The 57,671-nt window shown below is 73.3% G+C and carries 36 protein-coding genes (2 of these 36 only partly in view); 25 read left to right on the top strand and 11 right to left on the bottom strand.

The annotated features are described in order from the left end of the window. The 15 genes in view from JIG36_RS14045 to lhgD are tightly spaced (at most 55 nt apart) and all read left to right on the top strand, a layout consistent with a single transcriptional unit that may run on beyond the window. Window positions 1-10,583, top strand: the 3' portion of a protein-coding gene (locus tag JIG36_RS14045; RefSeq protein ID WP_203376630.1) for a non-ribosomal peptide synthetase. 3,982 nt of this gene lie to the left of the window's left edge; only the last 10,583 of its 14,565 coding nucleotides appear in the window; its start codon lies off the left edge, out of view; it ends in the stop codon at window positions 10,581-10,583. Further along, window positions 10,580-21,913 (top strand): non-ribosomal peptide synthetase, encoded by an 11,334-nt coding sequence (locus tag JIG36_RS14040; RefSeq protein ID WP_203376628.1) that lies wholly within the window; start codon window positions 10,580-10,582, stop codon window positions 21,911-21,913. Before JIG36_RS14045 ends, JIG36_RS14040 begins: the two co-directional genes overlap by 4 nt. Continuing rightward, complete coding sequence (locus tag JIG36_RS14035) at window positions 21,910-23,553, top strand: ABC transporter ATP-binding protein (protein WP_203376626.1); 1,644 nt, start codon at window positions 21,910-21,912, stop codon at window positions 23,551-23,553. The genes JIG36_RS14040 and JIG36_RS14035 overlap by 4 nt, the downstream gene beginning before the upstream one ends. Then, the gene (locus JIG36_RS14030; protein ID WP_203376624.1) at window positions 23,546-25,234 is read left to right on the top strand and encodes an ABC transporter ATP-binding protein; all 1,689 of its coding nucleotides are present in this window, start codon (window positions 23,546-23,548) and stop codon (window positions 25,232-25,234) included. The genes JIG36_RS14035 and JIG36_RS14030 overlap by 8 nt, the downstream gene beginning before the upstream one ends. Beyond that, window positions 25,234-26,013: an alpha/beta fold hydrolase gene (locus JIG36_RS14025; protein WP_203376622.1), complete on the top strand. Its 780-nt coding sequence runs from the start codon at window positions 25,234-25,236 to the stop codon at window positions 26,011-26,013. The genes JIG36_RS14030 and JIG36_RS14025 overlap by 1 nt, the downstream gene beginning before the upstream one ends. After that, complete coding sequence (locus JIG36_RS14020; RefSeq protein ID WP_203376620.1) at window positions 26,010-26,792, top strand: siderophore-interacting protein; 783 nt, start codon at window positions 26,010-26,012, stop codon at window positions 26,790-26,792. Before JIG36_RS14025 ends, JIG36_RS14020 begins: the two co-directional genes overlap by 4 nt. Continuing rightward, entirely contained in the window at window positions 26,785-28,107 is a 1,323-nt protein-coding gene (locus JIG36_RS14015) for a cation:proton antiporter (protein ID WP_236046705.1), read from the top strand. The genes JIG36_RS14020 and JIG36_RS14015 overlap by 8 nt, the downstream gene beginning before the upstream one ends. Continuing rightward, entirely contained in the window at window positions 28,104-28,817 is a 714-nt protein-coding gene (locus JIG36_RS14010) for a 2,3-dihydro-2,3-dihydroxybenzoate dehydrogenase (protein ID WP_203376616.1), read from the top strand. Before JIG36_RS14015 ends, JIG36_RS14010 begins: the two co-directional genes overlap by 4 nt. A gap of 19 nt (window positions 28,818-28,836) precedes the next feature. Next, window positions 28,837-30,012: an isochorismate synthase gene (locus tag JIG36_RS14005; RefSeq protein ID WP_203376615.1), complete on the top strand. Its 1,176-nt coding sequence runs from the start codon at window positions 28,837-28,839 to the stop codon at window positions 30,010-30,012. Next, entirely contained in the window at window positions 30,002-31,570 is a 1,569-nt protein-coding gene (locus JIG36_RS14000) for a (2,3-dihydroxybenzoyl)adenylate synthase (protein WP_203376613.1), read from the top strand. The genes JIG36_RS14005 and JIG36_RS14000 overlap by 11 nt, the downstream gene beginning before the upstream one ends. 5 nt (window positions 31,571-31,575) lie before the next feature. Next, window positions 31,576-32,214, top strand: coding sequence for an isochorismatase family protein (locus JIG36_RS13995; RefSeq protein WP_203376612.1), 639 nt, complete (start codon window positions 31,576-31,578; stop codon window positions 32,212-32,214). A gap of 4 nt (window positions 32,215-32,218) precedes the next feature. After that, window positions 32,219-33,520: a lysine N(6)-hydroxylase/L-ornithine N(5)-oxygenase family protein gene (locus JIG36_RS13990; RefSeq protein ID WP_203376611.1), complete on the top strand. Its 1,302-nt coding sequence runs from the start codon at window positions 32,219-32,221 to the stop codon at window positions 33,518-33,520. A 20-nt stretch (window positions 33,521-33,540) separates the two neighbouring features. Continuing rightward, window positions 33,541-35,451 (top strand): ATP-binding protein, encoded by a 1,911-nt coding sequence (locus tag JIG36_RS13985; RefSeq protein WP_307872704.1) that lies wholly within the window; start codon window positions 33,541-33,543, stop codon window positions 35,449-35,451. 28 nt (window positions 35,452-35,479) lie between these two features. Further along, window positions 35,480-35,881 (top strand): SRPBCC family protein, encoded by a 402-nt coding sequence (locus tag JIG36_RS13980; protein ID WP_203376610.1) that lies wholly within the window; start codon window positions 35,480-35,482, stop codon window positions 35,879-35,881. Between the two features lie 55 nt (window positions 35,882-35,936). Further along, window positions 35,937-37,133 (top strand): L-2-hydroxyglutarate dehydrogenase, encoded by a 1,197-nt coding sequence (gene lhgD, locus JIG36_RS13975; RefSeq protein ID WP_203376609.1) that lies wholly within the window; start codon window positions 35,937-35,939, stop codon window positions 37,131-37,133. Here lhgD and JIG36_RS13970 read toward each other — a convergent pair. Further along, window positions 37,116-37,754 carry a hypothetical protein gene (locus JIG36_RS13970; RefSeq protein WP_203376608.1) on the bottom strand — a complete coding sequence of 213 codons (639 nt, stop codon included), beginning with the start codon at window positions 37,752-37,754 and terminating at the stop codon, window positions 37,116-37,118. The genes lhgD and JIG36_RS13970 overlap by 18 nt on opposite strands. A gap of 88 nt (window positions 37,755-37,842) precedes the next feature. Here JIG36_RS13970 and JIG36_RS13965 point away from each other — a divergent pair, with 88 nt between their 5' ends. Genes JIG36_RS13965 through JIG36_RS13955 form a run of 3 tightly spaced genes read left to right on the top strand, consistent with a single transcriptional unit; the run spans window position 37,843 to window position 42,833 of the window. After that, window positions 37,843-38,661, top strand: coding sequence for an SAM-dependent methyltransferase (locus JIG36_RS13965; protein ID WP_203376607.1), 819 nt, complete (start codon window positions 37,843-37,845; stop codon window positions 38,659-38,661). Beyond that, window positions 38,658-40,316: a putative bifunctional diguanylate cyclase/phosphodiesterase gene (locus JIG36_RS13960; protein ID WP_203376606.1), complete on the top strand. Its 1,659-nt coding sequence runs from the start codon at window positions 38,658-38,660 to the stop codon at window positions 40,314-40,316. The genes JIG36_RS13965 and JIG36_RS13960 overlap by 4 nt, the downstream gene beginning before the upstream one ends. A 36-nt stretch (window positions 40,317-40,352) precedes the next feature. Then, window positions 40,353-42,833: an ATP-binding protein gene (locus JIG36_RS13955; protein ID WP_203376604.1), complete on the top strand. Its 2,481-nt coding sequence runs from the start codon at window positions 40,353-40,355 to the stop codon at window positions 42,831-42,833. A gap of 104 nt (window positions 42,834-42,937) precedes the next feature. Here the strand turns inward: JIG36_RS13955 and JIG36_RS13950 are convergent, their stop codons facing one another. Continuing rightward, window positions 42,938-43,831, bottom strand: coding sequence for an AbfB domain-containing protein (locus tag JIG36_RS13950; RefSeq protein WP_203376602.1), 894 nt, complete (start codon window positions 43,829-43,831; stop codon window positions 42,938-42,940). A 202-nt stretch (window positions 43,832-44,033) separates the two neighbouring features. Between JIG36_RS13950 and JIG36_RS13945 the strand changes: the two genes are divergently transcribed. After that, a complete protein-coding gene (locus JIG36_RS13945; RefSeq protein ID WP_203376600.1) occupies window positions 44,034-45,101 on the top strand; it encodes a hypothetical protein in 1,068 nt (355 codons plus the stop codon). 42 nt (window positions 45,102-45,143) lie between these two features. Then, window positions 45,144-46,142 carry an aldo/keto reductase gene (locus tag JIG36_RS13940; protein ID WP_203376598.1) on the top strand — a complete coding sequence of 333 codons (999 nt, stop codon included), beginning with the start codon at window positions 45,144-45,146 and terminating at the stop codon, window positions 46,140-46,142. 45 nt (window positions 46,143-46,187) lie between these two features. Here the strand turns inward: JIG36_RS13940 and JIG36_RS13935 are convergent, their stop codons facing one another. After that, window positions 46,188-47,288, bottom strand: coding sequence for an alpha/beta fold hydrolase (locus JIG36_RS13935; protein ID WP_203376596.1), 1,101 nt, complete (start codon window positions 47,286-47,288; stop codon window positions 46,188-46,190). A 188-nt stretch (window positions 47,289-47,476) separates the two neighbouring features. Between JIG36_RS13935 and JIG36_RS13930 the strand changes: the two genes are divergently transcribed. Continuing rightward, window positions 47,477-48,421, top strand: a complete 945-nt coding sequence (locus JIG36_RS13930; RefSeq protein ID WP_203376594.1) for a LysR family transcriptional regulator — start codon at window positions 47,477-47,479, stop codon at window positions 48,419-48,421. A 127-nt stretch (window positions 48,422-48,548) separates the two neighbouring features. On the opposite strand, the gene JIG36_RS13925 is transcribed toward JIG36_RS13930, so the two are convergent. The 4 genes from JIG36_RS13925 to JIG36_RS13910 form a co-directional block, all read right to left on the bottom strand. Next, the gene (locus tag JIG36_RS13925; RefSeq protein WP_307872703.1) at window positions 48,549-49,007 is read right to left on the bottom strand and encodes a globin domain-containing protein; all 459 of its coding nucleotides are present in this window, start codon (window positions 49,005-49,007) and stop codon (window positions 48,549-48,551) included. After that, window positions 48,986-50,101, bottom strand: a complete 1,116-nt coding sequence (gene menC / locus JIG36_RS13920) for an o-succinylbenzoate synthase (RefSeq protein WP_203376592.1) — start codon at window positions 50,099-50,101, stop codon at window positions 48,986-48,988. Before menC ends, JIG36_RS13925 begins: the two co-directional genes overlap by 22 nt. Beyond that, on the bottom strand, window positions 50,098-50,799 hold the full coding sequence (locus tag JIG36_RS13915) for a MurR/RpiR family transcriptional regulator (protein WP_307872702.1): 702 nt from the start codon (window positions 50,797-50,799) through the stop codon (window positions 50,098-50,100). Before JIG36_RS13915 ends, menC begins: the two co-directional genes overlap by 4 nt. Before the next feature lie 84 nt (window positions 50,800-50,883). Then, on the bottom strand, window positions 50,884-51,549 hold the full coding sequence (locus JIG36_RS13910; RefSeq protein WP_203376590.1) for a GNAT family N-acetyltransferase: 666 nt from the start codon (window positions 51,547-51,549) through the stop codon (window positions 50,884-50,886). Window positions 51,550-51,644: 95 nt separating this feature from the next. Between JIG36_RS13910 and JIG36_RS13905 the strand changes: the two genes are divergently transcribed. Then, a complete protein-coding gene (locus tag JIG36_RS13905; RefSeq protein ID WP_203376588.1) occupies window positions 51,645-52,754 on the top strand; it encodes a M20/M25/M40 family metallo-hydrolase in 1,110 nt (369 codons plus the stop codon). An 82-nt stretch (window positions 52,755-52,836) separates the two neighbouring features. Here JIG36_RS13905 and erm read toward each other — a convergent pair whose 3' ends face one another. After that, entirely contained in the window at window positions 52,837-53,631 is a 795-nt protein-coding gene (gene erm / locus JIG36_RS13900; RefSeq protein WP_203376586.1) for an ErmE/ErmH/ErmO/ErmR family 23S rRNA (adenine(2058)-N(6))-methyltransferase, read from the bottom strand. Window positions 53,632-53,964: 333 nt separating this feature from the next. Here erm and JIG36_RS13895 point away from each other — a divergent pair, with 333 nt between their 5' ends. After that, the gene (locus JIG36_RS13895) at window positions 53,965-54,882 is read left to right on the top strand and encodes a DUF5995 family protein (protein WP_203376584.1); all 918 of its coding nucleotides are present in this window, start codon (window positions 53,965-53,967) and stop codon (window positions 54,880-54,882) included. Between the two features lie 7 nt (window positions 54,883-54,889). On the opposite strand, the gene JIG36_RS13890 is transcribed toward JIG36_RS13895, so the two are convergent. From JIG36_RS13890 to JIG36_RS13880, 3 genes are read right to left on the bottom strand one after another with little or no spacing between them, the layout of a single operon-like run. Continuing rightward, on the bottom strand, window positions 54,890-55,537 hold the full coding sequence (locus JIG36_RS13890) for a hypothetical protein (RefSeq protein ID WP_203376582.1): 648 nt from the start codon (window positions 55,535-55,537) through the stop codon (window positions 54,890-54,892). 13 nt (window positions 55,538-55,550) lie between these two features. Continuing rightward, on the bottom strand, window positions 55,551-55,967 hold the full coding sequence (locus JIG36_RS13885) for an MmcQ/YjbR family DNA-binding protein (RefSeq protein ID WP_203376580.1): 417 nt from the start codon (window positions 55,965-55,967) through the stop codon (window positions 55,551-55,553). A gap of 9 nt (window positions 55,968-55,976) precedes the next feature. Beyond that, the gene (locus tag JIG36_RS13880; protein WP_203376579.1) at window positions 55,977-56,903 is read right to left on the bottom strand and encodes a DUF2332 domain-containing protein; all 927 of its coding nucleotides are present in this window, start codon (window positions 56,901-56,903) and stop codon (window positions 55,977-55,979) included. 141 nt (window positions 56,904-57,044) lie between these two features. Here JIG36_RS13880 and JIG36_RS13875 point away from each other — a divergent pair, with 141 nt between their 5' ends. Beyond that, window positions 57,045-57,515: a MarR family winged helix-turn-helix transcriptional regulator gene (locus tag JIG36_RS13875; RefSeq protein ID WP_203376577.1), complete on the top strand. Its 471-nt coding sequence runs from the start codon at window positions 57,045-57,047 to the stop codon at window positions 57,513-57,515. Then, window positions 57,512-57,671 carry the 5' portion of an MDR family MFS transporter gene (locus tag JIG36_RS13870; RefSeq protein ID WP_203376575.1) on the top strand. It continues 1,421 nt past the right edge of the window, so only the first 160 of its 1,581 coding nucleotides appear in the window; the start codon lies at window positions 57,512-57,514; its stop codon lies off the right edge, out of view. Before JIG36_RS13875 ends, JIG36_RS13870 begins: the two co-directional genes overlap by 4 nt.

Genomic DNA, 57,671 nt, shown 5'->3' with positions numbered 1-57,671 from the left:
TGTCGGTCACGCCGAGGCTGGTGCCGACCGGGACGGCCAAGTTCGACCTGACCTTCGACGTGGCCGAGCGCGACGGCGGTCTGGTGGGCAGCCTGGAATACCGGGCCGACCTGTTCTCGCCGGCCGGGGCGCAGGCGCTCGCGGCCCGGTTCGTGCGGCTGCTCGCCGCGGTCACGGCGGCGCCGGACCAGCGCCTCGGCGACGTCGATCTGCTCAGCCCGGACGAGGCTTCCGCTTCGGCCGGCGTACGGCGTGAGGTCGCCCCGCGCACCCTGGCCGAGCTGTTCGCGTCGCAGGTCGCCGCCCACCCCGGGGCCATCGCCCTGGAGGACGGCGACCAGGTTCTGACGTACGAGGAACTGGACGCCCGCGCGAACCACTTGTCCCACCGCCTGATCGCCGGCGGCGCCGGCCCCGAACGTGTGGTGGCGGTGCGGCTTCCGCGCTCGGCCGACCTGATCGTCGCCCTCCTGGCCGTCGCGAAGTCGGGCGCCGCCTACCTTCCGCTCGACGTGTACCACCCGGAAGTCCGCCTGAGCCATCAGCTGGACGACGCGGCGCCGGTCGTGGTGGTGACCGACATCGCCGATGGCAGCGACTGCTCGGCCCCCGATGTGAAGGGTGACCACCGGCACCCGGCCTATGTCATCTACACCTCGGGTTCCACCGGCCGGCCCAAGGGCGTGGTCGTACCCCACACCGGGCTCGCCGCCCTGGTCGAGAGCGTCCGCGAGGTCTTCGGGGTCGGGTCCGGTTCCCGGGTGGCCCAGTTCGTGTCACCGGCCGTGGACGTGGCGTTCAGCGAGCTGGCCGCCTCGATCCTGTCCGGCGGGACGCTCGTCATCGTGCCCGAGGAGGCCCGCCTCGGGCCGGCGCTCGGCGAGTTCGTGACCGCGAAGCGGCTCACCCACGTCGACCTGCCGCCCGCGCTGCTGGCCGCCCTGCCCGAGACCGCGATCCCGGCCGGCGTCACCATCACCGTCGGCGGCGAGGCGACCTCGGCCGACGAGGTCGCCCGCTGGCGGCACGGCCGGCGGCTCGTCAACGCCTATGGCCCGACCGAGGCCACGGTCACCGCGACCACCTGGATCGCCGCCGACGGCCCGGTCCTGATCGGACGCCCCGACCTCAACCGCACCGCCCACGTGCTCGACGCCCGCCTGCGGCCCGTCCCGCCCGGGGTCCCCGGCGAGCTCTACCTCGGCGGCGACGGCCTGGCCCGCGGCTATCTGGGCCGTCCGGCGCTGACCGCTGAGCGGTTCGTCGCCGACCCGTACGGCCCGCCCGGCGCCCGCCTCTACCGCACCGGCGACCTCGTTCGCCGCACCACGGACGGCGACCTCGAATTCCTGGGCCGCGCCGACGACCAGCTCCAGATCCGCGGCTTCCGCGTCGAACCGGCCGAGATCGAGGCCCGGCTGACCGCCCACCCCTCGGTCGCCCAGGCCGCTGTCGTCGGCCGCGAGGCCCGGCTCGTGGCCTACGTGGTGACCCGAGACGAGACCACGGTGGAGGAGCTTCGCGCTCACGCGGCCGCGGCGCTGCCGTCTGCCCTCGTGCCGTCCGCCTTCGTGCTGCTCGACACGCTGCCGTTGTCGAGCAGCGGCAAGGTGGACCGGACGGCCCTGCCCGAACCGCCCGCCGCGGAAGCCGCCGGGGAACGGGCCGCCACCCCGGACGAGGAACTGCTCGCCGAGATCGTGGCCGGGCTGCTCGGCGTCGACCAGGACACCGTGGGGCGGCACGACGGGTTCTTCGCGCTCGGCGGCGACAGCATCCTCTCCATCCAGCTGGTCTCCCGGGCCCGCGCGGCCGGACTGCACATCACGCCCCGCCAGGTGTTCGAACACCAGACCGTGGCCGGACTGGCGCTCGTCGCCACACCGGCCGTGCTGTCCGCGAGCGCCGGCGGGCAGGCGGCCGGCGTCGTGCCCGAAACACCGATCGTCGCCTGGCTGCGGGAACTCGACGCGCCGGTGGACCGCTATTCGCAGGCCCTCCTCCTCCGTACGCCGGGACGGGTCGACGCCGCCGAGGTGCGCCGGGTGGTCGGAGTCGCGCTCGCACCCCACGACCTGCTCCGGGCCCGGCTCGTGCCGGACGGCGGCCGGTGGACCCTCGACGTGCCCGCCGGACCGGCCGGCGACATCCCCGTCCGGGTGGTCGACGCCCGCGGCTGGGACCTCGCCACACTCGTGGCCGAGGAACGCGAATCCGCCGCCGACCGCCTCGACCCGGCCGCCGGGCGCATGGTCGAGGCCGTCTGGTTCGACCGCGGCGACGAGACCGGCCGGCTCCTGCTCGTCATCCACCACCTCGTCGTCGACGGCGTCTCCTGGCGGATCCTGGCCGAGGACATCGCCACCGCCGCCCACGGCGGGCAGCCGCCGCGCGAGGGCACCCCGTTCCGGGTCTGGGCCGAAGGACTGCACCACGCGGCCGTCGATCCCGCGCCCTGGGAAGGGCTGCCGACCACTTCTTCCGGTACCGGCGAGCTCCCCACGGCCGACAACCTCCGGCACGTCACGGTCACGGTCGACGCCTCCATCACGGCGCCGCTGCTCACCACGGTTCCCGAGACGTTCCGGGCCGGAGTGCAGGAGGTGCTCGTCGCCGGGCTCGCGCTCGCCCTGGCCCGCCGCTCCGGGACCGGTACCGAACCGCTGATCGGCCTGGAGGGGCACGGCCGTGAGGAGCAGATGGTGCCCGGGGCCGACCTGGTGCGCACCGTCGGCTGGTTCACGAGCGAATATCCCGTACGGCTCCCGGCCGCGACCGGAGGCCCGGCGGCCGTGCTGCGTGGCGTGAAGCAGCGGCTGCGCGCCGTTCCGGACGGCGGTGTCGGCTACGGCGTGCTGCGCTATCTGCGCGACGCCCGGCCCGGCACCGAACCCGAGGTGCTGTTCAACTATCTCGGCCGGTTCGCCGGCGGCGACTCCGCGCCGTGGGGGATCGCGCCCGAACTGCCCGCGGCGCACGCCGTCGCCTCGCCCGGTATGCCGCTGCGTCACCGCCTCGCCGTCGACGTGTCCGCGGTGGACACGACGGACGGGCCGGTGCTGCGGGCCACGTTCGGCTACCCGCACGGCGTGGTCGACGAGGACGACGTACGCCGCCTGGCCGACGACTGGCTGGCCGCGCTCGTCGCCCTGCGGGCCGCCGCGTACGAGCCCGGGGCCGGGGCGCTCACCCCGGCCGACGTACCCCTGGCCGGTCTGTCCGAGGCCGAACTCGCGGAACTGGGCCCCGATCTGGCCGACGTGCTGCCACTGTCGCCGCTGCAGGAGGGCCTGTTCTATCTGGCCGGGCTGGACGAGGACGCCGACGTCTACACCGTCCAGCAGGTCTTCACGCTGACCGGACCGGTCGACGCCGCCCGCCTCGAAGCCGCCGCGACCGCGCTGCTCGACCGCTACCCGAATCTGCGCGGCGGCTTCACCCGCACCTCGACCGGCCGGGCCGTGCAAGCGATTCCCGCCCGGTGCGAGGTGCCGGTCGTCGCGGTCGACGTCACCGATCTGGACGCCCAGATCGACGCCGAGCGCCGCCACCGTTTCGATCTGGCCGCCCCGCCGTTGCTGCGTTTTGTGCTGGCTCGCCTCGGCGAGAACGACTACCGGCTCATCCTCACCCAGCACCACCTGCTGATGGACGGCTGGTCCGGCCCCCTCGCGATGCGGGACCTGTTCGCCTTCTACGCCGGCGATCCCGGGCCCGCGCCGCGCCCCTACCGCGACTACCTGGCCTGGCTCGCGTCGCAATCGCCCTCGGCCGCCGACGAAGTCTGGCGGGAAGCTCTCGCCGGCCTGGAGGAGCCCACGCTCGTCGCGCCCGGAGCGCCGCCCACGGCCGTGCTGCCCGAGGTCGCCGAGATCGTGCTCAGCGAGGATCGGAGCGACCGGCTCACCCGGGCCGCCCGGCAGCGCGGCGTCACCCTGAACACCGTCGTGCAGGGCGCCTGGGCCCTGCTGCTGGCCGAACAGACCGGCCGCGACGACCTGGTCTTCGGCGCGACGGTCAGCGGCCGCCCGGCCGCCGTGGCCGGCGTCGAGGACATGGTCGGCCTGTTCATCAACACCGTGCCCGTGCGCGTACGCCTCGACCCCGCCGAAACCTTCGCCGGCCTGTTGCGCCGTGTGCAGTCGGAGCAGGCCGCCCTGCTCGACCACCAGCACGTGGGGCTGGCCGGCATCCAGCGCCGGGCCGGGCTCGGCGACCTGTTCGACACGCTGACCGTGTTCGAGAGCTACCCGACCGGAACCGCCGTCCCCGCCGCGGGTTCCCTGCAGATCAGCGGCGGCATCCCGGTCGACGCCACGCACTATCCGCTCAGCCTGGTCGTGGTGCCGCACGCCGCCCTGCGTCTGCGCCTGGAACACCGGCCCGACCTGTACTCCGCCGAGGCCGCTCTGGCGTTGCTCGGCCGTTTCCGGGACCTCCTCGACGTGTTCGTGGCGGCGCCGGACGTGAAGCTGGCGGCGCTGCCGGTGGCCGGAGCTTCTGCCGCTTTCACCGCCGGGCCGGCCCTTGAGGGGACGCTGCTGGACGAGTTCGACGCGACCGTCGCGCGGATGCCGTCGGCGGTGGCGCTGCGGTTCGGGGACGTCTCCCTCACGTACGGGGAATTGGCCGCTCGTGTCGACCACCTGGCGAGCGAGCTTGTGTCGCGGGGCGCGGGGCCGGAGAAGGTCGTGGCGGTGCTGTTGCCGCGGACGGCGGACGCGGTCGTGGCGTGGTTGGCGGCGTTGCGGTCGGGTGGCATCTATCTGCCGATCGATGTGTCGTATCCGCAGGAGCGCATCGACTACTTGCTGGCAGATTCGGCGCCTTCTGTAATCGTCGATGTGTCCCTGTGGACAACTGCCTTCGCCGACTTTGAGGGGCGTAACCTGCCAACCCGGCCCCTGGGTGGTCGGGGGTGGCGGTGGGCAGTTCAGGAAAACGGCGCCTACCTGATCTACACCTCGGGGTCTACGGGCCAGCCCAAGGGCGTCGTCGTAGACCACGCCAGCCTGGCCAACCTTTACGCCCACCACCGCGAAGCCCTGATCGAGCCCACCGCGGCCGGACGACGCCGCAAAGCGGCCCTCTCCGCCGCCCTGGTCTTCGACACCGCCTGGGAGGGCCTGCTCTGGCTGATCGCCGGCCACGAGCTCCACCTCCTCGACGACGAGACCCGGCGCGACGCCGACCTGTTCACCGCCTACGTCCGCGACCACGGCATCGACTTCCTCGACGTCACCCCGTCCCTGGCGGCCCCGCTGGTGGCCGCCGGGTTGCTGGAAGGAGGCGGCGGCCCCGCGTTGGTCGCGCTGGGCGGCGAGGCGGCCGACCCGGCGATCTGGACCGCGATCCGCGACGCCGCCAACACCCGGGGCGTCAACCTCTACGGCCCCACCGAATGCACCGTCGACACCCTGATGGCGTGGGTCGACGACAGCGAGACCCCGCTCGTGGGCCGCCCGATCGGCAACACCCGCGCGTACGTGCTCGACGGCTGGCTGCGCCCGGTGCTCCCGGGTGTGCCGGGGGAGCTGTACCTGGCCGGGGCCCAGCTCGGCCGCGGCTATAAGGACCGGGCCGCCCTGACCGCCACCCGGTTCGTGGCCGACCCCTGGCACAACGGCGAACGCATGTACCGCACCGGCGACGTCGTGCGGTGGACGGCCGACAGGCGCCTCGAGTTCGTGGGCCGCGCCGACGACCAGGTGAAGATCCGGGGCTTCCGCGTGGAACCGGGCGAGGTCGCGGCCAAGCTCGCCGAGCACCCGGACGTGAGCCAGGCGGTTGTCATCGCCCACGAGGGACGCCTGGTCGCGTACGTGGTGGGCCGGACCGACGGCCTGCGCGAGTGGGCCGCCGAGCGGCTGCCCGACCACCTCGTCCCGGCCGCGATCGTCGAACTCGACGCCATCCCGACCACCGTGGCCGGCAAGACCGACCGCCGGGCCCTGCCCGCACCCGACTTCAGCGAGCTCACCGGCGGCGACGCGCCCCGCACCCCGGCCGAGGAAATCCTGGCCGCCCTCTTCGCCGAGGTGCTCGGCCTGGCCACGGTCGGCCGGGGCGACGACTTCTTCGCGCTGGGCGGCCACTCGCTGACCGTCACCGCGCTCGCAGCCCGGGTGCGTGCGGTTTTCGGCGTACGGCTTCCGGTCCGCACGGTCTTCGACGCGCCCACGGTGGCCGCCCTCGCGCCGCACCTCGAGCAGACCGAGACCGCGACCGTGGAACTGGCCGTGCGGGACCGGCCCGACCCGCTGCCGGTGTCGCCCGCCCAGCACCGGCTGTGGCTGCACCACCAGCTCAACGGGGCCGGCCCCACCTACAACGTGGCGTTCGCGCTGCGGCTCACCGGCCGCCTAGACGTGCCCGCCCTGCGCGCCGCCCTCGACGACGTGCTCGACCGCCACGAGGGCCTGCGCACGGTGTTCCCGACCGTCGACGGCCGCCCGGCCCAGCGGGTGCTCGACAACGTGCGCCCGGAGTGGCACGAGACCGCATGTACCGAGGCGGAGCTGCCCGTACGGCTCACCGAAGCCGCCCGGCATGCCTTCGAGCTCTCGACCGACCTGCTGATCCGGCCGCACCTGATGCGGACCGGTCCCGACACGGCGGTGCTGTTGCTCCTGCTGCACCACATCGTCACCGACGAGTGGTCGGAGGGCCGGCTCGTGGCCGACCTCGGCACCGCCTACGCCGCCCGCAGCCACGGCCGGGCCCCGGGCTGGGAACCGCTGCCGGTCCAGTACGCGGATTACGCGCTGTGGCAGCGGGAACTGCTCGCCACCACCCAGGACAGCCAGCTGGCGTACTGGAAACAGGCTCTCGAAGGCGCCCCGGCCGAGCTGGCCCTGCCCACCGACCGGCCCCGCCCAGCGGTGGCTGGTCACGCCGGCGGGATCGTGCCGTTCGAGGTCGGCGCGGCCACCCACCGCAGCCTGCGCGCGCTGGCCCGCCGCACCGGAACCACGCCGTTCATGGTGCTGCAGGCCGCCCTCGCCGCCCTGCTGAGCCGGCTCGGCGCGGGCGACGACATCCCGCTCGGCAGCCCGGTCGCCGGCCGCCCCGACCAGCGTCTCGACCAGCTCGCCGGCTTCTTCGTCAACACGCTCGTGCTGCGCGCCGACGTCAGCGGCGACCCCACGTTCGCCGACCTGCTGGCCCGCGTGCGCGCCACCGACCTGGCCGCGTTCAGCCACGCCGACGTGCCGTTCGACCGGGTCGTCGAGGCCGTCAACCCGGAACGCTCGCTCGGCCGCAACCCGCTGTTCCAGGTGATGGTCGCGTTCCAGCACGTGCCCGCCGAGCACCCGGGCCTGCCCGGCCTGACCACCGAGCCGCTGCCGATCGACACCGGCGTCGCCCAGTTCGACCTCGGCGTGGTCGTCACCGAGCAGGACGGCGTGGACGGACTGCGCGGCGTCATCGAGTACAGCGCCGACCTGTTCGACCGGGACACCGCGGCCACGCTCGCCGAGCGACTGGCCCGGATCCTGGCCGACGCCGTCGCGACCCCGCAGCGCCGGGTGTCCGACCTCGACCTGTTCTCGGCCGGCGAACGCGCCGCCCTGGCGAGCGGCTGGCAGGGCGTTCGGGCGCCGCGCGAACCCCGCACCCTGCCCGGGCTGTTCGCCGACCAGGTGGCCCGTACGCCGGACGCGACCGCGATCGAGGACGGCGACCGCACCCTCACCTACGCCGAACTCGACCGGCTCACCAACCGGCTCGCCCGCACCCTGATCGCGCGCGGCGCCGGGCCCGACCGGATCGTCATGGTGGTGCTGCCCCGCTCGGCCGACCTGTTCGTGGCCGAACTGGCCGTCAGCAAGGCGGGCGCGGCCTACCTGCCGGTCGACCCCGCCTACCCGGCCGAGCGCATCGCCGCCCTGACCGAGGACGCGACGCCGGTCCTCGTCATCGGCGCCGGGGGAACCGGCCCGGACGAGCTGGCCGAAGACGACAGCGCGCTCGCCGTGAACGTGAGCCCGGCCAACGCCGCGTACGTCATCTACACCTCCGGCTCGACCGGCAGGCCCAAGGGTGTCGTCGTCCCGCACGCGGGCCTGGGCGACCTGGCCGACACGTTCGCCGAGACCTGGCGGGTCCGCCCCGGCGACCGCATCTCGCAGTTCGCCTCGCCCAGCTTCGACGTCACGGTGGCCGAGATGGCGGTCAGCCTGCTGCGCGGCGCCACCCTCGTCATCGCGCCCGAGGACCAGCGGCTGGGCGACGGCTTCGCCCAGTTCCTGCGCGACCGGCGGATCACCCACTTCGCGTTGCCGCCGGCGGCGCTGTCGGCCGTGCCGGAAGTGCCCGAGGGCGTGACGGTCGTGGTCGGCGCCGACCGGCTGCCGGCCGAGCTGGTCGCGCGCTGGGCCGCCACCCATCGGATGCTCAACGCCTACGGGCCCACCGAGGCGACGGTCAACTCGACCTACTGGGAGTGTTCGGCCGGGGGACCGGTGCTCATCGGTCGGCCCGACCGCAACAAGCGCGCGTACGTCCTCGACGCCCGCCTGCGCCCGGTGCCGCCCGGCGTTCCCGGCGAGCTCTACCTGGCCGGGGCGGGCCTGGCCCGCGGCTATCTGGGCCGTCCGGCGCTGACCGCCGAGCGGTTCGTGGCCGACCCGTACGGTCCGGCCGGCACCACCATGTACCGCACCGGCGACCTCGTGCGCCGCGTCCGGGACGGGCAGATCGAGTTCCTGGGCCGCGCCGACGACCAGGTGAAGATCCGCGGCTTCCGCATCGAACCGGGTGAGGTCGCGGCCGTGCTGGCCGAGCACCCGGGCGTCCGCCACGCGGCCGTCATCGCCCGCGAAGGACGCCTGATCGGTTACGTGGAGGGCGACGTCGACGGCACGGCCGTACGGGCCCACGCCGCCACCAAATTGCCCGACTACCTCGTTCCCGCCGCGGTGGTGGTGCTGGAAGCGTTGCCGCGCACCGCGAGTGGCAAAGTGGACCGGGCCGCGCTGCCCGAGCCGGTCGTCGAGCGTACGGCGGAACGCCCCGCCACCGCCGTGCAGGAACTCCTGGCCACGCTCGTCGCGGAAACGCTCGGCCTGGACGAGGTCGGCGTGGACGAGGGCTTCTTCGCGCTCGGCGGCGACAGCATCGTGGCCCTGCAACTGGTCTCCCGGGCCCGCGCGGCCGGTCTCGACCTGTCGGCCCGCCAGGTCTTCGAACACCAGACGGTCGCCGCCCTAGCCGCCGTCGCCGGGACGGCCTCGCTCGAGAAGGAGCCGGAGGAAGCCGCGATCGGCCCCGTCCCGGTGACCCCGATCGTGGCGTGGCTCCGGGCGCTCGACACCCCGATCGACACGTTCAACCAGTCCCTGCTGCTGCGCGTGCCCGCCGGCCTCGACCGTACGGTCCTCACCGCCGCGCTGACGGCCGTGCTCGACCACCACGATGCCCTGCGCGCCCGCTGGATACCCGACGTGCTGGTCGTCCCGCCCAAGGGCACGGTCGTTCCCGCTGTGCGCGAGTCCGACGGCGACCTCCGCGAGGAGCATCTTGCGGCCGTACGGCGTCTCGACCCGTCCCGGGGCGTGATGCTGCAAGCGGTCTGGTTCCCGGCCCGGCGCGAACTGCTGCTGGTCGGTCACCACCTGGTGGTCGACGGCGTCTCGTGGCGCATCATCGCCGGCGACCTGGCCGCGGCCACCCGGGGCGGCACCCTGGCGCCGGTGGGGACGTCGCTGCGCGGCTGGGCGACCCGGCTCACCGCCGTGGACCGTGCGGCCGAAATCCCGTACTGGGAAAGGGTTGTCGCTTCTCCGGCGGCGCCGATCGGTCACCGGCCGGTCGAGCGGGGCCGCGACACCGTGGCCGGGCTGCGGCGGCACACCCTGCACCTGGACGCGACGCGGACCCAGCCGTTGCTCACCACGGTTCCCGAGGCGTTCCACGCGGGCGTCCAGGACGTGCTGCTCACCGGGCTCGCCCTCGCGCTGCGGGACTGGCGGCCGGCGACCCGTGAGCACGGCGTCCTGCTGCGCCTGGAGGGCCACGGCCGCGAGGAACACCTCGTGCCGGGGGCGGACCTGACCCGTACCGTCGGCTGGTTCACCACCGAATATCCCGTACGGCTGGAAGTGGGCTCGGATGACGCCGGCGCGGCGCTCAAGGCGGTCAAGGAACAGCTGCGCGCCGTCCCCGGCAACGGCATCGGCTACGGGCTCGTCCGCGACCGGCTCACCACCACGCCCGCACCCGAGATCCTGTTCAACTACCTGGGCCGGATGGCTGCCGGAACCGGGGACTGGGTGGCCGCCCCCGGCAACGACACGCTCGGCGACGGACTCGACCCGGGATTCCCGGCCGGGCAGGCGCTGGAGGTCAACGCCGCCACCGCCGACCGGCCGGGCGGCCCGGAACTCGACATCGAGCTGTCCTACGTGGACGGCATCCTCACCGCGGCCGAGGTCGCCGACCTGGCCGGCCGTTGGCGCGACGCCCTCGACCGGCTGCGCGAGGCCGCGGCCGCCGGCGGCGGCCACACCCCGTCCGACCTCCTGGTCGAGCTCAGCCAGGACGAGATCGACGAATTCACCGACGAGTGGAGGCTTCTGTGACCAGCCCGGGCGGACTGCAGGACATCCTGCCCCTGTCACCGCTTCAGGAGGGCCTCTACTTCCTGTCCACGTACGGCGGTGACACGGACGTCTACGTGGTCCAGCAGGTCCTCACCCTCGACGGCGACCTCGACGTGGCCCGGCTGAAGGGGGCCGCGCAGGCCGTGCTGGACCGGCATGCCAACCTGCGGGCCGCCTTCCGGCCGCGCAAGGCCGGGCAGCCCGTGCAGCTGGTCCCGGCCGCGCTGCCGGTCGCGTTCGACATGGTCGAGCTGCCCGAGGCCGACGCCGCGGAGTTCGCCGCCAACGAGTGCCGGCGGCCCTTCGACCTCGCCCGGCCGCCGCTGCTGCGATGGGTCCTGCTGCGCCACGCCCCGGACCGGCACAGCCTGATCCTCACCGCGCACCATATCCTGCTCGACGGCTGGTCGGCCCCGCTGATCGTCCGCGACCTGCTCACCCTCTACGCCGGCGGGGAGCCGCCGCACGCCCGGCCCTACAAGGACTACCTGGCCTGGGTGACCCGCCAGGACCGCGACTCCGCGCTGCGGGCGTGGCGGGACGCGCTGAGCGGCATCTCGGAGGGGACTCTCCTCGGCACGGCGTCCTCATCTCCCGTGCTGATCGATCGGCCGGTCGCCGCCGCCGGGGTCGCCGCCTCGGCCCGGGAACTCGGTCTCACGGTGAACACGGTCGTGCAGGGCGCGCTGGCGCTCGTGCTGGCCGAGATGACCGGCCGCGACGACATCGTGTTCGGCGCCACGGTCAGCGGTCGCCCGGCCGCGCTGCCCGGCGTCGAGGAGATGATCGGCCTCTTCATCAACACGGTTCCCGTACGCGTACGACCCCGCCCCACCGACACCTGGGCCGAGTTCCTGGGCCGGCTCCAGGCCCAGCAGGCCGATCTGCTCGACCACCAGCACATCGGCCTGGCCGCGATCCAGCGCGAGGCCGGCGTCGGACCGCTCTTCGACACGCTGCTGGTGTTCGAGAGCTACCCGCTCGACAGCGACGGCCTGCGCACCCTGGAGGAGGCCGCGGGTCTGCGCCTGGCCGAGGTCACCGGCAGCGACGCCACCCACTACCCGCTCACCGTCACCGTGGTTCCGGGCGAGACCCTGGTGCTGGGCGCGGAGTTCCGGCCCGACGTGGTCTCCTCCGCCGATGCGACCTGGGTTCTGGACCGCATCGCTTCGCTGCTGGCCGCGTTCGCCGCTGGTCCGCACACGCGGCTGGCCGCGCTGCCCACGGGGCCGATGCCTTCCGTCGCGTCGACGGTTCTGCCCGTGCCGCCGGGGCTGTTGCTGGACGAGTTCGACGCGACCGTCGCGCGGATGCCGTCGGCGGTGGCGCTGCGGTTCGGGGACTCCTTCCTCACGTACGCGGGGCTGGCCGCTCGTGTCGACCACCTGGCTGGAGTGCTGGTCTCGCGGGGCGCGGGGCCGGAGAAGGTCGTGGCCGTGGTGCTGCCCCGCACGGCGGACGCGGTCGTGGCCTGGCTGGCCGTGCTGCGGTCGGGTGGCATCTATCTGCCGATCGACGTGTCGTATCCGCAGGAGCGCATCGAGTATCTGCTGGCAGATTCGGCGCCTTCTGTAATCGTCGATGTGTCCCTGTGGACAACTGCCTTCGGCGACTTCGAGGGGCGTAGTCTGCCAACCCGGCCCCTGGGTGGTCGGGGGTGGCGGTGGGCAGATAGAGAAAACGGCGCCTACCTGATCTACACCTCGGGGTCGACGGGCAAGCCCAAGGGCGTCGTCGTCGACCACGCCAGCCTGGCCAACCTCTTCCACCACCACCGCGAACGCCTCTTCGTCCCCACAGCGGGCGGAAGACGCGTCAAAGCAGCCCTCTCCGCCTCCCTCTCCTTCGACACCGCCTGGGAGGGCCTGCTCTGGCTGGTAGCCGGCCACGAGCTGCACCTGCTCGACGACGAGACCCGGCGCGACGCCGACCTGTTCGTCGCCTACGTGCGTAGGCACGGCATCGACGCGCTCGACGTGACCCCGTCCCTGGGCCAGGAACTCGTCCACGCCGGCCTTCTGAAAAGCGACGGCCACACCCCGGCCCTGCTCATGCTGGGCGGCGAAGCGGCCGGACCGGCGCTGTGGACGGCGATCCGCGACGCCCGGCACACCGAGGGCGTCAACCTCTACGGACCCACCGAGTGCACGGTCGACACCCTCATGGCGTGGACGGCCGACAGCGAGACCCCGATCGTGGGACGGCCGATCGGCAACACCACGGCGTACGTGCTCGACGCCTGGCTGCGGCCCGCCACGACCGGCGAGCTCTACCTGGCCGGCGCGCAGCTGGGTCGCGGCTATCTCGACCGGGCCGGCCTCACCGCGAGCCGGTTCGTGGCCGACCCGTTCCGGCGCGGGGAGCGCATGTACCGCACCGGCGACGTCGTCCGGTGGACGGTCGACGGGCAGCTCGAGTTCGTGGGCCGGGCCGACGACCAGGTGAAGATCCGGGGCTTCCGGGTCGAGCCGGGCGAGGTGGCGGCGGCCCTCACCGGGCATCCGGACGTCCAGCAGGCGGTGGTCGTGCCGCGGGACGGGCGTCTGGTCGCGTACGTGGTGGGCCGGGCCGACGGGCTGCGCGAGTGGGCGGCCGAGCGGCTGCCCGACCACCTCGTCCCGGCCGCGATCGTGGCCCTGGAACGGATCCCGGTCACGGTCGCGGGCAAGGTGGACAAGCGGGCGCTGCCGGCGCCGGATTTCAGCGGGCTCACCGGCACCGACGCGCCCCGCACCCCGGCCGAGCTGACCTTGGCCACGCTCTTCGCCGAAGTGCTGGGGCTGGCGGCAGTGGGAGTCGAGGACAGCTTCTTCACGCTCGGCGGCGACAGCATCGTGTCGCTGCAACTGGTCGCCCGCGCCCGGGCCGCCGGTCTGCGCATCACGCCGCGACAGATCTTCGAACTGCGGACGGTTGCCGCGCTCGCCGCCGTGGCCGCGCCCGCCGAGGCTCCCCGCCCGGTGGTGGCCGGCGACGGTGTCGGCGAGGTGCCGCTGACCCCGATGCTGGCCTGGCTGCGCGACGCGGGCCCGGCCGGCCGGTACAGCCAGTCGATGACCCTGCGCGCCCCGGCCGGCCTGACCGCCGAGCGGCTGCACGAGCTGGTGCAGGCGTTGCTCGACCGCCACGACCTGCTGCGCGCCTCCTGGACGCCGGAGAAGGGCCTCGTGGTGCCGCCGCCGGGAACGGTCAAGGCGGCCGACCTCGTAGGTAAGGCGATTGTGTGGGAGGGCGACGAGGTTCGGATCGTCCTGCACCACAGCGTCGTCGACGGCGTCTCGTGGCGGATCCTGCTCGACGACCTCGCCACCGCCTGGGCCGGGAAGCCGTTGCCGCCGGTCGGCACCTCCTTCCGTGCCTGGGCGCAGGCGCTGCCGGTGGGCAACGAGGACGAACTGCCGTACTGGCTCGGTGTTCTCGACGGGGACGAGCCGCCGCTGGGCGCCCGGGCGGTGGACCCGGCCCGCGACACCGTGGCCACGGCCCGTACGGTCACCGTCGAGCTCGACGCCGAGCAGACCGCACCCCTGATCGGCGCGCTGCCCGAGGCCTACCGCACCGGTGTGGCCGAGGTGCTGCTGACCGGGCTGGCGACCGCGGTCACGGCCCGGACCGGTCGCGACAGCGTGCTGGTCGAGCTCGAGGGCCACGGCCGCGAGGAGCACCTGGTTCCGGGGGCCGACGTGTCCCGCACGGTCGGCTGGTTCACGACCGAGTTCCCCGTACGGCTGACTCCCGCCGACGGGCTCAAGGCGGTCAAGGAACAGCTGAAGGCCGTCCCGGGCAACGGTTCCGGGTTCGGGGTGCTGCGCCACCTCAACGCCGCCGGTCGGGCCGCGCTCGCCGCCCGGCCCGAACCGCAGATCGTCGTGAACTACCTGGGCCGGTTCACCAGCGGCGACGAGTCGGGCGGGCCGTGGACCTCGATCGGCGGCCTCGGTGGCGACGCCGACCCGGACATGCCCCTGAGCCGCGCCCTCGAAATCAACGCCTCCGTCCTCGACGGCCGCCTCTCGGCGACGCTCACCTATCCCGACGGCGTCCTCACCGAGGCCGAGGTGCGTTCCCTGGCCCACGACTGGTTCGCGGCGCTGCGCCGCCTCCCGGCCGAGGGCGGGTTGACCCCGTCCGACCTGCTGCGGCCCGGCCTCACCCAGCCCGAGATCGACGCCCTCGAGCGACGCCCGGGCGGCGTGGAGGACGTGTGGCCGCTCAGCCCGCTGCAGGAGGGCTTGGTCTTCCTGGCGGCGGTTTCCGAGACGATTGACCCGTACGTCGTCCAGCAGGTCCTGGAGCTGGAGGGCGACCTCGACCCGGGCCGTCTGCGGGCGGCCGGACAGGCGCTGCTCGACCGGCACCCGTCGCTGCGGGCCACGTTCGTCCCCGGCCCCGACGGCACCTACCGCCAGGTCGTCGCGGCCCACGCCGAGCTGCCCTGGACCGAGGTCGGCCCGGACCATGAGGCCGAGTTCGTCGCCGCCGACCGGACCCGCCCGTTCGACCTGACCGCCCCGCCGCTGCTGCGGCTCGCCCTGGTGCGCCTCGGTCCCGGCCGGCACCGCCTCGTGCTGACCAACCACCACGTGCTGCTCGACGGCTGGTCCACACCCCTGGCCGTGCGGGAACTGTTCGACCTCTACGCCGGACGGGCCCTGCCCGCACCCCGCCCCTACCGCGACTACCTGCGCTGGCTCGCCGGCGCCGACCGGGCCGCCGCCGAGACCGCGTGGCGTGACGCCCTGGCCGGCCTCGACCAGCCCACCCTGGTCGCCCCGGGCGCGGGCGCGGTCCTCGACGCCCGGCCCGGACAGCTCGAACGTGACCTGCCCGGCGAGGTCACCGACCGGCTCACCGCGCTCGCCCGCGACCACCAGGTCACCCTCAACACCGTCGTCCAGGCGGCCTGGGCGGTGCTGCTGGTGGGGCTCACCGGCCGCACCGACGTCGTCTTCGGCACCACCGTCAGCGGCCGCCCGGCCCAGGTGCCCGGCGTCGAAGACATGATCGGCTTCCTCATCAACACGCTGCCGGTCCGGGTGCCGCTCGACCCGGCCCTGACCTGGGCCGAGCTGCTGGGCCGGCTGCGCGACAGTCAGGCCGCGCTCCTCGAGCACCAGCACCTGCCGCTCACCGACGTGCAGCGCCTGGCCGGGATCGGCGAGCTGTTCGACACCCTCACCATCTTCGAGAGCTACCCCCTCGACAGCGACGGCCTGCACACGGCCACCGGCGAGGGCGGGTTGCGGCTGGCCGACGTCACCGGTGACGACGCCCCGCACTACCCGCTCACCCTCGCGGTCGCGCCGGGCGAGCGGCTGCGGCTCGGCCTGGCCTACCGCGCCGACGTCTTCACCCCCGAGGCGGCCGGCGACATTCTCGACAGTTACGGCGCGTTGCTAGCCGAGCTGGCGGCGGCCCCGGACACGGTGATCGGCCGCGCCGGAGCCCTGCCGGCGGCAGCAGCAGAAGCACCGGAAACGAAGGTGCCGGAGACCACGCTGCCGAGGCTGTTCGCCGAGGCGGTGCGGACCCATCCGGACGCGACCGCGCTCGTCTTCGAGGGCGAGAGCCTGACGTACGCCGAGATGGACGCGCGCGTGGCGGCCCTGGCCGGCCGGCTGCGGCAGCGTGGCGCGGGACCGCAGACGGTCGTCGCGGTGGCGCTGCCCCGCGGCCTCGACCTGGTCGTCGCGCTGCACGCCGTGCACCGGGCGGGCGCCGCCTACCTGCCGCTCGACCCGTCGCACCCGGAGGAGCGCAACCGCTTCCTGCTCGCCGACTCGGGCGCGACGCTGGTGGTGGACGCGCAGACCGTACGGGAAACCGGAACCCCGCTCGCCGAGGCGCCGGACCTGCCCGGAGACACGGCCGCTTATGTCATCTACACCTCGGGCTCGACCGGCCGCCCCAAGGGTGCCACCGTCTCGCACCGGGCGATCGTCAACCGTCTCCTGTGGATGCAGGCTGCATACGGTCTGGAGCCGGGGGAGCGGGTGCTGCAGAAGACCCCGGCCGGGTTCGACGTCTCGGTCTGGGAGTTCTTCTGGCCGCTGCTCACCGGTGCGACGCTCGTGGTGGCGCGCCCGGACGGCCACCGCGACCCCGCCTACCTCGCGGCCCTGATCGCGGCCGAGCGGGTCACCACCGTGCACTTCGTGCCCTCGATGCTGCGCGCGTTCCTGGCCGACCCGGCCGCGCCCGGCGCGGTGACAGCGCTGTGCCGGGTGATCTGCAGCGGCGAGGCCCTGCCGGGCGATCTGGCCCGGCAGTTCGGCCGGGTGCTGCCGGGCGTCGAGCTGCACAACCTGTACGGCCCGACCGAGGCCGCCGTCGACGTCACCCACCACGCGGTCGACGTCACCGGCGACGGCCCGGTGCCGATCGGCCGGCCGGTCTGGAACACCGAGGTCCACGTGCTCGACCCGTGGCTGCGGCCCGTTCCGGCCGGCGTGACCGGCGAGCTCTACCTGGGCGGCGTCCAGCTCGCCCGCGGTTATCTGGGCCGGCCGGGGCTGACCGCCCAGCGGTTCGTGGCCCACACCCACGGCCGGCGGCTCTACCGCACCGGCGACCTGGCCCGGTTCACCGCCGGCGGCGTGCTCGAATACGCGGGACGCACCGACGACCAGGTCAAGATCCGGGGCCAGCGCGTCGAGCCGGGCGAGATCGAGGCCGCCCTGGTCGCCCTGCCCGGCGTCACCGCCGCGGCCGTGGTCGCCCGCGACGACGGCCCGTCCCGCCGCCTGGTCGCCTACATCGTGGGTGACGGTCCGGACGATCTCGCCGCGGCGCTCGCGACCACGCTGCCCGGGCACCTCGTTCCGGCCGCGTTCGTGCGGCTGCCCGAGCTGCCGCTGAGCCCCAACGGCAAACTCGACCGCCGGCGCCTGCCCGCCCCCGACTTCGCGGCCCAGGCCGGCGGCGACGCCCCGCGCACCCCGGCTGAGGAGGTCTTCGCGGGCCTCGTCGCGCAGGTGCTCGGCCTCGACCGGGTCGGCGTGCGGGACGGCTTCTTCACCCTCGGCGGCGACAGCATCCTCGCCCTGCAGCTCACCGCGCGGGCCCGGGCCGAGGGCTGGCGGCTGTCGGCGCGCGACGTGTTCGCCCGCCCGACCGTCGAAGGCATGGCCGCCGTCGCGACGCCCGCCGGAACCACGGTGGCGCCGGAGGACGGCTGGGGTGACGTGCCCGCGACCCCGTTCATGCGGACCGTGGACGCGGCCGATCCCGCGCTCAGCCAGTCGATGGAGACCGCGCTTCCCGCGAACCCGGTCGAGCGGATCCAGGCGCTGCTGGACCGCCACGACATGCTGCGGGCCCGCTGGACCGGTGACGGCCTGCACGTGCCGCCGCCCGGGTCGGTGCGCGCCGGGGACGTCATCGGCGGCCACCTCGACCCGGTCGCCGGTCGGATGGTCGCGGCCGAGATCGCCGGGGACCGGCTGCGGCTGACCGTGCACCACCTCGCGGTCGACGCCGTGTCGTGGCCGATCCTGCTGGGCGACCTGGCGGCCGACGGGCCGCTGCCCGCGGTGGGCACCTCGTTCCGGGCCTGGGTCCGCGCCCTGGACGGGCTGGACCGCGGTGCCGAACAGCCCTACTGGGACTCGGTTCTGGACGGCCCGGCCTACCTCAGCGAGGTCACGCTCGACCCGGCCGCCGACACGCTCGGGACTCTTGAGCACCACACCGTGCGGGTGCCGGCCGGGTTGCTGGCGAACGGCGTCCGGGCCAACCCGCAGGAGGTTCTGCTCGCCGGGCTCGCCCTCGCCACGGCCGGCCGCGAGGTGCTGGTCGAACTCGAAGGGCACGGCCGCGAGGAACAGGTGGTGCCGGGGGCCGACCTGTCCCGCACGGTCGGCTGGTTCACCACCTCCCACCCGGTCCGGCTGTCCACACCGGACACCGGCCCGGTCGCCGCGCTCAAGCACGTGAAGGAGCTGCTGCGGGCGGCCCCGGACGGCGGGATCGGCTATGGGCTGCTGGGGCGCGACGATTTGCGGCCGCCGGTGCTGTTCAACTACCTCGGCCGTACGGGGGAAGGGGAACTGCTCGGCGACGCGGGCGACGACCGGCCCGCGCGGCACGTGCTCAGCGTCGAAGCCACGGTGGCCGGGGACGATCTGGTGCTGTCGGCGGCGTACACGGGAAGGCATTTGACCCTCGAGACGGTGAGCGCGCTGCTCGAGGCCTGGACCGCCACCCTGCACACCCTGGCTGCGCACGCCGGTGACGCCGGGCTCACGCCCTCGGACGTGCTCGCGACGGTGGACCAGCCCGCGCTGGACGACCTGGAGCGTCGTTATCCGGGGCTGGTCGACGTGCTGCCGCTGACCCCGCTGCAGGAGGGCCTGTTCTATCTGCACACCCTCGACGGCGCGGGCGATGTCTACACCGTGCAGCAGCAGCTCGACCTCGACGGCGAGCTCGACGCCGCCCGTCTCGGGGAAGCGGCCGCGACCCTGCTCGACCGGCACCCCAACCTGCGGGCCGTTTTCACGACCACGTCGGCCGGCCGGCCGGTGCAGGCGATCCCGGCGGCGGCGCCCGTGCCGTTCCGGGTCGAGACCGTGGACGGCAAGGCCGACGCGGACCGTCTCGCCGACGCCGAACGGGTGCGGCCGTTCGACCTGGAGACCGCGCCGCTGCTGCGGTTCCTGCTGCTGCGCCTCGGCGACGACCGGCACCGGCTCGTCCTCACCCAGCACCATCTGCTCGTCGACGGCTGGTCGGGGCCTCTGGTCGCCCGGGAACTGCTGACCGCCTACGCGGGCGGATCCGGCGCCCCGGTCCGGCCCTACCGCGACTTCCTGGCCTGGCTGGCCGCCGCCGACACCTCCGCCGCCACCGAGGCGTGGCGGGCCGCATTGGACGGCGTGGCCGAGCCGACCCTGGTCGCGCCCGGCATCAGTGGACGCTCGGCGCGGCTGCCGGGCGAGGTGACGGCCCAGCTGCCGCCGTCGATCGCCGCGCTGGCCCGCGACCACGGCGTCACGCCCAACACGGTGGTGCAAGCGCTGTGGGCGGTGCTGCTGGGCCGGCTCACCGGGCGCGAGGACGTCGTCTTCGGCGCGACGGTGAGCGGGCGGCCGCCCGAGCTGGCCGGGTCGGACGAGACGATCGGCCTGTTCATCAACACCCTTCCCGTCCGCGTACGGCTGTCGCCCGGCGAGAGCTGGGCCGGCTTCCTGGGCCGGTTGCAGCAGGAACAGGCCGCGCTGCTGGCCCACCAGCACCTCGGCCTGTCCCCGATCCAGCGCCTGGCCGGGGTCGGCGAACTGTTCGACACGCTGGTCGTGTTCGAGAGCTACCCGGTCGACGACGACCGCCTCGACGACAGCCAGCGGGCGGCCGGTCTGAAACTGGCCGGGGTCACCGGGCGGGACGCCACCCACTACCCGCTCACTCTGGTGGCGGCCGAGGATGAGGGCCTGCACCTGGCCCTCGAATACCGGCCCGACGTGTTCGACGCCGCGACCGCCCGGCTGCTGCTGGACCGGCTCGTCGCGCTGGCTCACGCCGTGGCCGCGAATCCGGCCGAGCTCGTGGAGAAGGCGGACGCGCTCACCGCGGCCGAGCGGCAGCAGACGCTGGTCGACTGGAACTCCGGCACCCTGCCGGTCGCCCCGTCGACCCTGCCCGACCTGGTGCGCTCCTGGGCCCGGACCACGCCGGACGCGACGGCCCTCGTCGTCGGGAACCGGCGATGGACGTACGGGGAACTGGTCGCCCAGGCCGACGAGCTGTCCCGCGCCCTGGCCGCCGTCGGCGCCGCCCCCGGCGAAATCGTCGCGCTGCTGCTGCCCCGCGACGAGCACATCGTGCCCGCGATCCTCGGCGCGATGGGCTCCGGCGCCGCCTACCTGCCGATCGACCCGGCCACCCCGCCCGCCCGCATCGCCGACGTGCTCGCCGACGCCCAGCCGGTGGTCACCCTGGCCGTCGCCGCCACCGCCGGCCGCCTGCCCGCCGGCGCGCCCCGGCTGCTGCTCGACGCCCCGCTTCCGGCGGCCGCGGCCGAACCGAGGGCCATCACCCCCGACCACCCCGCCTACGTCATCTACACCTCCGGATCGACCGGGCGGCCCAAGGGCGTGCTCGTGCCGCACCGGACCGTGGCCAACCTGTTCGCCAGCCACACGGAACGGATCCTCGGGCCCGCCTCGGAACGGCTCGGCCGGCCGCTGCGCGTCGCGCACAACTGGTCGTTCGCGTTCGACGCCTCCTGGCAGCCGCTGCTGGCCCTGCTCGGCGGGCACGAGCTGCACCTGGTGACCGACGAGCCGCAGCACGACCCGGCCCTGCTCGCCGCGTTGTTGCGGGACAACGGGATCGACGTCATCGAGGTCGCGCCCTCGCACCTCGACCAGTTGCTGGCGGCCGGCTTCGACGCGGCCGGCCTGGCCGTGCTCGGCGTCGGCGGCGAGGCCGTGCCCGACCAGCTGTGGACGGCCATGGCGGCGCTGCCCGACACCGAGTCCTACAACTTCTACGGCCCGACCGAATGCACGGTGGACGCGGTCGTGCAGCGCGTGAAGGAGGTGCCGCGCGCGCTCATCGGGCGGCCGGTCGCCAACCTCACGCTGCACGTGCTCGACTCGCGGCTGCGGCCGGTGCCGCCGGGCGTGGCCGGTGAGCTCTACATCGGCGGGGCCCAGGTGGCGCTCGGCTATCTGAACCGGCCCGGCCTGACCGCGTCCCGGTTCGTCGCCGACCCGTTCGCCGGTGACGGGCACCGGATGTATCGGACCGGCGACGTGGCCCGGTGGACCACGGACGGGCGCATCGACTATCTCGGGCGCTCCGACGACCAGGTGAAGATCCGCGGGCACCGGGTCGAGCCGGGCGAGGTGGCCGCCGTGCTGGCCGAGCACCCGTCGGTCACCCAGGCGGTGGTCGTCACCGACGGCGGACGGCTGGTCGCCTACGTCGTGGGCGGGGCCGACCCGGCGGCGCTGCGCACGTGGGCGGGGGAGCGGCTGCCGTCCTACCTCGTGCCGGCGGCCGTGGTCGGACTCGACGCCCTGCCGCTCACGGTGAACGGAAAACTCGACCGGGCACGACTACCGCAACCCTCGTACGAGATCAGTGGCCGCGCCCCCGACGGGGAACGCGAGGAACAGCTCGCGCGGCTGTTCGCCACCGTGCTCGGGCTGCCGGCCGTGGGGGCCGAGGACAGCTTCTTCGACCTGGGCGGCGACAGCATCTCGGCGATGCGGCTGGTCAGCCTGGCCCGCGCCGAGGGCATCGAGGTGCGGCTGCGTGACCTGGTCGCGCTGGGCACGGTCGCGGGGCTGGCGTCGTGAGGCCGGCCGACCTGCTGCGCTGGGCCGTGCGCGACTCGGCCCGTGGGCTGACCGCCTCCGGTCTCGGCGGTCTCGGCTATCAGGCCGGGCTCATCCTGTTGCCCTGGTGCCTGGGCCGTGCGCTCGACGAGGGCATCACCACCGGCGACACGGACGCGCTGCTGCTCTGGGCCGGCATCACCCTGGCCGTCTCGGTCGCGCTGACCGGCGCCGAGTTCGCGATGCGGTGGTGGGCCACCCTCGCCGGCGTGCGTACCGGCAACCGGCTGCTGCTGCGGATCGCCGGGCGGGTGCTGGGTTGGGACGCCGCCACCGCCCACCGGTTCGGCTCGGGCGACCTGGTCACCCGCGGCACCCGCGACGTCGAGCAGATCACCGTCTGGCTCTCGACCGTGCCGTCGCTGGCCTCCGGGGTGCTCGGTTTCCTGGCCGTGCTGGTCGTGGTGGGCACCCTCGACCCGATGCTCGCGGTCATCGGGCTCAGCACCGTGCCGTTGCTCGTGGCGGTCAACCTCTGGTACCCGCGCCGCTACGAGAACGCCAACTCCGCGCTCTCGGCCGCCCACGGCGCCCGGGCTGACGCGGTGGAGGACCTGCTTTCGGCCAGTACGGCGGTGCGGGGCCTCGGCGGCGAGACGGTGCTCGTGGAGCGGCACCACAGTGCCAGCGCCGTCGTGCGCGACCGCGCCCTGGCCCTGGCCCGGGTGGCGGCGGGCTGGGCGGCCCACGCGCCCTTCGTGCCGTGGCTGGCCACCGCGATCGGCCTCGCGGCGGGCGGCCTGGCCGTGCTCGACGGGCGGTTCTCGGTCGGTGGCCTGGTGGCGTTCGCGAGCTGGATGGCCCTGCTCGGCCGCCAGGTGATGATGCTGACCTTCCGCTTCGGCCAGCTCGGTGACGCGTGGACCGCGGCCGGTCGCATCGGCGGCGTCCTCACCGCGGAGCCGCTGCTCGCCGGCCCGGCCGAGCCGGTGCCGCTCGGGGCGGGCGCGCTCACCGCGAGCGGCCTGACCGTCGAGCTCGACGGCCGCGAACCGCTGCGGCTGCCCGACCTGACCGTGGAACCAGGCGAGTTCGTGGCCGTCGTCGGGCCGGTCGGCACCGGCAAGTCGACGCTGCTGCGCCTGCTGGCCCGCCTGGACGACCCGGCCGCCGGCACGGTCCGGCTCGGCGGGACCGACCTGCGGGACGCGGCCGTTGCCGAGGTGCGTGACGCCGTGACCGTGGTCGGGCAGCGGCCACTGCTGCTGAGCGGGACCATCGCCGAGAACCTGCGGCTGGGCCGGGCCGGGCTCACCGACGGGCAGCTGCGCGACGCCTGCCGCACGGCCGGGATCCTCGACCACATCGAGTCGCTGCCCGAGGGCTTCGGCACGGTCGTCGGCGAACGCGGCAGCACCGTCTCGGGCGGGCAGCTGCAACGCCTCGCGCTCGCCCGGGGCCTGCTGCGGGGCGCCCGCGTGCTGCTGCTCGACGACGTCACCTCGGCCGTGGACGCCCGCACCGAGCAGCGCATCCTCGACGGGCTGCGCGCGCTGGGCACCACCGTCGTCTTCGCCACCTCGCGCCCGGCCGTGGCCGAAAGCGCCGACCGGGTCGTCGACCTCGGCGTCCACGAGGGACGGCTGGTGAGCCATGGCTGACGTGCGCCTGCTGACCGACGAGCCCGACCAGCGGCACGTGCTGCGCCGCGCCTGGCCGCACCTGCGCGAGCACCGCCGCGCGATGGCCGGCGCCGTCGCGGTCAACCTGCTCGCGACCCTGTCGCTCACGCTCGTGCCGGTGATGATCGGCCGGGCCGTGGACGAACTGCTCGACGGCGACCGCACCGGCCTGCTTGTGTCGGCCGGCGTGGTGCTCGGCCTCGTCATCGCCCGGACCGTGCTGCTGCGCTGGTCCGAGCTGCTGCTCACCCGGGTCGGCGAGAAGGTCGTGCACAGCCTGCGTGACCTCGTGGTGGAACGGCTCGGCGCCACGTCGCTGCGGTTCCTCGAGGCGCACCGCGGCGGCGACCTGCTGCAGCGGGCCACGGTCGAGATCGCCGAGCTGGCCGCGTTCGTCCGCGGCCAGCTGCCCGACCTGATCTCGCTCAGCGGCTACCTGCTGTTCAGCGTGATCGTGCTGCTGTCCTCGTCGTGGCAGCTGTTCGGGCTGCTGGTGCTGGTGTTCGCGCCACCCATGTGGTGGCTCGGGCGGCGGTTCCGGCGGGCCGCCCAGAAGGCGTACCCGGCCGAGGCGGCGGCCCAGGCCACGCTCACCGCCACCTTCGCCGAGAGCCTGCTCGCCCGCGAGCAGCTGCAGATCGACGCCGCCACCGGCACCTGGCTCGACCGGCTGCGCGGCGACGCCGACGCCTACCTGGGCCGCGCCCGCACCGCCCAGCGCGGCGCCAACTGGATCGACGCCACCTGGGTCGTGCAGGGCCTGACCACCGCCGCCCTGCTGGTGGCGGGTGGCTTCCTGACCGCCGGGGACGTGGTGACGGTCGGCGTGGTGGTCACATTCGTGCTGGCCAGCCGCGACCTGTTCAGCTCGGTCGACGACTTCACGCTGGTCGCGGCCGAGCTGGTGGAGTCGCGGGTCGGGCTGGCCCGCCTGCTCGACCTGCTCGACGTGACCCGCCCTCCGGCCGCGGCGCCGGTCGCGGCCGCGGCTTCGACCAGGGGCCTGACGGTCGAGAACGTCAGCTACAGCTACCGGCCCGGCGAGCCCGTGCTGCACGGCGTCAGCCTCGCGTTCGCGCCGGGCGAGCACGCCGGGATCGTCGGCGAGACCGGCTCCGGCAAGACCACCCTGGCCAAGCTGCTGTGCGGGCTCTACCTGCCTGACACCGGTGTCGTGCGGCTGGGTGGGGAGGACCTGAGCGCGCTCGACGCGACCGACCTGCGCCGCCGGCTCGTGCTCATCCCGCAACAGGTCCACATGGTCGCCGGGACGCTGGCCGACAACCTGGCCCTGACCCCGGGACGGCCCGGCCGCGACGACTTCGCCCGTGCCACCGAGGCTTTGGGGCTGACGGCCTGGGTGGAGGGACTGCCCAGCGGCTTCGACTCCGACCTGGGCCGCCGCGGCGAGCGCTTCTCGGCCGGCGAACGTCAGCTGGTCGGCCTGGTCCGGGCCGCCCTCACCGATCCCGAGGTGCTGATCCTCGACGAGGCCACCGCCGACCTCGACCCGGGCACCGCCCACCGCCTGGAGGAGGCCCTGGCCCGGCTCCGCGCCGGACGCACGGTGCTGGTCATCGCCCACCGGCCGTCCACCATCGACCGCCTGCCCCGGGTCGTGCGGCTGCACGCCGGCCGGCTCACCACGGAGGAGCGCTGATGCCGTTCCACAACGGGATCCACTACCAGGTCGCCGGGGACGGCCCCGGGGTGCTGCTGCTGGCGGGCACCGGCGCGTACGGGCGCACCTGGCATCTGCACCAGAGGCCGGCGCTGGTCGCCGCCGGCTACCGGGTCGTCACCTACGACACCCGGGGCCTCGTCCCGAGCGAGGTGCCGGAGGCGGTCACGATGCCCGACCTGGTCGCCGACGCCGCCGGGCTCATCGAGCACCTCGGCCTGGGACCCTGCCGCGTCGCCGGTTCGTCGATGGGCGCCCGCACCGCCGCCGAACTGTGCCTGCGGCACCCCGAGCTGGTCGACCGGCTCGTGCTGATGGCGAGCTTCGACCGGCCCGGCGCGTTCCTCAACGCCAAGGCCCTGGCCGAGAGCAAGGCGGCCGAACTTCCAGCGGAGTACGAGGCCGTCGTGCGGGCCGCGTTCAACCTGTCGCCGCGCACCCTGGCCGACGACCGGAAGGCGCAGGACTGGCTCGACGTGTTCCAGATGCCCCTGACCGGCGGGGGCGGGCCGGTCAGCCGCCTCGAAGCGGGGCAGGACGACGACCGCCTGAGGGCGTACGGGGAAATCGCCGTGCCCTGCCTCGTCGTGAGCTTCGCCGACGACCTGATCGCGCCCCCACCCGGCGGCCGCCGCATCGCCGGTGTCGTCGCGGGCGCGCGCTACATCGAGATCCCCGACGCGGGCCACTACGGCTATCTGGAGCAACCGGACCGCGTGAACGCCGCCCTGATCCACTTCTTCGAGGAGTCCGCATGAAGACGGTCGAGCTGGTCTGGCACGACCTCACCCCCCGATTGCTCGAGGTGACCCGGGTGACCCGGCTGACCCCGCGCATGGTCCGCATCACGCTCGGCGGCGAACAACTCGACGGCTTCAAGTACGCCGCCCCCGACGACCACGTGAAGGTCTTCTTCCCCGAGCCCGGAGCCGAGCTGCCGGTCATGCCGACGCTCGGCGAGGAGGGGCTCGAACCACCGCCGCCCGGTTCGCCGCTGCCGACGTTCCGCGACTACACGATCCGGTACGTACGGCCCGAGGAGCGCGAGCTCGACATCGACTTCGCGCTGCACGGCCACGGCCCGGGCGGCACCTGGGCGGCCAACGCGCAACCGGGCGACAAGGTGGGCATCCTCGGTCCCCGCGGCTCCACCATGGTCCCGCACGAGTTCGACTGGTACCTGCTCGGCGCCGACGAGACCGCCCTGCCCGCGCTGGCGGCGTGGCTCGAACAGCTGCCGGCCGGGGCCGACGTGACCGCTTTCTGCGAGGTGGCCGGCGCCGCCGAGGAGCATAGGCTCGCAGGTGAGGTCCGGTGGCTGCACCGCGACCGCGGCGAGTCGTTGCAGCAGGCCCTGACCGGATACCGGCTGAAGGGCGGCGACGGCTACGTCTGGGTCGCGGGCGAGGCGACCGGGCTCAAGCCGATCCGCCGCCACATCCGGGCCCACGGTCACCACCGCGACTGGGCGGAGATCGACGGCTACTGGAAACGCGGCACCGTGAACCTTGATCACCACGAGGATGACGATGAGTAGCCCGCTGCCCAGTTTGGACCCCCACACCCTGCTCGTGTTCCTGCTCCAGGTCGGCCTTCTCCTGCTGATCGCGCTCGGGCTGGGCCGCCTGGCCGTCCGGCTGGGCCTGCCCGCGCTCGTCGGTGAGCTGCTCACCGGCGTCATCCTCGGCCCGTCGCTGCTCGGCACGCTGGCCCCCGGCGCCTTCACATGGGTGCTCCCGGCCGACGCCGACCAGATGCACCTGCTCGACGCGGTGGGCCAGTTGGGGGTGCTGCTGCTGGTCGGTGTCACCGGTGTCCAGCTCGACGCGGCCATGCTGCGCCGGCGGGGTGCCACCGGTGTCAAGGTGAGCCTGGGCGGCCTGCTGCTGCCGCTGGGGCTGGGCATCGGCGCCGGGTTCCTGGTGCCGGCCGCCCTGCTCACCGAGACCACCGACCGGCCGACGTTCGCGCTGTTTCTCGGCGTCGCCATGTGCGTCACGGCGATCCCGGTCATCGCCAAGACCCTGTCCGACATGGGTCTGCTGCACCGCGACATCGGTCAGCTCACGCTGGGCGCCGGCATGGTGGACGACGCGGTGGGCTGGTTCCTGCTCTCGGTGGTGTCGGCCGCCGCGACCACCGGCGTACGGGCCGGGGCGGTCACGTTCTCGCTGGTCTCCCTGATCGGCTTCCTCATCGCCGCGTTCGTGGTCGGGCGTCCGCTCGTGCGCTGGGCCATGCGGCGGGCCGGCCGGGCGGCGGACGGCGGGCCCCGCATCACCACCGCCGTGGTGATCATCCTGCTCGGTGCGGCCGCGACCCACGCGATGGGCATGGAGGCGCTGTTCGGGGCCTTCGTCGCCGGAATCCTCATCGGGCAGGCCCGCCAGGAGGAGGAGCCCGGTCGCTCGCTCTGGTCCGACCTGACCCCGCTGCGCACGGTGGTCCTCTCCGTGCTGGCCCCGATCTTCCTGGCCACGGCCGGTCTCCGGATGGACCTGACCGCCCTCGCCGACCCGAAGGTGCTGCTGGCCGCGATCGCGTTGCTGGCCATCGCGGTGGCCGGCAAGTTCGTGGGCGCCTACATCGGGGCCCGGGCCAGCCGGCTCTCGCACTGGGAGGGGATCGCGCTCGGCGCGGGCATGAACGCCCGGGGCGTGGTCGAGGTGGTGGTGGCGACGACCGGTCTGCGGCTGGGCGTGCTGTCGGTCGCCACCTACACGGTGATCGTGCTGATCGCCGTCGTCACCTCGGTGATGGGCCCGCCCATCCTGCGCCGGGCCATGGCCCGCGTGCAGCAGTCCGAAGCCGAGGCCGAGCGGGAGCGCGTCCTGGCCGGAGTCGCGTCGTGAGCGGGGTCGCGCTCGTCACGGGCGCCTCCGGGGGCATCGGCCGGGCCGTCGCCGACGGCTTCACCAAACTCGGGATGCGGGTGGCGGCCGTGGACCGGGACGGCGACTACGCCACCGACGTCACCTCGGCCGCGCAGGTCGACGCGCTGGTCGAACGGGTCGAGAACGAGCTCGGACCGATCACCGTGCTGGCCAATGTGGCCGGGATCCTGCGCACCGGCCCGGCCCTGGCGATGCCGGACGACGACTGGCGGCAGACCTTCGCGGTCAACACCGACGGCGTGTTCCACGTGAGCCGGGCGGTCGCGCGGCGCATGGTCGAGCGGCGCTCCGGTGTCATCGTCACGGTCTCGTCCAACGCGGCCGGCATCCCGCGCTCCGGGATGGCCGCCTACGCCGCGTCCAAGGCGGCCGCCACGGCCTTCACCAAATGCCTCGGGCTCGAACTGGCCCCGTACGGGATCCGCTGCAACGTGGTCGCCCCCGGGTCCACCGACACCCCGATGCTGCGGTCCATGTGGACCGACGGTGGCGGCCCCGACCCGGTCATCGCCGGGGACCTGGCGAGCTTCCGGACCGGAATCCCGCTGGGACGCATCGCCGAGCCCGAGGACGTCGCCGACGCCGTCCTGTTCCTGGCCTCCGACCGGGCGCGGCACATCACCATGCACGACCTGTACGTCGACGGCGGCGCGACGCTGCGGGCATGAGAAAGGGAGAACCCATCCAGTGACTACCGTCAGCGCCGCCTCCACCGCGGCAGAGCTGCTGGCCGGCTACCGCCCCGGCAGCTCGACCCTGTTCACCTCGCCGAGCGGCACCCTGCTCGCCGAGGGGGAGTACTTCGCGGTGCCGCAGTCCGGGCGCCGCGACGGGCTCGCCGACCTGTCCCGCCGCGTCGACGCCGTGCTGGGCGTCGCCGAGGCGGCCGGCCACGAGGTCCGTACGGTGGTGGGCGCGGTGCCGTTCGCGCCCGGCGCCCCCGACCGTCTCGTCGTCCCGGCCCGCCTGCGACGCGGCAGCGCGCCGGTGGCCACCCCGGCCGAGCGGTCCTCGTTCCGCGCCGACAAGGTGCGGCCGGTGCCCGAACCCGAGCAGTACGCGGCCGCGGTCGCCGAGGCCGTCCGCCAGATCGACGCCGGCCGGTACACCAAGGTCGTGCTCGCCCGATCGCTGCGGGTCGACGCCCCGGGATTCGACCCGGCGCCGGTCGTACGGGCCCTGGCCGGGCGCGAACCGGGCGCCTACACGTTCGGGGTCGACCTCGGTGGCGGCCGCACCCTGTTCGGGGCCAGCCCCGAACTGCTGGTGGCCCGGCGCGGCAACCGGATCACGGCCCACCCCCTGGCCGGCTCGGCCGCCCGCGGCGCCACCCCGGCCGAGGACGCCCGGCGGGCGGCCACGCTGATGCGCAGCGAGAAGGACCGGCACGAGCACGCGGTCGTGGTCGAGGCGGTGGCGGACGCGCTGCGGCCCTTCTGCGACCAGCTGACCGTGCCACCGAACCCGTCACCGGTCGCCACCGCCACCATGTGGCACCTCGGCACGATGGTGACCGGAACCGTGTCCGACCCGTCGGTCTCGGCCCTGACGCTGGCCACCGCCCTGCATCCCACCCCGGCCGTCTGCGGCACCCCGACCGCGGCCGCCCGCGACGCCATCACCGAGCTCGAGGAGTTCGAGCGCGGCTTCTACACCGGCGCGGTGGGCTGGGTCGACGCCTCGGGCGACGGCGAATGGGCGGTCACCATCCGCTGCGCCACCTCGGACGAGGACGGCCTCGACCTGTACGCGGGGGCCGGCGTCGTGGCCGGTTCCGACCCCCAGGCGGAGCTGGCCGAGACCACGGCCAAGCTCGGCACCATGCTCGCCGCCCTCGGCTTGGAGCTCGACGATGTGGCCTGACGACTTCGCCCGCCGCTACCGCGACCTCGGTTACTGGACCGGGCAGACCTTCGACGACCTGCTGACCACCGCGGCCGAGAGGTTCGGCGACCGCACCGCCGTGGTCGACGGCGGCCGCGAGATCAGTTACCGCGAACTGCGCGACCGGGCGCACCGGCTCGCGGCCGGCTTCCACCGCCTCGGCATCGGCCACGGCGACCGGGTCGTGGTGCAACTGCCCAACGAGGCCGAGTACTTCGAGGTGATCTTCGCGCTGTTCCGGCTCGGTGCGCTGCCCGTCTTCGCGCTGCCGGCGCACCGGTCGGCCGAGATCGGCTACTTCTGCGCCCACACGGAGGCCAAGGCCTTCGTCACCACGGGCGTCCACGAGGGGTTCGACCACCGGACGCTGGCCGCGGCCGCCGGGAACGCGCGGCTCATCGTCGACGAGGAGCTGAGCGACCTGTACGGCGATCCGGCCGCCCTGCCCGACGGCCCCGCCCCCGGCGACCTGGCCTTCCTGCAGCTCTCCGGCGGCAGCACCGGGCTGCCCAAGCTGATCCCGCGCACCCACGACGACTACCTCTACAGCGTGCGGGCCAGCGCCGAGATCTGCGAGCTCGAACCGGACAGCGTCTATCTGGCCGTGCTGCCGGTGGCGCACAACTTCACGATGTCGTCGCCCGGCGTGCTCGGCATCCTGCACGCGGGGGGCCGGATCGTTCTCGCGCCGCGGCCCGACCCGGCGACCGTGCTGCCGTTGATCGCGGTCGAACGGGTCACCATCACCGCTGTCGTGCCGCCGCTGGCCCTGCTCTGGCTGGACGCGGTGGCCGGCATGGAGAAGAAGCCCGACCTGTCCAGCCTGCGGGTGCTACAGGTGGGCGGGGCCAAGCTGGGCAGCACGGTCGCGGCCCGCGTCCGGCCCGTGCTCGGCTGCCACGTGCAGCAGGTGTTCGGGATGGCCGAGGGGCTGGTGAACTACACCCGCGCCGGCGACCCCGACGAGGTCGTGCTGAACACGCAGGGACGGCCGATCTCGCCCGACGACGAGATCCTGGTCGTCGACGAGCACGAACAGCCGGTGGCGCCGGGGGAGGTCGGGCATCTGCTCACCCGGGGCCCGTACACGATCCGGGGTTATTGGAACGCCGACGAGCACAACCGGACCGCGTTCACGGCCGACGGCTTCTATCGCACCGGCGACCTCGTGCGACGGCGCCCCGACGGCTACCTCGTGGTCGAGGGCCGGGCCAAGGACCAGATCAACCGCGGGGGCGAGAAGATCGCCGCCGAGGAGGTCGAGAACCACCTCCTGACCCACCCGGGCGTGCACGACGTCGCCGTCGTCGCCGTCCCCGACCAGTACCTCGGCGAGCGCAGCTGCGCGTTCGTCGTGCCGCGGGCCGGCGCCACCCTCACCCTGCCCCAGCTGCGCGGCTACCTGCGCGAGCGCGGCCTGGCCGCGTACAAGATCCCGGACCGGCTGAACGTCGTGGACGAGTTCCCGGTCACCGGTGTCGGCAAGATCAGCCGGCGTGAACTGCGCGCCGCCCTGAGCGCCACCCAGAAAGGCTGACCCCCGTGTCGCTGCCCCGCATCACCCCGTACCCGATCCCGGCCGGATTCGGCATCGACCGCGCCCGCGTGGCCTGGCGGCCCGATCCCGCCCGCGCCGTGCTGCTCGTGCACGACATGCAGAACTACTTCCTGGCCCCGTTCGGCACCGCCGACAACGCGTTGCTGGCCCGGGTCGTCGACAACATCGCGACGCTGCGCAAACACGCGGCCGAACTCGGCATCCCGGTGGTCTTCTCGGCCCAGCCCGGCGGCCAGAGCCTGGCCGAACGCGGGCTGCTGCAGGACTTCTGGGGCGACGGGCCGCCGGCCGATCCGCACGCCCTGGCCATCACCGACGCGCTCACGCCCGGCCCGGGCGAGCTGCGGCTGACCAAACGGCGCTACAGCGCGTTCGTCGGCACCTCGCTCGACTCGGTCTTCGGCGACCGCGACCAGATCGTCGTCACCGGGGTCTACGCGCACATCGGCGTGCTCGCGACGGCGCTCGAGGCGTTCATGCGTGACATCCAGCCGTTCGTGGTGGCCGACGCGGTCGCCGACTTCAGCCCGGCCCACCACCGCGACGCGCTGCGGCACGTCTCGGACCGCTGCGGCGTGGTCGCCACCACCAGCGAGATCACCGATGCCCTCACCGAAAGGTAAGACCATGGAGAACCCGGTGTACGACCTGGTGGGCATCGGCTTCGGGCCGTCCAACCTGGCCCTCGCGATCGCCGTCGAGGAACACAACAGCGCCTGTACGCGCGCCGAGGACCGCATCAACGCCGTGTTCTGCGAGAGGCAGGACGGTTTCGGCTGGCACCGCGGCATGCTCTTCGCCGACGCCACGATGCAGGTGTCGTTCCTCAAGGACCTGGTCACGATGCGCAACCCGGCCAGCGACTACAGCTTCGTGTCCTACCTGCACGCCCACGACCGGCTCGCCGAGTTCATCAACTACAAGACGATGTACCCGCTGCGGGTCGAGTTCCACGACTATTTCGTGTGGGCGGCCGAGCGCGTACGGGACCAGGTCCTTTACGGCCACACGGTGACCGATGTGGTTCCGGTCGCCGACGACCGCGGTGAGTTCCACGCCGTCGACGTCGTCGTGCGGCAGGGCTCCGAGACCCGTACGCTGCGGGCTCGGAACGTGGTGGTCGCGGTCGGTCTCGAGTCCTCGTTGCCGCCCGAGGTCACGCCCGGACCGCGGGTGTGGCACAACCTCGACCTGCTGCACCGGGTCGCCCGCTTCGACGTGCCCCGCCCCGAGCGTTTCATCGTGGTCGGCGCCGGGCAGAGCGCCGCCGAGTCGGTCGCCTTCCTGCACGAGCACTACCCGAGCGCCGACGTGCACTCGGTGTTCTTCCGCTACGGCTACAGCCCGGCCGACGACAGCAACTTCGCCAACCAGATCTTCGACCCGCAGGCCGTCGACCTGTATTTCGACGCGCCGGCCGACGTGAAGCGGATGCTGTTCGACTACCACCGCAACACCAACTACTCGGTGGTCGACGGCGAGCTGATCGAGGACCTGTACCGGCGGGCCTACCGCGAGAAGGTGCTGGGCCGGCCCCGGCTGCACATGATGAACGCGTCGCGCATCGCCGAGCTGCGGCCGGGCGACGAGGGCGTGACCGCGGTCGTCGAGCATCTGCCGAGCGGCAAGCGCACCGACCTCGAGGCCGACGCGATCGTGTACGCCACCGGATACCGCCCGGTCGACGCCACTCGTCTGCTCGGCGCCGCCGGGGCCCACGTCCACCGCGACGACGAGAACCTGCTGCGGGTGCACCGGGACTACCGCCTCGTGACCGACGCCCGGTTGCAGGCCGGGCTCTATCTGCAGGGCGGGACCGAGCACGCGCACGGAATAACCGCCACATTGTTGTCGGCGGGCGCCGTGCGGGCGGGCGAGATCGTGGAATCCATCTCGGCCCGGCTCGCGTCACCCTTGATTCGGGGCTAACCGCTCAGATCGTTTTGGGGGTGGCCGATAGGACGATCGTGCCGGAACAGCTCTATATCCTGGGAAACCTGGTGATCATGGTCGCCTACGCGGCGATCATGATGGCGATCCTGGTGCCGGTGACCCGGGCGAAGCAGTTGTGGAGCAACAAGCTCGCCGTGACGACCGCGATGATCTTCTTCAGCTGCGCGGTCGGTCACGGCCTGCACGCGTTCATGGCCATCCGGTCGGCCCAGGTCGACGGGCACGGGCATCTGCAGCCCGGCTGGGAGTGGCCGTCGGCCGCCTGGGACATGTTCACCGCGCTCGTCGGCGTCTACTACTGGACCCTGCGCCGCAGCTACAAGGTGCTGCTCGGGGGCGGATCCATCTTCACCTCGCCCGGCGAGCAGAACCGCCTCAGCGAGGCCGACGCCCGCGAGCAGGCCGCGCTCAACGCCGCCGAGAAGCACCGGGCGACCCTGGCCGCGGTCGTCGAGCACACCGACGACGCCATCATCGGGGTGAACCTGGAGGGCCGCGTGACGGCCTGGAACCGCGGCGCCGAGAGGTTGTTCGGCTACAACGCGGGCGCGGCCATCGGCCAGCCCATGTCGCTGTTCTCGGGCGACACCTCCACCGCCGACCAGATGGCGATGATCGCCCGGGTCCGGCACGGCGAGCGGCACGTGCACTACGAGGCCCGGCGTGTGCACCGCGACGGCTCGCCGCTGGAGCTGTCCATCAACATGGCCCCGATCCGCGACGCCGCCGGATCGGTGACCGGGGTGTCGGTGACCGCCCGCGAGGTCAGCGAGATGAAGGCGGCGGCCGACGAGCGCCGGGCCGAACAGGACCGCGCCCACCAGGCCCAGCGCATGGAGAGCCTGGGCAAACTGGCCGGCGGTCTGGCCCACGACTTCAACAACATCCTCGGCATCATCGTCAACTACACCGAGTTCGCGATCGACGAGACCGAGGACAAGCCCGCCGTACGCGAGGACCTGCAGCACGTGCGGTCGGCCGCCGACCGGGCGCAGGGCCTGACCCGGCAGCTGCTCACCTTCACCCGCGGCGCCGGGGCCCGGGCGGGCGACGTCGACCTCAACGCCGCCCTGGAGGAGGCCCGGGAACGCCTGGAACCTCTGGTCGGCGAGCAGGTCTCCATCGTGGTCCGGCCCGGGCCGCGGCCGCTGACCGTGCGCGCCGACCCCGGCCAGCTCCAGCAGATCCTGGAGCAGCTGGCGACGAACGCGCGCGACGCCATGGAAGAGGGCGGCACCCTCGTGCTGGAGGCCGCCCTCGCCGGCGACCACGGCCGGCTGCTGGTCTCCGACACCGGCGCGGGCATGACCCCGGACGTCGCCGAGCGGGTCTTCGAGCCGTTCTTCACCACCAAGCCCGGCAAGGGCGCCGGCATGGGCCTGGCCGCCGTCTACGGCATGGTGACCGAGGGCGGCGGGTCGATCGCGGTCTATTCCGAGCCCGGCGTGGGCACCACGTTCCGCGTCCACCTGCCGCTGACCACGGTCGCCACGACCCCGGACAGCCGGGGCACGCTGCCACCCTCCGGCGACGGGCGCACGATCCTGGTCGTCGAGCACGAGCCGGCCCTGATGCGCGCGGCCACCCGCATCCTGACCGTCGCCGGTTATCGGGTGCTGGCCGCCGCGACCGGTCCCGAGGCCCTGGTGGTGCTCGGCGAGCGCTCGGCCGACGCCCTGATCACCGACGTGGTGATGCCCGACATGAGCGGCCCGCGCCTGGCCGAGCTGCTGCGCGAGCGCGTCCCCGGCCTGCCGGTGATCTACATGTCCGGCTACAGCGCCGGCATGCTCGACGTGTCGGGGATGCTGGACCCGGCGGCACCCTTCGTCGAGAAGCCGTTCACGGCCCACGACCTGCTCCACACGGTCCACGAGGCCCTGCACCGCACCCCGTCAACGGTCTGACCCGAAGGCACTTCGCTAGGCTGCCCCGATGGCAACCGTGCGCGTCGAGGCGGTCATCGAGCTTTCCGCCGAGCAGGTCTGGGCGGCGGTCGCCGACGTCGGGCAGGTTCACCGGCGGCTGCTGCCGGGGCGGGTTGTGAGCGCGCGGCTCGAGGGAGACATGCGGATTCTGACCCTGCCGGACGGGTCGGAGATCCGGGAACTGATCGTCTCGATCGACGAGCGGGAACGGCGGTTGGCCTACGCGGTGGTCGAGGGGCAGAAGATGCCGCTGACCTACCACCACGCGAGCTTCCAGGTGTACGACGACGGCGACATCTGCCGGCTGGTCTGGGTGACCGACGTGCTGCCGCATGCCCTGGCCGGCGCCGTACAGGCGCGCACCGAACGGGGCATCGTCGAGATCAAGCAGGTGCTGGAAGCATCCTGACGACGCCGGGGCACGCGCGGCGGACGAAGTGGCCGGGCCGGCCTGAGGAGGGCGCGTGGCGGACGATGTCATCGGTGTCGTCGGGGGTGGCATCGTCGGGCTGGCGGTGGCCCGGGAGCTCGGGCGGCGGCGGCCCGGAACGCGGGTTGTCGTGTTCGAGAAGGAGGACCGGCTCGCCGCGCATCAGACCGGGCACAACTCGGGTGTGGTGCATGCGGGCATCTACTACGCGCCGGGCAGTCTCAAAGCGCGACTGTGCACGCGGGGACGCGCGATGCTGCGCGAGTACTGCTCGGACCGGCATATCCCGTACGAGGAATGCGGCAAGCTTGTTGTCGCCGTCTCGCCCGAGCAAGTGGGCCGGCTCGACGCGCTGGCCGAGCGCGCGGGGAGCAATCTGGTGCCGGGGCTGCGCCGGATCGGGCCCGACGGGATCCGCGAGGTCGAGCCGCACGCGACCGGGCTGGCCGCCCTGCACTCGCCCCACACCGCGATCACCGACTACCCGGCCGTGGCCCGCGCCCTCGCCGACGACGTGGTCGCGGCCGGCGGTGAGGTGCGGCTTGGTTTCCCCGTACGCGCTGTCGAGCGCTCGGGGGCCGGAATCCTCATCAACAAACGGGTCACCGTCGACCGTCTCGTCGTCTGTGCCGGTCTGCAGAGCGACCTCGTGGCCCGGCTGGCCGGTGACGAGGCGGCGCCGCGCATCGTGCCGTTCCGCGGCGAGTACATGAAGGTGCGCCCGGCGAAGACCCACCTCGTACGGGGCATGATCTATCCGGTGCCCGACCCGCGCTACCCGTTCCTCGGCGTGCACTTCACCCGTCGTGTCACCGGTGACGTCGAGGTCGGGCCGAACGCCGTCATGGCCACCGCCCGCGAGGGCTACCGGCTCGGCGACGTGTCGGTCCGCGACCTGGCCGGCATCGCGGGCTGGCCCGGCACGTGGCGCATGGCCGCGCGACACTGGCGTACGGGGATGCGGGAACTGCACGGCTCGATGTCGAAGCGGGCCTACATGCGCGCGGCCCAGCTCTACGTCCCCGAGATCGGCGCTCCGGACGTGGTTCGCGCCGGCTCGGGCGTACGGGCGCAAGCTCTTGACCGTGACGGCGGGCTCGTGGACGACTTCCGCATCCACCGGCTCGGACCCGTCATCGCCGTGCGCAACGCGCCCTCGCCCGCGGCGACCTCCAGCCTGGCCATCGCCGAACACGTGGCCGGCGCCGTGTGGTCAGAGCCCGTCACGTAGCCAGACGCGCAGCGGCCCGACCGCGCGGAAACCGGCTGCCCGAGCGTGTTCGAGGTCGTCGCCACCCTCGTAACCGACCATCGGGAGACCGCCGGCCGCCGCCGTCGCGGCCGACCAGATCAGCGGCATGTCACCGGTGTCGGCGGCGAACAGATTCGAGACCCCGGCCACCCCGCCCGTACGGTTCAGGACGAACCCGCCGCGCAGCCGCTCCCCGTCACGCACGGCCATGACACGGACCGCGGGGTCGTCGAGCAGCGCTCGATTCAGGGCGGCCGGCCACCGCCGCAGTTCGGTCTCCGACGTCACCCGCCCGGCCGGCCCGGGGGTGACCGGCCCGGCCTCGCGGAAGATCCACTGGGCGTCGAACAGCGGGCGGAAGCCGTACGGCGTGAGGTCGAGCGCGGCGAAACTGTCCTTCACCGAGTCGCTGCCGCGCACCACATCGGCCGGGGCCGCACTCGCCCGCAGGGTGATCGCCTCGGGGTAGAACTGCGGCGTCGGCCCCGCGCTGCGCCAGCTCCTGGGGCCGAACGTCCAGCCGATGCCGTGGGCGCGGCAGACCGCGGACACCCAGTCGGCGTTGTTGCGGACGGCGGCGTCGGTCTCGGCGGAGTTCATGTTCCGCAGTCTGACATGATCGATATCCACCGATCCCTCCACAATGGGCAGTAGGCTGTGCCGGGGGAGTCAGGTCTGTGGGGAGAAGATGACCGAATCGTACGGGTGGGTGCCCGAAGGTGTGGATATCACGGTGCCGGACGCGTCCCGCGTCTACGACTACGCGCTCGGCGGCCTGCACAACTTCGCCGTCGACCGGGAGTTCTGGCACCGCGCCGAGAAGATGTTCCCCGGCGCCCGGCTGGTCGCGCGGGCCAACCGGGCCTTCCTGGGCCGGGCGGTGCGCCGGCTGAGCGCCCACGGCGTCCGCCAGTTCCTCGACATCGGCTCGGGCATCCCGACGCTGGGCAACGTGCACGAGGTGGCCCAGGAGGCCGATCCCGAGGCCCGCGTCATGTATGTCGACATCGACCCGATCGCCGTACAGCAGAGCCGCAGCCTGCTCACCGGTAACCCGTACGCCCGGGTGATCGAGGGTGACCTGCGCAAGCCCGACAGCATCCTCTACCACCCCGAGGTGCTCGACCTGTTCGACTTCTCCGAGCCGGTCGCCGTGCTCACCGTGGCCGTTCTGCACTTCGTGCCCGACGAGTCCGACCCGGCCGGCATCCTGCGCCGTCTCGGCGAGTCGCTGGTCTCGGGCAGCTACCTCGTGATCTCGCACCTCGGCCCCGACGAGACGCCCGAGGGCCGCGAGGCGCAGGAACAGGCCCGCAAGCTGTACGAGAAGACGCCGACCCCGGTCGTGATCCGCACCCGCGAGCAGGTGGCCGCGCTCGTCGGCGACGACTTCGCACTGGTCGAGCCGGGCGTGGTCGCGGCCACCGACTGGCTCCCCGACCCCGACGAGGCCGGTGATCCGCCCCAGCCGACGGCCCTGGTCGCGCTGGCCAGGAAGATCCGGTGACCCTCGACGGGCTCACCGAGCAGTGGCTGCGCGGCGTGGTGGCCGCGGGCTTCGTCCCCGGCGTCCGGGCCCGGGCCCGCGCCGCCCTGCGCGACCTGCTCGAGGAGTTCGTGGCGGCGGTCCGGGCCGAACCGTTCGACGCCGCGCCGGGCGCCCGTATCGGAGCCGAACTGGTCGACCTGCGCATGTCGGCGCCCCCGGTGATCGGGGCGACCGTGCACCTGATCGCCGGCCGGCTCCCGGCGGTGGTGGGGGAGGACGACGAGACCCGTCGGCGGATTCTCGACCTGCTCGACCGCCTGGTGACCGGTTTTGTGGCCGCTCAGCGCGACGCCGCCGTCCGCGCCGCCGAAGAGATGAACCGCTCCGAGAAGATCCATTGGCGGGCGGTCCAGCTCGACCTGCAACGGCAGCTCCAGCAGGCCGTCCTGCACCGCCCCGACACCGGCCTGCCCAACGAGCAGCACCTGCGCCGCACTCTGGCCGAAATCGACCGCGGGCAGCGGCTGGGCCTGCTGCTGATCAGCCTCGACCGCTACGACGAACTCTCCGACACCCTGGGACCCGACAACGGCGCCCGTCTGCTGACCGCGATCGCGCGCCGGCTGCGCCCGCTGGGCGTCCTGGCCCACCTGGCCGACGACCAGTTCGCCGTGCTGGTCACCGGCACCACCGGGCCCGACGACCTGATCAAGGTGGCCGACCAGGCGGTCCGGCTGCTGGCCGGCCCGGTGCCGATCGACGGCCACGACCTGCACGTCACCCCGGTGATCGGCCTGGTCGAGCGGCCGGTGGCGGGCAGCGAACCCGACCGCTGGCTGCACGACGCCCGGCTGGCCCTGCGCTGGGCCCGGCAGGACAGGCTCGGCCCCGAGCTGTTCGACCCGGCCCGCGCGGCCGAGGAACGCCGCCGGCACCGCCTGGCCGCCGCGATGCCGGCCGCCCTCGATCGCGGCGAGTTCACCCTGCACTACCAGCCCCTGGTCCGGCTGGCCGACGGCGCCACGATCGGGGTCGAGGCCCTGGCCCGCTGGCCGCGCCCCGGCGGCAGACCGCTCGACCCGCAGCAGTTCATCCAGGTCGCCGAGCGTACGGGCCTGATCCACCGCCTCGGCCGCACCCTGCTCGAGCAGGCCTGCCGTCAGGGCGCCGAGTGGCGCCGGGCCGGCCATGACCTGCTGGTCAGCGTCAACCTGTCCCCGGTGCAGCTGAGCGACCCCGGCCTGGTCGCCGCCGTGGCCGACATCCTGCACCGCAGCGGCCTGCCCGCCGACCGCCTCCAGCTCGAGATCACCGAGACCGGCGAGGCCCTGCCCTACCGCTCGGTGCTGGCCGGGCTGGGCGGCCTCGGGGTGCGGCTGGCCCTCGACGACTTCGGCACCGGCTACTCCAGCCTGGCCGTCCTCACCGCGCTGCCGTTCACCGAGGCCAAGCTGGCCGCCGAACTCCTGCTGGGGTTCCACGAGAGCGGCGTGCTCGGCCTGATCATCGCGGCCTGCCACGAGATGGGCATGACGGTCACGGCCGAGGGGATCGAGACCGCCGAGCAGGAGCAGACCCTGCGTGCCCTGGGCTGCGACCACGGCCAGGGCTACCACCTGGGCCGCCCCGCGCCTGCCGGAAAAGGCAGGTTTTGCTCCGGTGGCGACGGGTAAGCCGCGGGTCGCAGCGGACGGACGGGGGCGGGGGCCATGCCCGTTGAGGACGAGACAGTGCTGGCCGACAGACAGCGGCTGGCCGCGGCGGACCGGGCCCGGCGGACCAGCTCGGCCCGGCCCATGCCGCTCGACGGCATCGCCCAGCTCGCGGCCCAGCTGCTGGGCGCGCCGATGGGCGCGGTCACCTTCGTCGGCCGCCACAAGGAACACTTCGCCGGGTCGTACGGCCTGCCGCCGCGGCTGGCGGCCGGCGGGTGGGCGTCGACGGGGTACTCGGTCGGCAAGTACGCGGTCATCCAGGACGCGCCGGCGTGCGTCCCCGACCTGGAGCAGCACCCCCTGAACGTCGATTTCGGCGTACGGGCGTTCGCCGCGGTGCCCCTGCGCGACGAGGACGACCGGCCGGTCGGAGCGCTGGCAGTGATGGACACCGACCAACGCCGGTGGGGCGACCGGGAAGTCTCGATGCTGCTGGAAGTCGCGCACCTGCTCGATCCGGTGCCGGTCCCGGGCCGGGGCACAGCGTCGGCCGCAGTGACCGGTCTCGACCTGGCCGGCCTCATGGAGAGCCTGCAGGAGGCGTTCATCGCGGTCGACACCGAGGGCACGGTCGCCGGGTTCAACCGCGCGGCGCGGGAGCTGCTGGGCTGGCGGGCCGACGAGGTCGTGGGCCGCCACGTCGGCGAGTCCGTGCTGCCCGGGAACGGCGAACGGTCGATCGGGGAGGCTCTGGAACGGCTGTTCACCGGGCCGGCCTGCGACCATCCGGTGCCGCGTACGGTCGACCTGCGCCACCGGGACGGGCACCTCGTGCCGACCCGGATCCTGCTTTCGGTCGTGCACGGCGCGTCGGGCTCACTGGCCTGCGCCTTCATCACCGACCGCACCCGCGAGGCAGCGGCCGAGACCGAGGCCGAGCGTCAACGGAGCTTCCTGGCCGCGCTGCTGGAAAGCCTGGACGTGGGCGTCGTCGCGGTCGATGTGGACGGCCACATCCTGGTGATGAACCGGGCCCTGCGCGAGGTGCACGGCATCGCCGACGACTGGACCTCGGACGAGGTGGAACAGACCGCGGCCGAGGCCCTGCGCGACCTCGACGGCTCCCGGTTGCCCCTGTCCCGGACGCCCGTGCTGCGGGCGCTGCGCGGGGAACACGTCGTCGCGGACGACCTGTTGATCATGGCGGGCGACGGCCGGGAGCGGGTCTTCGCGGCCCACGCGCAGCCGATCACCACCGGCGAGGGCCGCCGCCTGGGCGCGGTCGCCGCCCTGCACGAGGTCACGGCGGCGCGCCGGACTGAGTTGTTCCACACCGCGGAACGGCGGATCCGGAAGATCTTCACCGAGTCGTCCGACGTGCCCGAGGCCGCGACGGCGGTGCTGGAGACGGTCTGCGAGGCGTTGCGGTGGCCGTACGGGGAACTGTGGCTGCTGGACACCGTCACCGGCACCCTCCAGCCGAGCGCGCACTGGAGCACCCGCCCCGACCTGCCCGGACCCGTGACCGCCGGGACCATCCGCAAGGGCGCCGGCATCATCGGCACCGTCTGGGAATCGGGGCAGCCGCTCTGGGTGCCCGACATCGCCCGCGCGGCCGGCGAGGAGGTCACCGACGCCCAGGACTACGCGCGGCGCGGTCTGCACACCGTCATCGCGCTTCCCGTACGCGACGGGGGCGTGCTGCTGGGCGTCATGGCCTGCTTCGCGGCCGCCGAGGAGGACGACGAGGAGCTGCTGACCGTACTGCTCAGCGGCGTGGCGGCCCAGCTCGGCCTGTTCATCGCGCTGCGCCGGTACGCCGACCTGGCCGAACAGCTGGCCCGCACCCGCAACGACTTCCTGACCTTGGTCGGCCACCAGTTGCGCACCCCGCTGACCTCGATCACGAGCTACGCGGGACTGCTGGCCGAGGACGCCGCGACCGACGGCGAGACCGCCGACATGGCCCGGGTGATCGAGCGCAACGCCCGCGACCTCAGCGGCGTGGTCGACAACCTGCTCGACCTGGCCGGCCTGCAGAGTGGGCACCTGCGCCTCGACCCGTCCGAGATCGACCTGTCCGGGGTGGTCGCGGACGCGGTGGCCTCCGCCGAACCCTCGGCCGGGGCGGCGGGGGTACGGCTGCACAGTGAGCTGCCCAGCGAGCTGCACCTGTTCGGCGACGCCGGCCGGTTACGGCAGGTCGTGGCCAACCTGCTGGACAACGCCATCGCCTACACACCCCGCGGCGGCGACATCCGGGTGTCGCTGACGGCCTCGCCGGAGGCGGCCGAGCTGCGTGTCTCCGACACCGGCATCGGCATCCCGCCGGGCGAGCACGAGCGCCTGTTCGAACGCTTCTACCGCGCCAGCAACGTGGCCCACCAGGGCGTGCCAGGCGCGGGGCTGGGGTTGACGCTGGCCGAGACCGTGGCCGGCCTGCACCACGGAACCATCACCGTCGACACGAGCGCCCAGCCCGGCGCGAGCCTGCTGCTCCGCCTGCCCCGCCCCGGCCTGCCCGCCGCACCTTAGCCGCGCTGCTAGGGCCTGTCCTGCCGGGAAAGCACCACGCCGCGGTTCGTACCGTGCGGACCGGTCGCGAGTACCGGGCGTGCGGCCGGGATGACGAACGGTGCTCAGACCGCCTCGCGGACGAGGAAGGCGGTGGCCCGTCCGGGGCTGACCCTTTCGATGCGCACGCCGCGATTGCTGCCGACCAGGTAGTACGACGGGTAATTGACCGATTCCAGAATGAGCGCGGCGCCGTCGCGGACCGCGTGCGGGCAGAATGTGCCGTCCTTGTCGAACAAATCGGAACCGTCCCGCCGGTCGAGGTGCAGGACGTAGTCGCGGTGCCGCAGGAAATAGCCCGGAAAGTTGACTGACTCGAGCGAGACGCAGCTCGACGACGCCAATCCGCGCCGGACGGTGAATCGGGAATCCTGCCGGGTGCCGCGGGAACTGCCCTCGTCGATGGCGTCGAAACGGGCCACGAAGTCGTGGTGGCGCAGCCGGTAGCCGGGGTAGTCGGCGTGGGCGAGCCCGACCGTCGCGCCGACCACCAGCTGGGTCGCGGCCGGGGCGGTGGTCGGCGGGCGGCTGGTCGGCGGCTTGGTCGTGGGCCGGGTGCGGGTGGCCTCGGTCTCGCGGTGGCGGGTCGGGGTGCGGGTGATCGAGCCGGGGCCCGCGCTGCTGGTGGTCGGCGCGGGCAGGATCGAGACCGGGGCTGACGGGGTGTACGGCGGCAGCACCACGCGCTGTACCAGGGAGGAGTCGCCGTCGTCGCCGCGCAGGGCGAGCGCGGTCAGTCCGGCCACGGCGATCACCACGCCGGTCGCCGCGGCCGCGACCACCCGGCGGCCGAGGCCGGTGGACGTGTGGCGGCGGATCGGGCCGTTCCACAGTGCGGCGGTGAGGCCGGCGGCTCGGCGGCGAGGAGGAACAGGTGGGCGAAGAGGACCTTTGGTGTCGCGGTACGGCGGAACCCAACCGCCGATCCGCAACCGCTCGGGTCTATCCTCGTCGGGCATGTGAATTCCGATCCGCGAGCCACCGGCTAAGGCATTCTTAAGCTGTCGGAAAGGCATTCTTACGGCGAAAGCCGCCAATGGCAAGTGTTCGGACGCTCCGACGAGACGTGGACGGAAATCGAACTCTCGCCAGGTCCCGCCCGTACCACCCGGTGACGGCACCCGGGTCCGCGGGTCGCCGAGGCCGCACCGAGGAGGCGCGATGGACGGCTCCGCCCGCCCTCCGCACACTGACGACCTTCCGCCGACGGGGGAATACGCGCTGGTCCCCGACACCGGCGAGTACGACAACGGCACGTACGCGGGATCGGCCGGCCCGACCGGCCAGGCGAAACCGGCCCCGGTCACCCTGCCCCGCATCTCCGACTACTGGCCCGACCGGAGCCCGAATCCGACGACCGTCATCGGGCAGCCGCCGGAACCTCCGCGCCGCCGTCTGCGCCTGCTCGCGGCCGTGACCGGCGCCGTCCTCTTCCTGGGCGTCAGCGCGATCGTGCTGACCCGCATGGTCGGCAGCGACGAGACGGCCGCGCCGCCCACGGCCGCCTCCGACCCCGACATCATCGTCGGCGGTGCCCCGAGCCCGCCGGTCTCGATCGAGCCCTCTCCGGCGCCGACCTCGGCCTCGGCCTCGGCCGCCGCGCCCCCGCCGACCTCGGCCTCCCCGGCGCCGCCGGCCGGGCCGGCGTTCGCGGCCGGCACCTTCGTGCTCGCCTCCGGCCTCACCGAGCTCAACGTGTCGCTGGGCCGGCCCCCGCGCGACGGCATCGCCAAGGTCAGCTCGCCCGACGGCAGCGGCGTGGTCCCCGACGCGAAGCTGGACGGCACCGAACTGACCCTCACCGCCGAGCGCCGGGGCGAGCGGGGCACGGGCGACGTCAGCGTGGTGCTCGACGAGCGGATCACCTGGACGATCCGGATGGAGGGCGGGGTCCGGCGCGGCAACTTCGACATGGCCGGCGGATCGGTGCGCGACTTCTACTTCGAGGGCGGGGCCAACGAGCTCGGGCTCACCCTGCCCCGGCAGAGCCGCCAGATCGAGATCCGGATGGCCGGCGGTGTCCACGAGTGGCGGATCGGCACCGAGGGGGAGTTCGCCGTGAAGGTGCGCGTCCGCAAGGGCGCCGGCGCGATCTCGCTCAACGGCGACCGGGACGAGGGCATCGACGGCGGCGAGACGGTGCGTTCGCGCGGCGACGACGACGTGTCGGGCGGCCTCGCCATCGAGGCGGTCGGTGGCATCGGTTCGCTCAAGGTGTCGCCCCTGTGAAGACTTGACCTAGAGCGCGCTCGAAGACCTAGCGTTCCGGACATGCAGACGATCGAACTGGGCCGCACCGGACGGCAGGTCAGCGCGATGGCGCTCGGGACCATGCAGATGGGCGGCAGCACCGACGAGCGCGACTCGGTGCACATCCTCAACCGCTACCTGGAGATCGGCGGCTCCTTCCTCGACACCGCCGACTGCTACGAGTGGTGGGCCCACCCCGGCATCCTCGGCGGACAGAGCGAGGAGCTGCTCGGCCGCTGGATGCGCGACGGCAACCACCGCGACGAGGTCTTCCTCGCCACCAAGGGCAGCGCAGTGCCGATCTACTCGCCCGACCTGTGGGATGCCGACGGCAACCCGAACTGGGAGCTGGCCCGCCGCACCTTCGAAGGCGCCGGGGCCGGCACCCTGCGCGGCGCGCTCGAGGGCAGCCTGCGCCGCCTCGGCACCGACCACGTCGACCTCTACTACGTGCACGTCGACGACCGGGCCACTCCGCTCGAGGAGACCCTCGAAGTGCTGGACTCCTTCGTACGGGAAGGGAAGGTCCGGCACCTCGGCTGGTCGAACGTGCGCACGTGGCGGCTCGAGCGCATCCGGCAGCTGTGCGCGCGCAACGGCTGGACCCTGCCCGTGGCCGTCCAGCAGCAGCACTCGTATCTGCGGCCCGGGGCCGGCGTCGAGTCCAGCAGCATCGTGAACGCCGAGCAGCTCGACTATCTGGCCGAGCACGACGACCAGACGCTGGTGGCCTACTCGCCGATCCTCAAGGGTGTCTACGACAGCGCGGCCAAGCGGGACGGCCACTGGATGATGGACAACTACACCGGCCCCGACACCGACGCCCGCCTGGCCGTGCTGGCCGAGGTCGCGGGGGAGACCGGCGTGACCCCGAACCAGCTCGTGCTGGCCTGGCTCCTGCACCAGGGCGCGCCCCGGGTGCTGCCGCTGATCGGTCCGCGTACGCCGGAGCAGTTCGAGGCCGCGCTGCCCGCACTCGACGTCAAGCTGTCGGAGGACCAGCTCGAGCGCCTGGCCTAACCCTCAACTTGAGGTCGAGGTCGAGGGTTAGGTTGACGGTGAGGGTTACGAGTCGAAGCGCTGGCTGATCCAGGCCGCGACCCGGTTGGTCGAGTCGATGACCGCCTGGTCGTGGTCGCGGCCGGGCAGCTTGTCGTAGCGGACCGGGGCGCCCTTGAGCTGGTCCTCCACGAGGATGTCGGTGAAGGCAGCCGGCACGATCGCGTCGTCGGTGCCCTGCACGACGAAGGCGGGCGCGGTCAGCGGCGTCCGGCCCGGCTCGACGTACTGGTAGAGCTTGTCCACCCAGGCCTCGGGCAGCTTGTTGTTCTTCAGGAGCGGCAGCGGCGGCGCGTACGCCTCGAGCACCTCGGCCAGGCAGCCGTCGCGCAGCACCTCGCCCTTGGCCCGGGCGGCCGGGGTCAGCACGGTCTCGGGCTCGAACGACGGCTCCACGGCGTTCAGGCCGTACAGGGCCATCGCCATGAACCCCTGCCCGGCCGAGCCCGGGATCGCCTCGGCCAGCGCGCGGGTCTGGCTGGTCGGGGCGATGCTGACCGTGCCCTTCAACTGCAGTTCCCCGTCGTACGCCCCGGCCAGCTGATTGGCGAACAGGGTGCCCTGCCCGCCCTGGCTGTGGCCGTCCACCGCGTACTGCTTCGACAAGTCGTCATCGAGGTTGCGGGCGGCCCGCACGCTGTCGATGATCGACCGGCCCTCGCTCGCGCCGACCAGGTAGGGGTGTGGTCCCGGCGTGCCGAGCCCGGGGTAGTCCGGCGCGGCCACCGTCCAGCCGCGCTCCAGCAGCGACGAGACCGCGACCCGGGCCTCGGGCCAGAACACGTCGTCGTTGGCCGACGGCGCGCACTTGTCGGCGATGCCGGTGGTGCCGTGGGCCCACACGACCGTCTTGTTCTTCTTGTTCTTCAGCGGCGTCAGCACGAGCCCGGAGGCGGTGATTTCCTTCCCCCGTACGTCGGTGGTGGCGTACTTGATCTGTTTGGCCCGGGCCAGCAGACGCAGCCCTTCCGGCAGCGCGCGCGGCGTCGAGCTGAGCACGGTGCCCGGCTCGGATGACGGGTTCCACCGGAAGACGTGAGCCGGGCCGAACCGGTCGGAGCCGGCCAGCGCCCCGGTCGTGCCCGCGTTGAGGAGAGTGCCGCTCACGACCGTGACGGCGAGAATTCGAGTGATCAGATGACTGCGCACACCGGATAGGTTTAATCGCCCAAAACGTACAAAACACGCGCCACTCCGGGCCCGATCGGGTGATCATCGCGCCTGGATGATGCATTGCGCGAAGTTAACCCGGGCGATCTTCCGAAAGAGACGAACGCGAATCTATCGTCGTCCCGGTGGAGCTGGAACTGCGCCACCTGCGCCTGATCCTGGCGATCGCCGACGCCGGCAGCGTCACCAAGGCCGCCGCCGCCCTCGGCGTGGCCCAGCCCGCGCTGACGACCCAGCTGCGGCGCGTGGAGCGACTGCTCGGCGGGCCGCTGTTCGTGCGCGGCAACCGGGGCGTCGTCCCCACCGAGCTGGGCGACCTCTTGCTGGCCCGGGCCCGGCTGCTGCTGCCCGCCGTGAGCGGTCTGCACGACGAGGCCGGGGTGCTGCTGACCGCCGGCGACGGCGGCCGCTTCCGGGTCGGGGCGACCAACGGGCCGATCGTCGCCGGTCTCGTCCAGCGGCTCGCCGACGCGTACCCCGGCCGTCCGGTCTCGGTCCACGCCACCTGGTCCGAGAACGAGATCGTCCGCCTGGTCCAGTCCGGACGCCTCGACTACGCGCTGATCGGCGCCTGCGCCACCGGCCACCCCGGCGACCTCGACTGGCGGGTGGTCTCGGTCGACCCGGTGTGGGTGCTGCTCGACGCCCGGCATCCGCTCGCCGGCCGGGAGGAGGTCACGCTGTCCGACCTGTCGGCCGAACGGTGGGTGAGCGCACCCGGCGACGGCTGCTTCAACGAGTGCTTCGCCGCCGCCTGTGCCCGCGCCGGCTTCACACCCCATTTCCCGTACGAGATGGACGCCGGCGCCGTCTTCGACCTGGTCACCTCGGGCCGGGCCGTGGCCCTGTGCCAGGCCACGGTCCGCGACGTGCCCGGCGCCGTGGCCGTCCCGCTGCGCGACTCCCCGCTGAGCTGGCGCCACCTGATCGGCTGGGACCCGTCGTCCCCGGCCGCCGCCCACGCCCCCGACGTGCTGGCCCGGGCCGCCGCCTCCTACCGCGACATCGTCACCCGCCGCCCCCGCTACGCCCGCTGGCTCGCCGCCCACCCGGCGTTCGGGGTGCCGTGACGGCCCCGCCGCCGCACGCTGCGCCGCCGCACGCTGCGCCGCCGCACGCTGCGCCGCCGCACGCTGCGCCGCCGCACGCTGCGCCGCCGCACGCCGCGACGCCGCGTGACAAACCGGCTGGCGGAATTCAGCCGGGCTGCTGCAGGCCGTCCCACGACCAGTGGGGGATCCGCAGGCCGGCCGGCACGTCGTCCTCCGGGCGGTGGTAACGATTCATCGAGTCGCGCGTCGACCAGGCGAAATAGTCGTGCAACACCCGGCCGACGGGCTCGGCGGCAAGGCCCGCGTCGTCCAGCGCCCGGTCGAAACACGCGATCGCCCGGTCGTTCATCTCGTCGTGGGGGCCGTTGCCGCTGTGCATGCGGACGATGGTGGTCTCGTCCAGGCCCGACGCCGGGCCGCCCAGGGCCTCGGCCCAATAGGCGGCCAGCCGGGCCGTGTGGTCGGGGTGGTAACCGTGGCTGAAGGCGTGACTCACCACCGGGTCGGCCAGCACCCGCTCGTGCCACGCGCCGGCCAGGCGGGTCAGGCCCTCGAGGCGGCCGGCGGCCTCGTAGACGCTCGTCATGAGGACTGAGAATGCCACCGGGCGACGGTGTTCGCTTGGACGAAATCAAGGTCCGGTGAGCGGCCCAGGCCGGCGGCGGCGGGCACCTCGACCAGGCCGTCGGTGGCGACGATCGGCGTGGTGGTGACGTCGCGGGCGTAGTACTTGTCGGAACCGGACACGTCCGACGGCAGCGTGAAGCCGGGCAGCGCGCTCAGTGCCACGTTGGCCGCGCGGCCGATGCCGAACTCGTGCATGCCGCCGCACCACACCGGCACGCCGTGCTCGACGGCCAGGTCGTGGGCGCGGACCGCCGTCGTCAGGCCGCCCATCCGCGACACCTTGATGTTGAGGATCCGCCCGGCGCCCAGCCGCAGCGCCGTCACCAGGTCGTCCAGCTCCTCGACCGACTCGTCCAGGCAGATCGGCGTGTCGAGCTGCCGCTGCAGGTCGGCCAGGTCGGCGAGGGTGCGGGGAGCGTACGGCTGCTCGATCATCAGCAGCCCCAGTCCGTCCAGCTTCACCAGCAGAGGCAGATCCGATTTCCCGTACGCCCCGTTCGCGTCCACATGCAGCGGAACCGAGGGGAAGGCGGCCCGTACGGCCCGCACCGGCTCGACGTCCCAGCCCGGCGCGATCTTCAGCTTGACCCGGCGGTAGCCCTCGGCGACCCGGGCCCGCACCTGGGTCAGCAGGTCGTCGACGGTCGGTTCGATGCCCAGCGACACGCCCGCCTCGACCGTCGCGCGGGTGCCGCCCAGCGCCGACGCCAGCGGAACGCCCTGCGCGGACGACCACAGCGCCCAGGCCGCCATGTCGAACCCGGCCCGCGCGAACTGGTTGCCCCGGACCTTGGCCAGCACGGCGGCCAGGTCGGCCGGGTGGTCCCAGTCGGCGCCCAGCACGAGCGGCGCCAGGTGGTCGCGGGCCACCGCCCAGCAGCTCTCGACGGTCTCGGCCGAATAGAACGGCCCGCTCGGCGAGGCGATCTCACCCCAGCCCACGGTGCCGTCGGTGGCGGTCAACGCGACCAGGATGTGTTCCAGGAACCGTTTGGCGTGCGAGCTGGTCTGGAACTCGTGCACGAGCGGAAGCCGTACGCGCCGCAACTCGACGCTCTCGACGCGGGTCATGCCGGGTCCCGGTAGAGGCCGAGCTCGGCGGCCAGGGCATCCCGCTCGTGCAGGCGGCGGCCGGCGCCCTTGGAGCTGGCGATGGTCAGCGTGGCCAGCAGGTGCAACGCCAGCACGACCGAGGTGGGGGAGCTGGCGTACGAGGCGGTGTCCGTCCCGATGACGATGCGGGTCGTGGCCCGGCCGGTCAGCGGCGCGTCGTCGGCATCGGTGATGAGCACGAGTTCGCCGCCGTGCGCCACGTACGCCTCGGCCACGTCCACCGTCTCGCGGCGGTAGCGGGACATCAGGATCGCCACCATCAGGTCGCCCTGCCGGATGTCGCCGAGCACGTCGAGCGGCCGCAGGTGCGAGCCGTCGACCAGGTGCACCCCGGACAGCCCGGCCCCGAGGTCGGCCGCCAGCAGCGACGCGTAGCTGAGCGACTTGCCGTTGCCGAGCAGGTAGCGCCGGCGGGCCGAGACGATGCGGGCCGCGGCCTGCTCGATCGCGTCGTGCTCGGCCGCCCAGGCCAGGGCCTTCTCGAACGCCTCGCGCTGCTGATCGAGGACCCGCTGCTTGAGAACCTGGGCCGAGCGCCGCTGAACGTTGCGGTCGAACCGCTCGGCCGGGCTGGACCCGGTCACCCGCCCGCCTCCGGTCACCCGTCCGCTTCCGGTCACCTGTGCGCCCTCGGTCACCTGCGCGTCTCCCGTCACCTGTCTGCCCCCGGACTCCGCCCGAGGTGCGGTCCTGACGTCACCTGTCTGCCCCCGGACTCCGCCCGAGGCGCGGTCCTGACGTCACCTGTCTGCCTCCCGGAACTTGTAGACCGCCTGCTCGCCGCGGCGGGTGACCTCGACGAGCCGGCCGCCGGCCCGGAACCGCTCGATCAGCGCCGCCCGCAGCGTCACCCGGTCGGGCGGGTCGGGCGCCGACCAGCGGCCATCGGACGGGGCGACCACCTCGTCCGATCGACTCGGCGCGGGCACGTGGCCCGACAGGTCCCAGGAGACCAGCACCCGGTCCGAAGAGCCGTCGTCGTAGTAGTCGGGCAAGAACCGGATCGCCGTCGCCCCGAGCACGGCGAAGTTGAAGTGGGCGTTGCGCAGCGCGTACGGGTCGAAGGTCCACCGCATCGTCCGCGCGCCCGTCCGCCGGGCCGCCTCGGCCTGCGCGAACTTGAGCCGCCGCCCCACCCCGGCCCCCTGAGCGCGCGCGGCGACCGCGGCCGCCTGCGAGTAGTGGTAGATCACGCCGTCCTCGACCGCGGTGAACCCGTAACAGAACCCGACCAGCTCGCCCCGGTCGAACGCGCCGATCACCGACCCCGAGTTCTCGTGCAGCGCCGCCAGCAGGCGCGGGCTGACGCCGAACTCGGGCTCCACATATCCGAAGACGGACCGGTAGAGCGCCGACGCCGCCGACCATTCACCGAGCCCGGCCAGATCACGCACCTCGATCTCCACTGCCCGCCTCCGCTCAAGATGCGAAACGTATGTTCGCCATCCTGCCGCTATCGATGCGCGTTGACAACGTCGGACGGCGAACTTAGCGTTCGTATATGTCGCTCGAAACGCTGCACCGCTACACCCGGCTGGAGTCGCCGACCGGTGACCGGCGGGCCCTGGCCGCCTTCGCCGAGGTCCTCGAGGCGGACGCGGCCGACGCCGGGTTCCACACCGCACGTGAGGGCGACCACCTCGTCTGGTCGCTGCCCGCCCGCGGTGTCACCGGTCACGAGCTGTTGCTGCTGAGCCACTACGACACGGTCTGGCCGGTCGGCACCCTCGAGACCATGCCGTGGTCGGTCGAGGGCGACACCGTGCGCGGTCCGGGCGTCTACGACACCAAGGCGGGCCTGGTGGCGCTGCTGGCCGCGGTCACGAGCCTGCGATCGTCAGAGCAAGAGCTTCCCGCCGTACGGGTGGTGGTCGTGGCCGACGAGGAGATCGGCTCCCCAACGGCCGGTGACTTGGTGCGCGCCGAGGCGGCCCGGGCCACCGCCGTGCTCGGTCTGGAACCCCCGCACCCGGGCGGCGACCTCAAGACCGGCCGCCGGGGCAGCACCCGGGCCCGCATCGAGGTGACCGGCATCGAGGCCCACGCCGCCCTCGACCCCGACGCCGGCGTGAACGCGATCGACGAGCTGGTCGACCAGCTGGTGCGCGTACGGGCGCTGGTCGCGGACCGGCCGGTGCTGCTCAACGCGGGCACGATCGCCGGGGGCGGCCGCACCAACGTCGTCGCCGGTCGCGCTCACGCCGACCTGGGGCTGCGCTTCCTCTCGCGCGACGACGAGGAGGCTGTGCTGGGTGGGCTGGACGGGCTTTCCGCCTTCCGGGACAGGGCTGTGGTGAAGTCGACGCTGCTGGCCCATCGCCCGACGTGGCGCGAGAACGACGCCACCACCGCGCTGCTGGCCCGGATCGTGCGGGTGGCGGCCGCGGCCGGTCAGACCCTCGGCGGGCGCCCGGCCGACGGCGCCGCCGACACCAACACCACCGGCGCCCTCGGCGTGCCCACCGTGGACGGGCTGGCCCCACCCGGAGGAGGAGCCCACGCCCGCCACGAATGGGTCTCGGCCCAGGGGATCACCGACCGCACCGCGCTGCTCGCTGCCTTGATCACCGGCCTGCACCACCAGCCGGCAGCCGGAACATCGCAGTCCTGATCATCGGCCCGCGCCGCCACTCGGCAGCCGGAGCGTCGCTGCCCTGATCGCCGGCCCGCAGCACCGCCCAGCGGGCGGAACATCAGCGGCCGGCACCACCGCCCAGCAGACGGAACATCGTGAGCCACTGCTCGGGCCACACCTCGCCGACCGGGACGTCCGGAGCCAGCCGCACGGCCCGGCAGGCGGCCGCGGCCCGCCGGCTCCCGTAGCGGCGGCTCAGCGACGCCTGCACCGAACCGCCCACCCCGCCGAAACCACATTCGACCAGGTCGTGGAAGCGGGGGAGCAGATCCTCGCGCACCAGCGGCCGCGGTCGCTGGGTGATTCGCAGGATGCCGCCGTCGACCCGCGGAACCGGCCGGAACGCGGCGCGCGGCACGTGACCGGCCAGCTCCCAGCCGAACGACGGCCAGGTCAGGATGGTCAGCTTCGACCACCGTCCGTAGTCGCCGGTGCGTTTACGCGCGTACTCCCACTGCGTCAGCAGGGTCGCCCTGCGTAACGTGGGGGCCCGCAGACACCAGTCGACCACGGCTGACGTCAGCGCGTACGGAATGTTGCCGACCACCGCGAACGGCTCGCGCGGCGGCCGGGCCAGCAGAAAATCGTCGGTGCGCACGCTCAGCCGGTCCGCTTGCGGCAGCGCGGCGGCCAGGCCCGGGTCGATTTCGTACGCCACCACGTGCGCCCGCCGCCGCAGCAGCTCGGCCGTGAGGCGCCCGCGGCCGGCCCCGACCTCGAGGATGAGCTCACCGTCCACGGGCGAGGCCGCGTCCACGACGTGGCGGATCGCAGCTGGATCGGCGAGGAGGTTCTGGCCGAGGATCCGCCGGACGCGCGCATGCTCGCGCCGGCGGTAGGAAGAGGAAGCCACCGGGAATCCCGTCTGCCACCACTGCGGCGGCACAACGCGGGCAGGCTGGAGCCGCCCGCTGACGAAAAAGGACTCAGCGGGCCCCGGCGAAAACTGCGGAACGCTCTAGACGACGACGCAGGCCGGGACGAGAGCCCGGGCGCGCATGCGAATGGCGTACACCGATCCTCGCGAGGCCATGGCCCCCGCGAGAAGAGCGTGCGTCATGATCATGCGACGACCGTAGACGGCGGGGACCCGTACGGCATCCGAATTTCGCAGTGAGCCGTTTCGCGCGACAGTTTGCCGACACGGAGGTGGTGGAACCAGGCCGGAAAGCGAACAGTGTCTCGCATGAGTACGACGGGGTTTGATCGGGAGCTCGCGCGGGGGAGCGCCGAGCTGCTGCGCACCAAGCGGATCGAGCTGTCCGACCTGGAGATCCCGGCCGGCCGGGGCTGGCAGCCGCTGCACGAGAAGGTGACCGAGGTGCTGGACGGGCACCCCGCCGGCATCGGCGACGTCATCACCCGGCTCACCACGCTGCAGACCATCATGGACGAGCTGCCGCCGAGCCCGGCCGCCAACCGCGTCTCCGCCTTCAACGAGCTCTACCTGAAGATCACCCGCCGGGTCGACCAGGCCATCCTCACCGGAGTGAACGAGCCCGACTTCCTCGAACTGCTCGACGTCGAGTTCGCCAAGCGCTACTTCGACGCCCTCACCCTGTGGAACGACGACGACGAGGAGACCCCCGACGTCTGGGAGGTGCTGTTCAAGCGGGCCTCCGACACCCGGATGAGCCGGCTCACGGCGGCCATGCTCGGCGTCAACGCGCACATCAACCACGACCTGGCGCTCGCGCTGATCGGCACGTGGAACGAGACCGGCGCCCCCACCGACGACCTGATCCACCCCGACTACCTGCTGGTCAACGAGATCTTCTACCAGGAGATCCCGCCGCTGCGCCGGGGCTTCTCGACGCGCTGGCAGCTCGAGCTCGACGAGTTCGTCGGGCCGCTCGACGACTGGAGCCAGCGCATGCTGGTCACCGTCACCCGGGCCCGGGCCTGGGACCAGGGTCGCCGCCTGTGGGAGCTGCGGAACGACGCCGACGACTTCGAACAGGCCCGCCGCACCATGGACCGGGCCGGTTCGCTGCTGGCCGAGTGGGCCATCATCGGCGACCGCCTGGTCACCGACGCGGGCGGTGGCTGGCGCCGTTTCCGCCGCCTGTTCGGCCGCCGTCCGACCTCAGACCTGGCCGCCTGAGCCGCTTTCAGGCTGGGCCGCCCGCGGCCCGCCACCGGGCGTTGATCGTGGCGGCGACATAGCCGGCGTCGGACTGCGGGTTGAGGATGTTCGGCTTGGGCCGCCGGAGGCCCCGCCGCACCACCCGGTCCGGCTCGCTGAAGTGCAGGAAGACCTGGTTCTGCCCGCCCGGCACGATCGGCAGCCCGGGGTCGAGCGCCGCCCACGGCACGAACACGCTGCCCAGAGGCTGCCGGTCGGCGACGCCGTCGGGCCGCACCCGCACTCCCCAGGGGCCGAGCGCGAGGTACCACCAGAAGCCGACCAGCGCGACCCACAGCAGGCTCGACGCCGGGTCGCCCCACCAGATGTCGTTGCCCCGCACCAGATCGACCACGTCGTCACTGACCAGTGAGACACCCAGGATCGTGAAGCCCGATGCCGAGAACACCGGACCGGGATTGGGCACCGAGACCAGCTCGTCGGACTCCGGACGGCTGACCATCTCGGCCGGGCGATACTTGGCCTGCGCCACCACCCCGAGGACGATCAGCCCCAGAACGAGCAGGAAGCCCGCCAGAGACAGCACGCGGTTGACCTGAAGCAGGGCGCCGACGACCAGCGCGCCACCCAGAATCCAGAGCCGCCACCGGGAGACCGCCGCGAAGATCGACACGCCGACATCGTAGTCAGCCCGGGCGAGACTCCCGCCAGGCCTTGGCCGCCCGCTTGGGCGCGCGGGCCAGCCACGCGTCCTGCACGATCTCGGCCAGTTCGGCCCGGCTCAGCCGCCCCAGGTCGCGGGCGAGCAGCAGCACGGCCCGATAGCCGTTCCAGTGCGGCGTCGTGAAGAAGGGCGTGCTCTCGTCCTGCACGAGGGCCTGCTTGTCGTCCTCCGACTCGACGTGGAACGCGATCACATCGGTGTAGCGCTCACCGGTCTCCGGGTCGAACGCGTCCTTGCGCGGCTCCCGGAAGAAGATGAACGTCTTGCCCCCGACCGAGAACCCGGGGTGTTCGTCGTCCCCGCCCACGACCACGTCGGGCATGGCCGTGGCCAGCGCGTGCACATCCTCGACCCGAGCCGGCCGCTCGTCGCCTGACATGGGTACAGCCTAGAAGAAATGGGCGCTGCGGCCGTGCGCGTGTGTCCAGGCCAGGGGCTTGCCGTCCAGGCAGAGCACGTTCTTGTGCAGGCCGTCGGCCGGGTGCTCGTCGAGGCCGACGATCTCGGGGCCCTCGGCGGCCAGCCAGTGGCCCGGCAGCGAGCCGACCAGGGCCACGAAGGCCGCCCGCACGTCGGGTGGCACCTGGTAGAGGACCGACGTGTGGAAGACGACCAGGGTGGCCCCGGGCGGCGCCGAGGCGGCCAGGGCCGGCAGTTCCTCGACCAGGTCGCCGCGGACCAGGTGAGGCGGGTCGGCGGCGGCGATCTCGGCGGCGGCCCGCAAGCGCTCGCGGCGGTCGTCGTGCTCGGGCCAGATCAGCGCCTCCAGCCATGCCCGGTCGTCGGGGTCGGTGATGTCGAGCGGGTTGAGGTCGATCCCGGCCCGCCACACCACCTCCGGCAGCGCGGCGGGTGGCGTACGGCCGCGGAGGGAACACGGCAATACCGGGCCGCTCGTGCCGACGCGGGTGCCGTTGTAGTCGTACGAGTAGCGGTCCGGATAGAGGTTGAGCCCGGCCGACGCGCCCACTTCGAGCAGCGCCAAGGGTTGCGGCAGCGCGGCCAGCACCGGCAGCAGCAGGGCGGACCGTCCGATCTCGTTGGTCTGCGTGGCCCGGCGGCGCAGTTCGGGTTCGACCGCCGCCCACCGGTCGATCACGAACGTACGGAACGCCTTGTAGTCGCCGACCGGGCCGTCGAGCAGCCGCACGACGCCGAAGAGCAGGTTCGGTTGCCGTTTGGGCGGTGGGACCCGGTCGAGGAGGGCCAGCAGCTCGTCGTCGCCGGCGACTTCGCGGGCCAGGCGTTCGTACGCGGGGGAGGAACCGCGCGCCTGGCGCTCGGCGAAGTCGACGTACTCCTCAGCGGTCGTCATGGCGGCATGATCGCACCTCACCCGACCGTGGTCACCGAGCACCAGCATTCCCTCCGAACGTGCTCGAAGAGCAAACTTGCCCACTGGGAAGAATTGATGGATGCTTGCCCCACGCAACGCGCATCACGAGGCAGGCAGACCATGGAAGACGTCCTGGCGACACAGCTCCTCGAGCTGTCCCAGCTCGTCCGCAAGGCCAAGCAGCAGTGGCTGCGGGAACGGCCGGACGTGCCGATCGGCATGATCAGCATCCTCAAGCTGATCGACGAGATCGGCGCCGGCCCCGACCGCTGCTGCCACGCCAAGGATCTGGCCGAGCGGTCCGGGCTCGACCCGTCCACGGTCAGCCGGGCGGTCACCGCCGCGGTCACCCAGGGACTGGTCGAACGCCGTACCGACAGCACCGACCGCCGGGCGTCGTCCCTGGCGCTCACCCCGGCCGGGCACGGGTTGCTCGACGCGGCGCGCGTCTGGTTCGACGGCCTGCTCTCGGTCGCCCTCGCCGGATGGGAACGGCCGGAGGTCACCCGGCTCAGCGAGAGCCTCGGCACCTTCCTCGTGGCGCTCACCGGCGTACTGGAAAAGACACCATCACAGGAGGCCGCGCGATGAGCGCACCCACCACGTCGCCGGCGGTCCCGGCCGCCGAGGACATGAGCCACCGGCAGATCCTCGAGGCCCTGAGCGGGCTGCTGCTGGTGCTGTTCGTCGCGCTGCTCAGCAGCACGGTCGTCTCGACCGCGCTCCCGAAGATCATCGGTGCTCTCG

Source organism: Paractinoplanes ovalisporus, from assembly GCF_016834655.1.
Lineage (GTDB): Bacteria > Actinomycetota > Actinomycetes > Mycobacteriales > Micromonosporaceae > Actinoplanes > Actinoplanes ovalisporus.
This window is presented reverse-complemented; position numbering and strand designations above follow the sequence as displayed.

Excerpts from the sequence above, each read along its gene's own strand:
- JIG36_RS13990 (WP_203376611.1), top strand. The coding sequence starts at position 32,219 with ATGGAGAACCCGGTGTACGACCTGGTGGGCATCGGCTTCGGGCCGTCC.
- JIG36_RS13895 (WP_203376584.1), top strand. The coding sequence starts at position 53,965 with ATGAGTACGACGGGGTTTGATCGGGAGCTCGCGCGGGGGAGCGCCGAG.
- JIG36_RS13875 (WP_203376577.1), top strand. The coding sequence starts at position 57,045 with ATGGAAGACGTCCTGGCGACACAGCTCCTCGAGCTGTCCCAGCTCGTC.
- JIG36_RS13940 (WP_203376598.1), top strand. The coding sequence starts at position 45,144 with ATGCAGACGATCGAACTGGGCCGCACCGGACGGCAGGTCAGCGCGATG.
- JIG36_RS13965 (WP_203376607.1), top strand. The coding sequence starts at position 37,843 with ATGACCGAATCGTACGGGTGGGTGCCCGAAGGTGTGGATATCACGGTG.
- menC (WP_203376592.1), bottom strand. The coding sequence starts at position 50,101 with ATGACCCGCGTCGAGAGCGTCGAGTTGCGGCGCGTACGGCTTCCGCTC.
- JIG36_RS14000 (WP_203376613.1), top strand. The coding sequence starts at position 30,002 with ATGTGGCCTGACGACTTCGCCCGCCGCTACCGCGACCTCGGTTACTGG.
- JIG36_RS13980 (WP_203376610.1), top strand. The coding sequence starts at position 35,480 with ATGGCAACCGTGCGCGTCGAGGCGGTCATCGAGCTTTCCGCCGAGCAG.
- JIG36_RS14020 (WP_203376620.1), top strand. The coding sequence starts at position 26,010 with ATGAAGACGGTCGAGCTGGTCTGGCACGACCTCACCCCCCGATTGCTC.
- JIG36_RS13970 (WP_203376608.1), bottom strand. The coding sequence starts at position 37,754 with ATGAACTCCGCCGAGACCGACGCCGCCGTCCGCAACAACGCCGACTGG.
- JIG36_RS13950 (WP_203376602.1), bottom strand. The coding sequence starts at position 43,831 with ATGCCCGACGAGGATAGACCCGAGCGGTTGCGGATCGGCGGTTGGGTT.
- JIG36_RS13880 (WP_203376579.1), bottom strand. The coding sequence starts at position 56,903 with ATGACGACCGCTGAGGAGTACGTCGACTTCGCCGAGCGCCAGGCGCGC.
- JIG36_RS14030 (WP_203376624.1), top strand. The coding sequence starts at position 23,546 with ATGGCTGACGTGCGCCTGCTGACCGACGAGCCCGACCAGCGGCACGTG.
- JIG36_RS13955 (WP_203376604.1), top strand. The coding sequence starts at position 40,353 with ATGCCCGTTGAGGACGAGACAGTGCTGGCCGACAGACAGCGGCTGGCC.
- JIG36_RS13905 (WP_203376588.1), top strand. The coding sequence starts at position 51,645 with ATGTCGCTCGAAACGCTGCACCGCTACACCCGGCTGGAGTCGCCGACC.
- JIG36_RS13945 (WP_203376600.1), top strand. The coding sequence starts at position 44,034 with ATGGACGGCTCCGCCCGCCCTCCGCACACTGACGACCTTCCGCCGACG.
- JIG36_RS14015 (WP_236046705.1), top strand. The coding sequence starts at position 26,785 with ATGAGTAGCCCGCTGCCCAGTTTGGACCCCCACACCCTGCTCGTGTTC.
- JIG36_RS13885 (WP_203376580.1), bottom strand. The coding sequence starts at position 55,967 with ATGTCAGGCGACGAGCGGCCGGCTCGGGTCGAGGATGTGCACGCGCTG.
- JIG36_RS14025 (WP_203376622.1), top strand. The coding sequence starts at position 25,234 with ATGCCGTTCCACAACGGGATCCACTACCAGGTCGCCGGGGACGGCCCC.